The sequence below is a fragment of the Gottfriedia luciferensis genome, assembly GCF_001712755.1.
Classification (GTDB): domain Bacteria; phylum Bacillota; class Bacilli; order Bacillales; family Bacillaceae_G; genus Gottfriedia; species Gottfriedia luciferensis_B.
Genome location: NZ_MDKC01000034.1, coordinates 1 through 57671 on the forward strand (window position 1 = coordinate 1; position 57671 = coordinate 57671).

63 protein-coding genes (1 of these 63 running past the window's edge) are annotated in these 57671 nt (G+C 32.5%); 20 read left to right on the forward strand and 43 right to left on the reverse strand.

Features of this window, described 5'->3' with window-relative positions:
- Positions 1-394 precede the first annotated feature (394 nt).
- On the forward strand, positions 395-1084 hold the full coding sequence (locus BED47_RS17975; RefSeq protein WP_069034794.1) for an MgtC/SapB family protein: 690 nt from the start codon (positions 395-397) through the stop codon (positions 1082-1084).
- Between the two features lie 63 nt (positions 1085-1147).
- Positions 1148-2140, forward strand: coding sequence for a potassium channel family protein (locus BED47_RS17980; RefSeq protein ID WP_069034795.1), 993 nt, complete (start codon positions 1148-1150; stop codon positions 2138-2140).
- Between the two features lie 234 nt (positions 2141-2374).
- On the opposite strand, the gene BED47_RS17985 is transcribed toward BED47_RS17980, so the two are convergent.
- Both BED47_RS17985 and BED47_RS17990 read right to left on the reverse strand, forming a co-directional pair.
- Positions 2375-2779 (reverse strand): YugN family protein, encoded by a 405-nt coding sequence (locus BED47_RS17985; RefSeq protein ID WP_069034796.1) that lies wholly within the window; start codon positions 2777-2779, stop codon positions 2375-2377.
- A gap of 121 nt (positions 2780-2900) precedes the next feature.
- Entirely contained in the window at positions 2901-4253 is a 1353-nt protein-coding gene (locus BED47_RS17990; RefSeq protein ID WP_069034797.1) for a glucose-6-phosphate isomerase, read from the reverse strand.
- A gap of 202 nt (positions 4254-4455) precedes the next feature.
- Between BED47_RS17990 and BED47_RS17995 the strand changes: the two genes are divergently transcribed.
- Complete coding sequence (locus BED47_RS17995) at positions 4456-4689, forward strand: DUF378 domain-containing protein (protein WP_056468643.1); 234 nt, start codon at positions 4456-4458, stop codon at positions 4687-4689.
- Between the two features lie 71 nt (positions 4690-4760).
- Here BED47_RS17995 and BED47_RS18000 read toward each other — a convergent pair whose 3' ends face one another.
- Positions 4761-5147, reverse strand: coding sequence for a CvfD/Ygs/GSP13 family RNA-binding post-transcriptional regulator (locus tag BED47_RS18000; RefSeq protein WP_056468646.1), 387 nt, complete (start codon positions 5145-5147; stop codon positions 4761-4763).
- A gap of 321 nt (positions 5148-5468) precedes the next feature.
- Between BED47_RS18000 and BED47_RS18005 the strand changes: the two genes are divergently transcribed.
- Positions 5469-6305, forward strand: coding sequence for an alpha/beta fold hydrolase (locus tag BED47_RS18005; protein ID WP_069034991.1), 837 nt, complete (start codon positions 5469-5471; stop codon positions 6303-6305).
- Between the two features lie 37 nt (positions 6306-6342).
- Here BED47_RS18005 and BED47_RS18010 read toward each other — a convergent pair whose 3' ends face one another.
- The 6 genes from BED47_RS18010 to kapD form a co-directional block, all read right to left on the reverse strand.
- Positions 6343-7749 (reverse strand): sensor histidine kinase, encoded by a 1407-nt coding sequence (locus tag BED47_RS18010; RefSeq protein ID WP_069034798.1) that lies wholly within the window; start codon positions 7747-7749, stop codon positions 6343-6345.
- Positions 7746-8420, reverse strand: coding sequence for a response regulator transcription factor (locus BED47_RS18015; RefSeq protein ID WP_069034799.1), 675 nt, complete (start codon positions 8418-8420; stop codon positions 7746-7748). Before BED47_RS18015 ends, BED47_RS18010 begins: the two co-directional genes overlap by 4 nt.
- The gene (locus BED47_RS18020; protein ID WP_069034800.1) at positions 8413-9399 is read right to left on the reverse strand and encodes a YncE family protein; all 987 of its coding nucleotides are present in this window, start codon (positions 9397-9399) and stop codon (positions 8413-8415) included. The genes BED47_RS18015 and BED47_RS18020 overlap by 8 nt, the downstream gene beginning before the upstream one ends.
- A gap of 110 nt (positions 9400-9509) precedes the next feature.
- Positions 9510-10256, reverse strand: coding sequence for a FixH family protein (locus tag BED47_RS18025; protein WP_069034801.1), 747 nt, complete (start codon positions 10254-10256; stop codon positions 9510-9512).
- 212 nt (positions 10257-10468) lie between these two features.
- Complete coding sequence (locus BED47_RS18030) at positions 10469-10651, reverse strand: hypothetical protein (RefSeq protein WP_069034802.1); 183 nt, start codon at positions 10649-10651, stop codon at positions 10469-10471.
- A gap of 450 nt (positions 10652-11101) precedes the next feature.
- Entirely contained in the window at positions 11102-11722 is a 621-nt protein-coding gene (kapD, locus tag BED47_RS18035; RefSeq protein ID WP_069034803.1) for a 3'-5' exonuclease KapD, read from the reverse strand.
- Positions 11723-11963: 241 nt separating this feature from the next.
- On the opposite strand from kapD, the gene BED47_RS18040 reads away from it, so the two are divergent.
- On the forward strand, positions 11964-13835 hold the full coding sequence (locus BED47_RS18040) for a transglycosylase domain-containing protein (protein WP_069034804.1): 1872 nt from the start codon (positions 11964-11966) through the stop codon (positions 13833-13835).
- A 51-nt stretch (positions 13836-13886) separates the two neighbouring features.
- Here BED47_RS18040 and BED47_RS18045 read toward each other — a convergent pair whose 3' ends face one another.
- The 7 genes from BED47_RS18045 to BED47_RS18075 form a co-directional block, all read right to left on the reverse strand.
- Positions 13887-14444, reverse strand: a complete 558-nt coding sequence (locus BED47_RS18045) for a DUF5366 family protein (protein WP_069034805.1) — start codon at positions 14442-14444, stop codon at positions 13887-13889.
- A gap of 278 nt (positions 14445-14722) precedes the next feature.
- On the reverse strand, positions 14723-15109 hold the full coding sequence (locus BED47_RS18050; protein WP_025671788.1) for a PaaI family thioesterase: 387 nt from the start codon (positions 15107-15109) through the stop codon (positions 14723-14725).
- Between the two features lie 212 nt (positions 15110-15321).
- Complete coding sequence (locus tag BED47_RS18055) at positions 15322-15783, reverse strand: SRPBCC family protein (RefSeq protein WP_069034806.1); 462 nt, start codon at positions 15781-15783, stop codon at positions 15322-15324.
- Between the two features lie 3 nt (positions 15784-15786).
- Positions 15787-16434 carry a 3D domain-containing protein gene (locus BED47_RS18060; RefSeq protein WP_069034807.1) on the reverse strand — a complete coding sequence of 216 codons (648 nt, stop codon included), beginning with the start codon at positions 16432-16434 and terminating at the stop codon, positions 15787-15789.
- 90 nt (positions 16435-16524) lie between these two features.
- Positions 16525-16842 carry a YuiB family protein gene (locus BED47_RS18065; protein ID WP_302622010.1) on the reverse strand — a complete coding sequence of 106 codons (318 nt, stop codon included), beginning with the start codon at positions 16840-16842 and terminating at the stop codon, positions 16525-16527.
- A gap of 94 nt (positions 16843-16936) precedes the next feature.
- Positions 16937-17416, reverse strand: coding sequence for an NUDIX hydrolase (locus BED47_RS18070; protein WP_069034809.1), 480 nt, complete (start codon positions 17414-17416; stop codon positions 16937-16939).
- 179 nt (positions 17417-17595) lie between these two features.
- Positions 17596-18813, reverse strand: a complete 1218-nt coding sequence (locus tag BED47_RS18075; RefSeq protein ID WP_069034810.1) for an NAD(P)/FAD-dependent oxidoreductase — start codon at positions 18811-18813, stop codon at positions 17596-17598.
- Between the two features lie 393 nt (positions 18814-19206).
- Here BED47_RS18075 and BED47_RS18080 point away from each other — a divergent pair, with 393 nt between their 5' ends.
- Positions 19207-20214, forward strand: coding sequence for an NAD(P)/FAD-dependent oxidoreductase (locus BED47_RS18080; RefSeq protein WP_254664624.1), 1008 nt, complete (start codon positions 19207-19209; stop codon positions 20212-20214).
- A gap of 337 nt (positions 20215-20551) precedes the next feature.
- Here BED47_RS18080 and BED47_RS23800 read toward each other — a convergent pair whose 3' ends face one another.
- The 3 genes from BED47_RS23800 to BED47_RS18095 all read right to left on the reverse strand — a co-directional run bounded on the left by BED47_RS23800 (position 20552) and on the right by BED47_RS18095 (position 22344).
- Positions 20552-20905, reverse strand: coding sequence for a HesB/IscA family protein (locus tag BED47_RS23800; protein ID WP_069034812.1), 354 nt, complete (start codon positions 20903-20905; stop codon positions 20552-20554).
- Positions 20906-21772: a diaminopimelate epimerase gene (dapF, locus tag BED47_RS18090; RefSeq protein WP_069034813.1), complete on the reverse strand. Its 867-nt coding sequence runs from the start codon at positions 21770-21772 to the stop codon at positions 20906-20908.
- A 335-nt stretch (positions 21773-22107) separates the two neighbouring features.
- A complete protein-coding gene (locus tag BED47_RS18095; RefSeq protein ID WP_056468696.1) occupies positions 22108-22344 on the reverse strand; it encodes a YuzB family protein in 237 nt (78 codons plus the stop codon).
- Between the two features lie 196 nt (positions 22345-22540).
- On the opposite strand from BED47_RS18095, the gene BED47_RS18100 reads away from it, so the two are divergent.
- The gene (locus BED47_RS18100) at positions 22541-23608 is read left to right on the forward strand and encodes an NAD(P)/FAD-dependent oxidoreductase (RefSeq protein ID WP_069034814.1); all 1068 of its coding nucleotides are present in this window, start codon (positions 22541-22543) and stop codon (positions 23606-23608) included.
- Positions 23609-23679: 71 nt separating this feature from the next.
- Here BED47_RS18100 and BED47_RS18105 read toward each other — a convergent pair whose 3' ends face one another.
- From BED47_RS18105 to BED47_RS18115, 3 genes are all read right to left on the reverse strand, one after another.
- The gene (locus tag BED47_RS18105; protein ID WP_217493010.1) at positions 23680-24645 is read right to left on the reverse strand and encodes an SPFH domain-containing protein; all 966 of its coding nucleotides are present in this window, start codon (positions 24643-24645) and stop codon (positions 23680-23682) included.
- Positions 24646-24660: 15 nt separating this feature from the next.
- On the reverse strand, positions 24661-25080 hold the full coding sequence (locus BED47_RS18110) for an NfeD family protein (protein WP_069034815.1): 420 nt from the start codon (positions 25078-25080) through the stop codon (positions 24661-24663).
- Positions 25081-25848: 768 nt separating this feature from the next.
- Positions 25849-26151 (reverse strand): YuzD family protein, encoded by a 303-nt coding sequence (locus BED47_RS18115; protein ID WP_069034816.1) that lies wholly within the window; start codon positions 26149-26151, stop codon positions 25849-25851.
- Between the two features lie 122 nt (positions 26152-26273).
- Between BED47_RS18115 and BED47_RS18120 the strand changes: the two genes are divergently transcribed.
- Positions 26274-26501 (forward strand): NifU family protein, encoded by a 228-nt coding sequence (locus tag BED47_RS18120; protein ID WP_025671774.1) that lies wholly within the window; start codon positions 26274-26276, stop codon positions 26499-26501.
- Between the two features lie 42 nt (positions 26502-26543).
- Here the strand turns inward: BED47_RS18120 and yutH are convergent, their stop codons facing one another.
- Entirely contained in the window at positions 26544-27542 is a 999-nt protein-coding gene (yutH, locus tag BED47_RS18125; RefSeq protein ID WP_069034993.1) for a spore coat putative kinase YutH, read from the reverse strand.
- A gap of 562 nt (positions 27543-28104) precedes the next feature.
- Here yutH and BED47_RS18135 point away from each other — a divergent pair.
- Positions 28105-28626 (forward strand): phosphatidylglycerophosphatase A family protein, encoded by a 522-nt coding sequence (locus BED47_RS18135; protein WP_069034818.1) that lies wholly within the window; start codon positions 28105-28107, stop codon positions 28624-28626.
- 114 nt (positions 28627-28740) lie between these two features.
- Here BED47_RS18135 and BED47_RS18140 read toward each other — a convergent pair whose 3' ends face one another.
- Together BED47_RS18140 and BED47_RS18145 are read right to left on the reverse strand one after the other, a co-directional pair.
- Positions 28741-29511: a TIGR01457 family HAD-type hydrolase gene (locus tag BED47_RS18140; protein WP_069034819.1), complete on the reverse strand. Its 771-nt coding sequence runs from the start codon at positions 29509-29511 to the stop codon at positions 28741-28743.
- Positions 29512-29589: 78 nt separating this feature from the next.
- A complete protein-coding gene (locus BED47_RS18145; protein ID WP_069034820.1) occupies positions 29590-30039 on the reverse strand; it encodes a DUF86 domain-containing protein in 450 nt (149 codons plus the stop codon).
- 149 nt (positions 30040-30188) lie between these two features.
- Here BED47_RS18145 and glpX point away from each other — a divergent pair, with 149 nt between their 5' ends.
- On the forward strand, positions 30189-31157 hold the full coding sequence (glpX, locus tag BED47_RS18150; protein ID WP_069034821.1) for a class II fructose-bisphosphatase: 969 nt from the start codon (positions 30189-30191) through the stop codon (positions 31155-31157).
- Between the two features lie 14 nt (positions 31158-31171).
- Positions 31172-31441: a DUF3055 domain-containing protein gene (locus tag BED47_RS18155; RefSeq protein WP_025672291.1), complete on the forward strand. Its 270-nt coding sequence runs from the start codon at positions 31172-31174 to the stop codon at positions 31439-31441.
- Between the two features lie 269 nt (positions 31442-31710).
- Here the strand turns inward: BED47_RS18155 and BED47_RS18160 are convergent, their stop codons facing one another.
- The gene (locus BED47_RS18160; protein WP_056468720.1) at positions 31711-31986 is read right to left on the reverse strand and encodes a YutD family protein; all 276 of its coding nucleotides are present in this window, start codon (positions 31984-31986) and stop codon (positions 31711-31713) included.
- Between the two features lie 91 nt (positions 31987-32077).
- Here BED47_RS18160 and BED47_RS18165 point away from each other — a divergent pair, with 91 nt between their 5' ends.
- Entirely contained in the window at positions 32078-32689 is a 612-nt protein-coding gene (locus BED47_RS18165) for a YhcN/YlaJ family sporulation lipoprotein (RefSeq protein ID WP_069034822.1), read from the forward strand.
- A gap of 41 nt (positions 32690-32730) precedes the next feature.
- Here BED47_RS18165 and lipA read toward each other — a convergent pair whose 3' ends face one another.
- Positions 32731-33615: a lipoyl synthase gene (gene lipA, locus BED47_RS18170; protein WP_069034823.1), complete on the reverse strand. Its 885-nt coding sequence runs from the start codon at positions 33613-33615 to the stop codon at positions 32731-32733.
- Between the two features lie 186 nt (positions 33616-33801).
- Here lipA and BED47_RS18175 point away from each other — a divergent pair, with 186 nt between their 5' ends.
- On the forward strand, positions 33802-34791 hold the full coding sequence (locus tag BED47_RS18175; RefSeq protein ID WP_069034824.1) for a M23 family metallopeptidase: 990 nt from the start codon (positions 33802-33804) through the stop codon (positions 34789-34791).
- A gap of 105 nt (positions 34792-34896) precedes the next feature.
- Here BED47_RS18175 and yunB read toward each other — a convergent pair whose 3' ends face one another.
- From yunB to sufC, 11 genes are all read right to left on the reverse strand, one after another.
- Positions 34897-35721: a sporulation protein YunB gene (yunB, locus tag BED47_RS18180; protein WP_069034825.1), complete on the reverse strand. Its 825-nt coding sequence runs from the start codon at positions 35719-35721 to the stop codon at positions 34897-34899.
- 68 nt (positions 35722-35789) lie between these two features.
- Complete coding sequence (locus BED47_RS18185; RefSeq protein ID WP_069034826.1) at positions 35790-36893, reverse strand: HD-GYP domain-containing protein; 1104 nt, start codon at positions 36891-36893, stop codon at positions 35790-35792.
- A 124-nt stretch (positions 36894-37017) separates the two neighbouring features.
- Complete coding sequence (locus tag BED47_RS18190; protein ID WP_069034827.1) at positions 37018-37320, reverse strand: YunC family protein; 303 nt, start codon at positions 37318-37320, stop codon at positions 37018-37020.
- A gap of 72 nt (positions 37321-37392) precedes the next feature.
- Positions 37393-38796 (reverse strand): bifunctional metallophosphatase/5'-nucleotidase, encoded by a 1404-nt coding sequence (locus BED47_RS18195; protein ID WP_069034828.1) that lies wholly within the window; start codon positions 38794-38796, stop codon positions 37393-37395.
- A gap of 17 nt (positions 38797-38813) precedes the next feature.
- A complete protein-coding gene (locus BED47_RS18200; protein ID WP_069034994.1) occupies positions 38814-39635 on the reverse strand; it encodes a sulfite exporter TauE/SafE family protein in 822 nt (273 codons plus the stop codon).
- A gap of 221 nt (positions 39636-39856) precedes the next feature.
- Entirely contained in the window at positions 39857-40381 is a 525-nt protein-coding gene (locus BED47_RS18205) for a DinB family protein (RefSeq protein ID WP_069034829.1), read from the reverse strand.
- Positions 40382-40664: 283 nt separating this feature from the next.
- The gene (gene sufB / locus BED47_RS18210; RefSeq protein WP_069034830.1) at positions 40665-42062 is read right to left on the reverse strand and encodes a Fe-S cluster assembly protein SufB; all 1398 of its coding nucleotides are present in this window, start codon (positions 42060-42062) and stop codon (positions 40665-40667) included.
- Between the two features lie 47 nt (positions 42063-42109).
- The gene (sufU, locus tag BED47_RS18215) at positions 42110-42559 is read right to left on the reverse strand and encodes a Fe-S cluster assembly sulfur transfer protein SufU (RefSeq protein ID WP_025671513.1); all 450 of its coding nucleotides are present in this window, start codon (positions 42557-42559) and stop codon (positions 42110-42112) included.
- On the reverse strand, positions 42549-43769 hold the full coding sequence (locus BED47_RS18220) for a cysteine desulfurase (protein WP_069034831.1): 1221 nt from the start codon (positions 43767-43769) through the stop codon (positions 42549-42551). The genes sufU and BED47_RS18220 overlap by 11 nt, the downstream gene beginning before the upstream one ends.
- Positions 43769-45076: a Fe-S cluster assembly protein SufD gene (gene sufD / locus BED47_RS18225; protein WP_069034832.1), complete on the reverse strand. Its 1308-nt coding sequence runs from the start codon at positions 45074-45076 to the stop codon at positions 43769-43771. Before sufD ends, BED47_RS18220 begins: the two co-directional genes overlap by 1 nt.
- A gap of 19 nt (positions 45077-45095) precedes the next feature.
- Positions 45096-45881, reverse strand: a complete 786-nt coding sequence (sufC, locus tag BED47_RS18230) for a Fe-S cluster assembly ATPase SufC (RefSeq protein ID WP_056468759.1) — start codon at positions 45879-45881, stop codon at positions 45096-45098.
- 243 nt (positions 45882-46124) lie between these two features.
- On the opposite strand from sufC, the gene BED47_RS18235 reads away from it, so the two are divergent.
- Complete coding sequence (locus tag BED47_RS18235) at positions 46125-46370, forward strand: DUF2164 domain-containing protein (protein WP_069034833.1); 246 nt, start codon at positions 46125-46127, stop codon at positions 46368-46370.
- Positions 46371-47146: 776 nt separating this feature from the next.
- Here the strand turns inward: BED47_RS18235 and BED47_RS18240 are convergent.
- Positions 47147-47863, reverse strand: coding sequence for a DUF3298 and DUF4163 domain-containing protein (locus tag BED47_RS18240; protein ID WP_069034834.1), 717 nt, complete (start codon positions 47861-47863; stop codon positions 47147-47149).
- A gap of 108 nt (positions 47864-47971) precedes the next feature.
- Complete coding sequence (locus BED47_RS18245; protein ID WP_069034835.1) at positions 47972-49075, reverse strand: serine hydrolase domain-containing protein; 1104 nt, start codon at positions 49073-49075, stop codon at positions 47972-47974.
- A gap of 268 nt (positions 49076-49343) precedes the next feature.
- Here BED47_RS18245 and dltX point away from each other — a divergent pair, with 268 nt between their 5' ends.
- The 6 genes from dltX (at position 49344) to BED47_RS18275 (ending at position 55278) form a co-directional block, all read left to right on the forward strand.
- Positions 49344-49487: a teichoic acid D-Ala incorporation-associated protein DltX gene (dltX, locus tag BED47_RS18250; protein WP_069034836.1), complete on the forward strand. Its 144-nt coding sequence runs from the start codon at positions 49344-49346 to the stop codon at positions 49485-49487.
- A gap of 11 nt (positions 49488-49498) precedes the next feature.
- Positions 49499-51013, forward strand: a complete 1515-nt coding sequence (gene dltA / locus BED47_RS18255; RefSeq protein WP_069034837.1) for a D-alanine--poly(phosphoribitol) ligase subunit DltA — start codon at positions 49499-49501, stop codon at positions 51011-51013.
- Positions 51010-52161, forward strand: coding sequence for a D-alanyl-lipoteichoic acid biosynthesis protein DltB (gene dltB / locus BED47_RS18260; protein ID WP_069034838.1), 1152 nt, complete (start codon positions 51010-51012; stop codon positions 52159-52161). The genes dltA and dltB overlap by 4 nt, the downstream gene beginning before the upstream one ends.
- A gap of 15 nt (positions 52162-52176) precedes the next feature.
- Positions 52177-52416 (forward strand): D-alanine--poly(phosphoribitol) ligase subunit 2, encoded by a 240-nt coding sequence (gene dltC, locus BED47_RS18265; protein ID WP_069034839.1) that lies wholly within the window; start codon positions 52177-52179, stop codon positions 52414-52416.
- Entirely contained in the window at positions 52413-53630 is a 1218-nt protein-coding gene (gene dltD / locus BED47_RS18270) for a D-alanyl-lipoteichoic acid biosynthesis protein DltD (protein ID WP_069034840.1), read from the forward strand. The genes dltC and dltD overlap by 4 nt, the downstream gene beginning before the upstream one ends.
- Positions 53631-54306: 676 nt before the next feature.
- A complete protein-coding gene (locus BED47_RS18275) occupies positions 54307-55278 on the forward strand; it encodes a 2-hydroxyacid dehydrogenase family protein (protein ID WP_069034841.1) in 972 nt (323 codons plus the stop codon).
- Between the two features lie 86 nt (positions 55279-55364).
- Here the strand turns inward: BED47_RS18275 and metQ are convergent, their stop codons facing one another.
- The 3 genes in view from metQ to BED47_RS18290 are tightly spaced (at most 21 nt apart) and all read right to left on the reverse strand, a layout consistent with a single transcriptional unit that may run on beyond the window.
- Positions 55365-56186 carry a methionine ABC transporter substrate-binding lipoprotein MetQ gene (gene metQ / locus BED47_RS18280; protein WP_069034842.1) on the reverse strand — a complete coding sequence of 274 codons (822 nt, stop codon included), beginning with the start codon at positions 56184-56186 and terminating at the stop codon, positions 55365-55367.
- A 21-nt stretch (positions 56187-56207) separates the two neighbouring features.
- Positions 56208-56876, reverse strand: coding sequence for a methionine ABC transporter permease (locus tag BED47_RS18285; RefSeq protein ID WP_069034843.1), 669 nt, complete (start codon positions 56874-56876; stop codon positions 56208-56210).
- A gap of 1 nt (position 56877) precedes the next feature.
- A protein-coding gene (locus BED47_RS18290) for a methionine ABC transporter ATP-binding protein (protein ID WP_069034844.1) crosses the window boundary here: on the reverse strand, positions 56878-57671 show its 3' portion. Its footprint extends 211 nt past the window's final position; the window shows 794 of its 1005 coding nt (coding positions 212-1005); the start codon falls outside the window, past its right edge — the gene reads right to left on this strand; its stop codon occupies positions 56878-56880.

A 57671-nucleotide genomic window follows, 5' to 3' on the forward strand; every position in this document is an offset into this window, starting at 1 on the left:
GTATTAGGCACGCCGCCAGCGTTCGTCCTGAGCCAGGATCAAACTCTCCATAAAAGTTAAGTTTAAATCTTGTATTGCTCAAAAAACTAATAATTGACGTTTACTTCATGTTTTGTTTAGTTTTCAAAGTTCACTTTGTCGCGTCATTTGCGACTTTTTCATATTAACATCTCTTAGAAAGCGAGTCAACATTTTTTTTATTTTTTATTACTTCATTTCGTTTTTTGTCGAACCATCTTGGCGACGTATATAAATATAACATCCTAATTAGGTTATGACAAGCCCTTTTTTTCATTTTTTTTTATAAATGATAAAAAAATTATAAATAGTACGAAGGAAGTGTAATACGTAATGTCGAATTAGCAATAAACTATATAGAAAAGGGGTTTAGAAAATGGATCTACAACCAGATATCCTCATAAAATTACTAGTATCAGCAATGTTAGGTTCCGTTATCGGTTTAGAAAGAGAGTTAAAAAGAAAACCTCTTGGATTAAAGACATGCCTTGTTATTTCAATAATGAGTTGCCTATTAACAATTGTTTCTATTAGTTCTGCCTTTTCATTTCATGGAAGTGATTATTTAAATATAACAATGGACCCGTTACGATTACCGGCTCAAATAGTATCAGGAATCGGTTTCGTTGGAGCTGGTGTAATTCTTCGAAGAGGTAATGATACAATAGCCGGGTTAACAACAGCTGCTATGATTTGGGGAGCATCGGGTATCGGAATAATTGTTGGGGCTGGCTTTTACGCCGAGGCTTTAGCAGGTGTAGGTTTATTAATAATAAGTGTAGAATTAATTCCTTACTTAATTAACAAGCTTGGTCCTAAAAGATTAAAAGAAAGAGATATAAGTTTAAAGCTAACAGTAATAGGAAGAGATAATATAAATATTGTCATTGATCAAATTACCGCTCAGGATATTACAGTTAAAAACATTAAAATAAAAGGATTAAATAATGATGAACATTATGTCCAAATGAAATTATTAGTGTTTAATAAACGAAGAACGACAGAAATTTATTATGATATTGAACAAATAGAAAACATCCGTGGAATTGAGATAGAAAGTATATAGTAGTGATAAGTTATTACTTATTGGTAAAAATAAGTGTTACGAAATTGCGATGGAGGTATAAGCTTGAAAGTATTTCGTAACCAACCAATCTATTTTAAATCCTATACACTATTTAAAATTACGTTAATTCTATTATCGTTGATTGCTATTTTCGGATCAATCATCCATTTCGCTGAGCCATTTACTTTTCCAACTGTTTGGGACGGTATGTGGTGGTCAATAGTAACTACATTTACAGTAGGTTACGGTGATTACGTACCCCTATCTCCAGTTGGACGTTTTTTTGCAGTTATATTAATTTTACTAGGTACTGGATTTGGTTCTTATTATATGATTTCATTTACAGCACAAACATTTAGGAATCAAGACGCGGATTTTAGAGGTGCACTTACATTTACGAAAAAGAACCATATTATAATAGTAGGTTGGAATGAACGAGTTAAAAATGTAATTAAACAACTACGTGCATCTTCAAACCAGGTCTATATTGTATTAATTGATGAAAGTTTAGAGCTATTACCACCTGATTTAGAAAAGGTACACTTTGTAAAAGGCTCTGCCTCCAATGACTCAGTACTAGAAAGAGCAAATATAAAATTTGCCAATACAATCTTAATTACAGCTGATCAAAATAAAAATGAGCAAGATGCCGATATGCAAACAATTTTAACAATCATCGCTACAAAAGGTCTTAATCAGTCAATTAACTGTATCGCAGAAATCTTAACCAAAAATCAAGTCATTAACGCAAATCGAGCTGGCGCGAATGAAATAATTGAAGCGCATTTGTTAACTTCCTTTGTCATGTCAGGTTCGATTATGCATAGAGGATATTCAGATGTAGTGCTTAAGTTAACAAATCAACTAGAAAACTTTACAGTGAAAATATTGGAAGTTGAACAAAAAATGATTGGAAAATTTTATTTTGATATTGTTGTTGAAGAATTAAACAATGATAAAATGATTATTGGAATCATTCGTGATAAACAAACAATCATCAGACCCGATAAAAGTATTAAAATTACAAAAGATGATTTTCTGATCTTACTTACTTAACAATTGCTATCAAAAAAGAGCCAATCCAAAAGGTTTGGCTCTTTTTTGATAGACAAATTCTAAAACTTGATTTTCAGACTGATTGCAAGCGCTTGTCTTTCGAGGCGCGAAGCCTGGTGAGGAGCGGAGTTACCTAAAACGGTAATGAGCACCGCAGACAGGCGAAGCAACGAAGAAAGCGAGCGTTTGGCGGGCAGTCTAAAAGAGCCAATCCAAAAGGTTTGGCTCTTTTTTTTATAAAAGTTCGTCCTCAATTCTCTTAAGAATTTCAAACCCTTTTATTTGATATTTTCTAGGAACTTTTCCATCTTTTTCAATTGGTTCTTGGAACTGGTTTAATGATCCAGTTAAATTCCCCTCTAAACCAACATTATCATCTAGCCCCTCATTATAAATATGAGTTAATAAAAAGGGAGTCTCAAATTGTATAACAGCCCCATTCATATCTAATGAACCTGAAGTAACATTAAAAGGTAATCTTAAATATTGATACCCGTCATCATCCTGCATTAATAAGTCAAAACTCCCATGATCATATTCCCAGTTTGCTCCAATTACAAATCCATGATTTTTTAATTTCCCCTCAATGTCATTAAGCGGAAATATTGCATTCTCTAATTTTGATTTTAAAGGATACATGCTTTTCTCCTCCTTTTTTCAATAGTATTTTCTTATTAAGTAAAAACATGAATTTTAATTTTAATTTCAAAAAAAAACCGTTGTTAAAGTCAATTTTAACAACGGTCTTTTAGTCATAATATTATTTTAATCGTTCTTCTAATTGCATTTTTAGTTCTTCAAATCCTGGTTTACCTAATAATGCAAACATGTTCTTCTTGTATGCTTCGACACCTGGTTGATCAAACGGATTTACTCCAAGTAAATATCCACTCATCGCACAAGCTAATTCAAAGAAGTATACTGTATAACCGAAAGTATACTCATCTAATTTTGGTAAAGAAACAATTAGATTTGGTACTCCACCGTCAGCATGAGCTAAGATCGTACCTTCAAAAGCTTTTTTATTAACAAAATCTACAGTTTTACCAGCAAGATAATTTAATCCGTCAGAGTCGTTATCCTCAAGTTCAATTGTTAATTCATGGCGAGGATTTTCAACAGATAAAACTGTTTCAAATAGATCACGTCGACCTTCTTGTACATATTGTCCAAGAGAATGTAAATCCGTTGAGAAGTTTGCTGAAGATGGATAGATACCTTTTTGGTCTTTCCCTTCACTCTCTCCAAATAATTGCTTCCACCATTCTCCAAAATATTGTAATGATGGCTCATAGTTAACAAGCATCTCGATTGTTTTACCTTTGTTGTATAAAACATTTCGAACAACTGCATATTGATATGCTTGATTATCTTCTAATTCTGAAGAGTTATATTCTTTATATGCATCTTGTGCACCCTTCATCATTTGTTCAATATCAATACCCGCTGCAGCAATCGGTAATAAACCTACTGCAGTTAATACTGAATAACGTCCACCTACATCGTCAGGAATAACAAATGTTTCATAACCCTTTTCATCAGCAACAGTTTTTAATGCCCCACGTGCTTTATCAGTTGTAGCGTAAATACGATGTTTAGCTTCTTCAGCACCATATTTTTCCTCTAACAGTTTTCTAAAAATACGGAATGCAATAGCTGGTTCAGTTGTTGTCCCAGATTTTGAGATAACATTAATAGAAAAATCCTTATCCTTTAAAACTTGAGTTAAATCATGCATATATGTAGAACTAATATTATTTCCTACGAAGAAAACTTGAGGTGCTTTTCTTTCTTCTTTAGAAGCGATATTAAAAAATGAGTGTTGTAACATTTCAATTGCAGCACGTGCACCTAAATAAGATCCACCGATACCAATTACTAAAAGAACGTCTGAATCTGATTTAATTTTCTCTGCTGCTTTTTGAATTCGAGAAAATTCTTCTTTGTCATAGTCATTAGGTAACTCTACCCATCCTAGAAAGTCGCTACCTGCTCCTGTTTTTTCATGAATTGTATGGTGAAATAATTTCACTGCATCCCTTAAATAAGATATTTCATGATCTTGAAAAAACATTTTTGCTTTTGAATAGTCAAATTTAATATGAGAAGTCATACTTCAAACCTCCTTAAATAGTTGTAATACCTTTACAATGTACCTAATTAAATAATTGAAAGCAAGTAAATGCAATTATATTTATGTGAAAAAATTAACAAAAAATTTAAAGACATTTCTTCTTATAATTTTTTTTGAGTACATAAACAAAAATAAATGAGGAAAGCTATGTTAGAAGGTCATAAAAAGGAGGTTAACCTATATGAGTACATTACAACGTATTGCACTTATTTTTACAATCATTGGGGCTATAAACTGGGGCTTAATTGGATTTTTTCAATTTGATTTAGTTGCAGCAATTTTTGGTGGTGCAGATTCTGCTTTTGCTCGAATTATTTATGGTATCGTTGGTATTTCAGGATTAATTAACCTTGGCTTATTATTTAAACCTTCAGAAGAGCTAGGAACACATCCTGAAACAAATGAAGTAAGATAATTGTAGACGAAATTAGTCTCTTATCTATACTTTTCTAAGAATTAAAAAGGAAGGGTAAATTCCCTTCCTTTTTAATTCGTCATATTTTCTTTCTTCATCTCAACGCGAAGCCATTCATTTAATTTTTTATGCAGGGTGCTAAATCCATCTGGTTTAAGCTCTCTTAATAGTCTAGCTGCATGTTTTAAGTTCTCGTCACCATTAAATCCTTGATCGATACTTGCTCCTTTTAAAGACAAACTTATTTTTCCTGTCATCTCATCAATAGACAGTACACGTACATTTACTAATTGCCCAACAGAAATATAGTCTCGAATATCGCGAACATATCCATTAATAATTTCGGAAATATGTACTAGTCCTTGTGTTTGGTGATCAAGTGAAATAAAGGCACCATACGTTTGAATCCCTGTTACTTTACCAGTGTAAACTTTTCCAATATTGTAGTTTTGTGCCATTCAAAACACTCCTAATTTTCGTTCAATTCCACTAAATAAATTTTAGCACACACAGACCAACTTTTAAAGTTTGCTTACTACTCATAAATGGCACTTCTTTTCTAAAATCCCTTTACTTATTATAGTCACTTTAAAGGTTGGGCTATTTCAATTATTTTAAATAAATACTTGTCTCTATTAGAATTGACGAAAAACTTATAATTTAAAAGTATTTTAGCAATTTGCATATCATATGGTGACTTACAGAGCATTATTAAATAAAGCATGTATTCCTTCCGTTTGGACATAATAATCCAAAAAATAAGAAGGAGAGTTTGGATGATGAATCATTCTGAAACAATGCAGTCAACATATAAGGTTTCTGGACTTGATGTATATTATGAACTTTACGGATACCATAATAGCAATAAGCAAGATTCAAAAGTATTTGTATTAATTCACGGTTTTTTATCATCTTGCTTCAGTTTCCGAAGACTAATCCCTTATATCTCAAAAGATCATGTTGTTGTCGTAATTGACCTACCCCCGTTTGGTAAAAGTGGAAAACATTTAAATTTTAAATATTCGTATGATAACTTTGCGAACGTCGTTATCTCTCTTGTAAATCATTTAAATTTACAAAACATTTATTTAGTCGGACATTCTATGGGCGGGCAAATTGCTTTATATGTAACAAAAAAAGAACCGGAGCTCGTAAAAAAAGTGATTTTATTATGTAGTTCAGGTTATTTAGGAAGGGCAAATCCACATTTAATAATTTCATCTTATTTTCCTTTTTTCTATCTATATATTAAAAGGCATTTAGCTAAACAAGGTATTATGAACTCACTCATTTCAGTTGTTCATAATCAGAAGTTAATTGATGATGAGATGATAAACGGATACAAAGAACCTTTTTTGCAAGATGAGATTTTTAGAGCATTAACAAAGATGATTCGTGATCGAGAGGGTGATTTAAGTCCTGAAGATTTACAAAATATATCTGTACCTACATTATTAATTTGGGGTGAAAAAGATAAAGTAGTTCCATTAGAAGTAGGAGAAAGATTGCATCGCGATTTAAGGTATTCAACTTTATATACTTATCCTGAAGCAGGACATTTAATTCCTGAAGAAATTCCTGAACATATTTATGAACGGATATCAAATTTTGTATAAGAAAAAGAGTCCTCAAAATTGGGACTCTTTTTCACATTTATTCTATTTCAAATATCGGCAAAGTAATAATAACCTTCAATCCTTTACCATCTATATTCACAAATTTTATCTTACCTTTGTGTTGGTCAATAATATGCTTTACAATAGCAAGTCCTAATCCGGTTCCACCTTCGTTTCTAGATCTTGCTTTATCTACTCGGTAAAACCTTTCTCCTAAATGCGGAATCTCTTCAGACGGAATTCCCTTTCCTTCATCTAAAATTTCCAACGTGACTTGTTTATCTTGAAATAGTGAAATATAAATCGTTTTACCTTTAGGTGTATAACGAATTGAGTTATCAAGTAAATTGTGGATTACCTGTTGAAAACGGTCTGGGTCAACATTTGCGATAATCGTCTCATCTAAATTCTTTTGAATTTTAATATTACGTTTAATGAGGATTTGAGAATATGTTTCGATTGTATCTTCAATTAACTGAGCAATTACGTTAGGTTCTTGACTAAGTGGAAATTGCTGGCCATCTAATGTAGCCAAGTCAAGTAAATCTCTAACTAATCTTTGCATCCGACTAGCCTCTTTCTGAATGATACCAACATATTTTAGTTGTTGTTCTTGTTTTATTACACCATCTAGTATTGCTTCACTATATCCTTTAACATAACTTAACGGTGTTCTTAATTCATGAGAAACATTGGCTAAAAACTCTTTTCTATTTTCATCTTCTTTTTGTAAAGAATCAGACATTGAGTTAAACGCAGTAGCTAGTTTTCCTATTTCATCACCACTATTGTAGTGGATCCGTTCGGTGTAATCACCATTTGCCATTTTATAAGATATTTGCTCCATTCTTGATAAAGGCTTAATCATTTGTTTTATTATACTTCTGCCAATTAAAAGAATAATGAAGGCAAATAACAATGTACTAATCGTAAAGATCCATTTTGATTGTTGGATTAATTCAGTAACACTCCTTAAAGGTAAGTGTAAGTATATAATCCCTTCTAGTTTTTCTTTTTTTACAACCGGAACAACAACTCCGATTATTTGATGCTTAAATCTTTTTTCAAATCCTGTCTTCGTAATCACTTTTCCTTTTAATAAAGTTTCACGATCGTCTTCAGTAATGAAAGATTCGTGGCTTACATTATAGGGGATACATGCACTTAAATCTCTTGGATTGCTAATAAATAAAACATTAGCATTTGAAACAGCATCAAATTTTGAAACAAATTCTGAAAAGTCATTAACATTATTCGTTTTATGATAATGTTTTACTAAACTTGTACCTTCTTGGATTAAAGTGGAACGAACATACGAAACATATAATTGCTTATATGCAAACTGAAACATTAAAAAGAAAAAGATTGTTGTACAGATTACGATTAAACAAATCGTTAACCAAAGCTTTTGTAAAAACGATAACGAATAGAGTAATTTCCTCATCCGTTTATCCCGAATTTATATCCTACACCCCAAACCGTAGAAATATAATCTGCATCCTGTCCTAATTTAATTCTTAATGTTTTTATATGTGTATCGACTGTTCTAGCTGTACCAAAATAATCAAAACCCCAAACCTTTTCTAAAATTTGTTCGCGGCTAAAAACGTGGTCTTGGTGCTTACAAAAGAAGAGAAGCAAATCATATTCTTTTAAAGTAAGCGATAAAGGTTTATCCGATACAAAAGCATTCCTAGACTTTTCATTTATTTTGATTTTGCCTATCTGTAAAACGGTAGCATCCGTGTTTTTCGTTCTTCTTAAAACTGCATCTACTCTTGCAATTAATTCTCCTGGACTAAATGGTTTTACGATATAATCATCCGCTCCCATTTTTAAACCATTTACCTTATCCCACTCTTCACCTTTTGCTGTTAAGAAAATCACAGGTACATTTGATGTTTCTCTAATCTTTTTACAAAGGGTCCATCCATCCATTATCGGCATCATTATATCTAAAATTAATAAATCATAGTTTGATTGACTTATTTTTAATAATGCGCTCTCACCATTGTTTGCTCCGTCCCAACTATATCCACTATTTTCTAAATACATTCCAACCAATTGGCAAATTTCTTGTTCATCATCAACAATTAATATCTTTCTTTCAATCATGTCGAATACCCTCTCTTAACAATAATTGAAAAGGTCCTCTTCCTACTGCAACTTCTTTTTCAATTTTCATCGTTGTCGTATTTATTTGGTACAGCTTGTTTAAATCATAGCTAGCTGCATATGCGGTATGTTTAAAACCAATAGCCGTATATGGATTCGATCCAACTTCAATAAACTTAGTCTGATTAACTACATTCGGATTTAGCTTATAAATTTGATTTGTTCCATGGGCGATTGTAAATAATCCATCTTCATTTTGAAAAAACGAAATAGGCATTAATGGCGTATGAAGAGTCTTTTGTTGCTTACCAGTGATAGTTGAATAAACTTTTACGTTCTCATTTTCCACTTCACCATTTCCATGTCCCCCAACAAATAGTTCAGATGAGTCTTTGTTTAATAGTAAGCCTACCGATGTGTAAGGCACTTCGATCGTTTGTTCAATTTTAAAACCATCCAAGTTAATACCAATCACTTTTCTCTCGTTAAACAAACTAACATATAATTTATGATGAATCGTATCTTCAACCATCGAAATTGGATTTCTACCTATTTTAATTTTTTTAAGAACTTTACCCTTACGATTAAAAAATGTAATGTTATTCTTCTTTCCATTCGTTACAGCAATCACCTGATTACTTTTTAAAGAAATTATATTAGTAATACCAGTACCAGCATTCCAACTATCGACATGGTCCCCTGTTGAAAGATGATAAATATCTATTTTGGGATTTGTTGGATGATATACGGCAATATCTTCTCCGTTTTGTAATAATACCGCTCCACTTACATCCCTATTTAAATTCCAATCTGTTACTTTATGTAAATCATCTAAATTCAGGAACGTTAAACTTCCCACTTTTTTGTTTACTGAAATAAGGACATTTTCCGAATCCTTAATATGTGACATATTACTTGGCACACAGCCGGTACAAAATAAGAAAAGTAAAATCGTACTGAAAATCGAAATCTTTCTCAAAATATTCACCCCCATAAAAGCGATATCAGTCAGTAGCTCTTGACTTCAAGCTTTTATATAAAAGAGGCTATCCTTCTATTCATCAAAGATCGGATAGCCTTCATTATTATTTAATTTACTGTGACTTCTTTTTCAGTATGGTCATGTAGTTCCCCTTTTTCAACATGAACTTTTACTGTATTTGTTCCTTTTTCTTTAAAGGTATACTTAACATCATATTCACCTGGTGCAACTTCTTTTGCATCAGTATAGTCATGTTTTCCTTGCTCATCTTTCCATGTTTCAATTCGCACATTCGCTTTTTCAAGCGGTTTTCCATCATTCGTCATAAGATGAATCGTAAAGTGATTTTCTTTATTTACATCTATATTTTCAGTGCCCATTAAATGAATCATTACATCGCCATGATGATCATCTCCACTGTGAGTTTCATGCTCACTCTTTTCACCATTACTATTGCTAGTTGAGGTAGTAGTTTGAACTTTAAAATCTTTTTTAGGCATTGAATGTTGATCCCTTGCAGTGACATGTGCAATTACATAATAATCTCCTGGATCAGTAAATTTGTATGTAGCCGAATAAATACCATCTGCACCGTTTTTTGCATCAAGCATGGCAATACTATCTTCACCATTTTTACCAATTTCAAATTGAACTTCATCAGCGTCAGAAACAGCTTTATTATTTTGACTAACTTCAGCCCGTATTGTAATTTCTTTATTTAAATTAATATCGGATGTCGGCAGAAGTATATTTACATCAACTGGTTTTTCGACTACTGGTTCCTTCTTCTTTTCATTAGAACATCCTGCAGTTATCATAATACTTACAATTAATAAACTTAATAATTTTTTCATATGTATTACCTCCTAAGATTCTGCTAAATTTATACAGATCTTAAATTTTAGATCGATAAAGTTAATGTTTAAAAAGCGCTTGGTTGATCAGATTTTAGTTAGTCTATGTAGTTAATAAATTCACAAAAATAAATCTATCACAAAAATGTGATAAAAATGTGATGTAAATAAAAAAAGAGACCTTCCTTAGTAAGTCCCCATTTTGAATTACTTTATTCACGTAATGATTTTTTTTCTTTTGATTCCATTAATTCTGTTATACGCTTTTCTTCTTTCAGCGATGCCTTTTTAATTAAATAAAAAGTAATAAATGCACCGATCATAAAAATGATTAATGAAATAACGGCAGGTATATACTCTGTTTTATCTTCAGGAAAATATAAAAACTCCATCATAGTCCCATCACTCCCACTGCCAATTATACAAAGTATTCTATGATAATCAAAGTAAAATGAAGAAATGTTCAAAGATTTTAATTAAGTTGTTTCTTGTTGATTTCCACTACAGGATGGTCGCTTTCCGTGGGGCGAGACCTGAGCCTCCTCGTCACGTTCGTTCCTGTGGGGTCTCAGCCTTCCCGCACATCCCACAGGAGTCGACCATCCTTTCGTTCCAATCAACTTATTCTTTTAAAAAAGTTATTCTTAAAATATTTTTAATCATTAATCAAATGAATGGCTCTTCATAATCAAGTAGTTAGTGAAATCAACAACGACTTACACATCAAAAATATTTAAAACATTTAAATCAATCCCCTTATTGCCCTTATAAAAATGGATTGGATATTAAACAAAATTACTCTTTTAACAAAAATAAAAACCAACTGATTTAAAATCAATTGGTTTTTAGTATGAAGATATTCTTTTCTTTAGTAATGAAAAATCAATTAAGTCTCCTAAAGTCGCTGGTGCAGGTTTTTTCATGTATTGCTTATCTTTTTCTACTAATTTATAAATATGATATGTTGTTAATGCATCGTCTAGTGCTTTGTGGTGATTTCCAGTTCCATCTTTTCCATACTCTTTCATTGCGTTCCAAAGACCAGTTTGATTTTGGTTACCGAAGAAGGTTTTATACTCTAGACATAAGTCTCTTACTTCCCCATGAATTGGGAATGATATATTCGCAGCCTCGCAATTATGTTTTAATACCCTCATATCCATGTTGCCCCAAGTAATTACCGTGGTTCTATAGTTTTTTGTCGCTTCATTTAGTATTTCTCCAAGTTCTTTTAACTGTATTCCATGGTCAACATTTTCTTGAGAAATATTTAGAAACCTTTTGCATCTTGAGGATAACGTTGGAAATTGCAGCGGTTTAACAAATGAAGAATATGTTTGATTAATCTCATCATTAATGACACTTACAAAACCAACTTCAATGATTTCCGGAAAAAATTTAATTCCTTTTGATTTTCCATCGGGCATTGTAAATTCAAAATCAATAAACAGGAACTGCTCTTTCATTTCCTCACCTCCAGAAAAATAAATTTTCTGATTTTTACTTATTGTCTTATATGATTAACGAATATTCAAGTAAGACAAATTTCCTATTTTCTACTTTATTCCTTATTTTATTAATACAACCAATTTGTGTAAAAAATAACATAAGATACCCATCAAGATGAAAAATCGTGTTAAAATAATATCGTTCGTTTAATTAATTCTTTAAACGAATTAAAAAATAGAAAGTATATAGAGGGCTATTATGAAAAAAATTATTGGATTTATTATTATTATAATAAGCTTTCTTGTCTTTTATTTCACATCTCAGCAAGCTATGATGGCATATGAGACCTCAAAACATATTCCCAAAAAGAAGGTAGAAGAACTGCCTGTTGTTTCTTTATCACAGAACAGTGTTTTTTATGATCGAAATAATAATCCTTTTTATATTCCTGCTTCTGGTGATAATAGAATTAATTTAAAAAGCGGTGATATTCCGCAACTAGTAAAAGATATCTTTATTTCTACCGAAGATCGATATTTTTATTCACATAAAGGTATTGATTTATTTGGAGTTGCTAGGGCATTTATGGTGAATGTTTCGAATAGTGGAATAGAACAGGGAGCTAGTACGATTACACAGCAACTTGCAAGAAACTTATATTTAACTCAAGCACGTACAGTCGAACGTAAAATTAAAGAGATTCAAATCTCTTTGCAACTTGAAAGGCAATATTCTAAAGATGAAATTTTAGAAATGTACATTAATACAATTTATTTTGCCAATCGAAACTATGGAATTGAAGCTGCAAGTAAAGCATATTTTAGCAAATCGGTAAAAGATTTGAGTATTGCTCAAACAGCTTTCGTTTGTACAATTCCAAATAACCCAACTTTATATGATCCTTTGAAAAACTTTAATAATGCTAAAAAGCGTCAAGAAAGAATTTTAGGTATACTTAGAGATCAGGGAAAAATCACTGAACAACAGTACACTGCTGCTATGAAAGAAAAAATTACGCTTAAGAAAGATAGTAAAACACAGGAATATCCTGATTACTATTCTTACGTAGATTCTGAGCTAAAGAGTATTTTAGCTGGTAAAAAAGGCAAATTTAATACTAGTAAGCTATCAGCAGCACAACAAACTGAATTAAAAAAATTAAAAACTGTTCCAGAGAGAGCATTATATTTACAAAATCAAGGCTTAAAAGTCTATACAAGCTTAAATCCATCAGTACAACAAGCGACAGTTAACGCAGTTAATCGAGGAACGCTTTCAACAAATACACAAGGCGCAGCAGTTGTAGTAAGAAATGATACACATGAAATTATTGCAATTTCTGGTGGAAGAAACTATGAACCTCACAATCTAAATAGAGCATTCCAATCATATAGACAGCCAGGTTCAACAATTAAACCATTACTAGTTTATGCACCATATATCGAAACCTTTGGTGCTACACCAGATACAAAAGTAAACGCAGATAACTACTGTAAAGGCACGTACTGTCCTAAAAATGATAGTAAAAAAGAATACGGGGATGTAACTATACGTACTGCAATGCAAAACTCATATAATACGGCTGCAGTTCGATTATATGAGCAACTTACACCACGTATAGGTTATTCATACTTAGATAAGTTTGGGTTTAGAACGATTACAAATGAAGACCGAGTAGAGCTAGGTCGTGCTCTTGGTGGTTTCAATGTCGGTATGTCACCATTAGAAATGACAGATGCATACTCTACATTTGGAAACAATGGAGTATTCTATGAAAATACCGCTATTAAAAAAATCACGTTAAGAGATGGTACCGTATTATACGATAATGAACCTAAAGCAATTCGTGTTTACAATCCATCAACGAACGAAACTATGAGAAGCATGTTAAACTCTGTCGTAAAAGATGGTACTGCTAAACATATCTATATGCCGTTAAACTATATTGGCGGTAAAACAGGTACAACTAACGATAATACGAATCTATGGTTCATGGGATTAACTTCAAACTATACAATTGGTACGTGGATTGGTAATGATAAACAAAGAATTCCGATTCCTAAAAACTATTCTTATCCACCTACTCAACGCATATGGCAAAACATCGTTGTGAGTGGCCATTTATATTAATCTATAAACAAAAAAGTAGCACTTTTGAGATACTCAAAAGTGCTACTTTTTTTAAAATGGCATTGAAGTTTTAAATTTAGCTAGAACTGTAAAAGCGCCATATACTACTCCGCTTCCTACTAATCCCCAAATGATTAATTGGATCATTATAAAACCAATGACCCCTACAATTGTATAGTTAGATCTTTGCTTAATTAAAAATAAAATAAAAAATGCAATTACTGATACTATTAAAATAATAGCAATATACACTAAAGATTTATTTAAAAAGATAGCAATTAATCCACCAATTAAAAAGACAAAAGAATATTTCTTAGTTGCTAATAAGTCTATTCCTTCATTGTCCTTTGAGAAAAGTAGTAGCGCAAATTGCCAGATCATATCAGAAATTAATTTGAATCCACTCAAAACTAAATAGAAAAGAAATGCTATACCTAGAAATGTAAGGATTCTAATTTCCTTCTCTGGAAGTAGATCTGTAAGTGGTTGTAGAATACCAGATACTGATAAAAAGTTTATAGTCATTTGAAAGAAGTTTAATGTAATGGCGACCGTAAACATGATAATTGATAAAAGTGCATTAAAGCCTGTGTAATATATATTTTTCATCGAATGTCTCCTTTCTTCTCTATCTCAAGAAATTAAATCCTTAAATAGAGGATGTCTCACTTATCTTCGAAATTTTATATACACAACTTAATTATTTTACCATAAGTTTAAGATAAAATTGATGAGTTTCTATTTTTTCTTTTTAGAAATAATCATTTTAAATTACATTTTAATATTTAAGAAACCTGACTGACCAATTTACCAAGTGTCATTAGTTTGATATCCTCGATCATAAAAAAAACTGCTAAATTACAATTATAATTTAGCAGCTCTTTATGTTAATTTCGTTTATCTTTAATCGCGACTGTACATCTTGAGATACAAACTAACTGCTCATCCTCGGAGTAAATTTTTATATCCCAAACCATTGTCGTTTTACCTGTATGTACTGCAGTTCCGATTGCTGTTACGACACCGTCACGAACAGAACGTAAATGATTTGCATTTATTTCAAGGCCAAAAGCAAGTTGATTCTCTTGATCAATCATCGAAAACGTTCCTACACTCGCAACTGTTTCAGCTAAAGCAACTGAAGCACCACCATGTAAATAACCAAACGGTTGATGTACTTTTTCCGTTACCTCCATTTTCATCACTACTTTGCCTTCCTCAACAGACTCTATCGTCATGCCTAAAGCATGCATTAAGGTCATTTTCTCTTCCATAACGCCTCCACCTCTCCATTAAAGCTTACTCACTTTAAACAACTCTGTTTCGTCTTACTTGTTTGAACAAAAAATTATGTTTAACAATTTCTATTTTATTATAAAATTTTACTTATTTTAAATTCGAGATAATGAAAAGATTTTCCTTTTATTCAAAATAAATATCCTTTTAACGTTGTAAACCCCTTGCTATAAATGCAAGGGGCATGTTTTTATAGTACACCATCAAATCGCTTTTCTGCATATTCTTTTAAACTACTCATTTGTTTTACTACAATTCGTTTTGTGAACCAACTGAATATGAAGCCCGTCATTTTAGCTACTACTGAAGACATTTCCAAGCTACATTCATAATCTAACCGGGTTTGATTTGATTCAACAGAAAAAAAGCGATAGACTGCATCGGCAGTAAAATTAGTATGCTTTAATCGAATACCTAATTCTTTTGGCGGGCTATAAGAAATGATTTCGCCATCATATTCTCGAATTTCCCCATCTTCTTCTAACTTTTGCTTAAACTTATGACCAACTGGTTTTTCTCTGTTAAAATTTTCGTCATACTTATTCTCTATAAAACCATCCATCCACTTTTTTATATGCTCATCTGAATCAACAACTTCAAAAACAGCTTCAATTGGTGCATTAATGGTTAAGCTATAATTTATTTTTTCCATAATCTATTCTCCAATTTGATTCTTTGATTGCTGTCTAAATACTTGTAACGAGTTTTGTTCATTCAATTCTTTAAGATCTGATTCTGTAAATCTTCCTGACCCCTGCTTTATTATATAAACAGCCAATTTCTTCTTTCCCCAATGCTCAAATACATCTCCAACAGTTTGAAAATATAAATCCAAATGATTTCCTTTTACTGCTGCACCTTTATCAGCTACCACTCCATATCCATACCCGGGAATAAATAATACCGTTCCTATCGGAAATACGTTTAAGTCGGCTGCAATGGTTGAAAATAAATCCCTCTTTACTTCCACACCTGAATAAGTAATGCCATAAGAATGGTCTTTAGGACTTTTCCCTGTCGATTCTCTCCCGGCTGTATAACCAGTTGCTGTAACTGTTACTTTTTTATAATTATTCCAATTCGTATTATGTTCGATGTTTTTTGCCATCGTAATCATTATGCTCTCATTTGTGATCGTTTTATTTTCTTCAGCAAATACTTTATTTATTGCAATTGAATCACTAAACCAGCCTTTTATCGTAGCCACTTGAATATTTGCAAGGATTTTTAAAGAAGAAAACAAAGCAATAATGAATAAAATAGATAAAATAACACGTCTAAATAATTTTTTATTTATACCCAATGAATCATTTCACTCCTTTTCATCTTTTCATCTTTCCCTAAAACAAAAAAAATATAAAAAAAACTTTCTCATACTTGAGAAAGTTAGAAGTTAGAACATTTGATATCCATTTTTTCTTAATGAAAGGATTACTACTCCTGACATAATTGACCCTACTAAACCAGCTGTTAAAATAACAATATCACCAGTTCCTACTGCCATTAAGTTTGTTTTTAATGTCTCAAAAGCTACAGTAGTATTAGTAAAATATTTTACCGTACTAATCTTGTCCACAATCATAACGATTAATAGTGGATAGATTACTACCATAAACCAAGTAGTTCGAAAAAGCATATTTGCAAGGAAACCGATTCCAAAAGCTAATACGAAAAATAACAAAATTGAAATAAGTAAAACTGGAATACTCATCACCATATAAAAAACACCCCACATTTTTTCTATATACAGTGTAAAACCTTCTTGTCCTATCGTCAATTTTAAAAAAATTCAAATTATTGAAAAATCATTTGATAAAATGATAGGTTGTATATTGGAATTGATCTCCTGGGTTTAAACCTTTAACCACATTCATTGGTTTATTCGGAGGATTTTCAATTAAGTATTTGATTAATAATGAAGATGTAGGATCCTTAAGTAACTCTTCTTCAGAAATAAAACGTGCATCTGATAACTCTTCTTCTTGAATCGATATTGCTGTATCATCTGCCTGTAATAAGAAAATTAACATATTATCACTAATTTCTTCACGAATAACGCCAGTCCTAACACCTATTAAACCGATTAAAGTTGCATCTACGCCTGTTTCCTCTTTAATCTCTCTTAAAACTGCTTGGTCAACTGTTTCATCTTGTTTTACAAAACCTGCTGGTAAAGACCATAAACCTTTTAAGCCACTATATTTTTTCTTTACAACTAACCATCTTCCGTTAGAGTCTTTCACTAAACCAGCTACCCCTAGCCATATATTGCTTCTTTTACTCATCTATTATGACCACCTTTACGATAAAGAAAACTCGTCTATTGGCGAGCTTTTAGGCGAAGATAGAGGTGTAGTTACACTTATACTTAATTCCTTAAATGGGTAACTACATCTAGAATTCTTCACAACTGCTAATTTAAAATTTACAAAGAAAAAGCTCGACTTAAGTCGAGCTAATATGCTTATAGTAAGTTTAATTTACCTTTTTTAAGAACTAACATTGGTCCACCAAGTACGAATAAATAACGGTTATCAATTACTTTTTTCATAAATGAAGCTTTCCAACCAGTTAATTTCTTACCGTAAACTACGCCAATTGCATCATCATGTCCTAATGAACATACTGTACCTTTAATGTCTGGTGTGAATTCTTCTAATTCACCTTTTCCACGAACTAGTACTGCTAAGTTGTGTGCAACATTAAATCCTTGTTGAATTGCAATTTGTGCTGTTGGTGGGTATGGACGGTTACTTGCTTCGTCAATTAATAAAGCAGAGTCACCAACGATAAATACATCGTCATTTCCAGGAACACGCATATCTTTTGTAACTTTTACACGTCCACGCATCGCTTCAAAACCAGATTGCTCTACTAATGCATTTCCACGTACACCTGCAGCCCAAACAACTGTTGCAGAGTTGATTTTCTCTTCTACATCACCTTTAGCAACGATGATTCCATCTTCAGTACATTCTTTAATAGCTGTACCAATTTTGAATTCTACGCCTTTTTTCTCTAATTGAGAAACTGCATAGTCAACTAATTCAGGATCAAAACCTGGTAATACCATTGGTGCAGCCTCTACGCAAATAATACGAACTAAATCACGATCGATATCATACTCTTTGCATAATTCTGGAACACGGTTTGCAAGTTCACCAACAAATTCAATACCAGTAAATCCAGCACCACCAACGATAATCGTTAATAACTCATCGCGCTTTTCAACTGGAGTGTTGTAGTATTTAGAGAAGCTGTAATCAATATGCTCACGAATTTGACGAGCAGCATTGATGTTAGCAATTGAAAATGCATGTTCTTTTAATCCTTTAATTCCGAAAGTTTCTGACTCAAAACCAAGTCCAACTACTAAATAATCATAGTCTAATTCGCCGTTAGAAAGAAATACTTTCTTCTCTTCAGGTTTGATTTGAGTAACAGTATCTTGAATAAAGTTAATTTTATCTTGATTAATCACGTCTTTAATATCAAGTCGTGTACGGTCATGGTGTAATGTACCTGCTGCATTTTCATGTAACCATGTTGCTTGGTAGTGGTAGCTGTTTTTATTTACTAATGTAATGTCCGCTTCATTTGCAGATAATGTTTTTTGAAGTCGAGTTGCAGTAATAATTCCACCGTACCCAGCTCCAAGGATTACAATCTTAGGCTTATTCATGATATACATACCATCCTTTTAAATTATATTAATTACCTACAATTTGCCGTAATATCTCTAAATTTATAACTAAGCTCAATAGTGAGCAATCTAATTCATTATAAAATCAGTACATAAGTGAGCAAACGATTAAATAGGGATATTTGTCTAAATATTTCGTAATAATTGTCACAAAATGTTAACAATTAGCCTATAACAATATTAAAGTTTTTTGTGTAAGATTTCAAGCATAAATCTAATCGGTAGAATTCTCGAAATATTAAGTGAAATTGGTTATTTTTTGATTCACACCTCATATTTTAGAAAAATTTCTACAATGTTTTAACTGCCATATTTTAATTTTATCGGCATAAAATATGATATTATTCTATTATAGATGCCATGCATTTATACATGAGGGGGCTATTCCTTATGAAAGACGAAAAAGTGTATGATATTACAATTATTGGTGGAGGACCAATTGGTTTATTCACTTCCTTTTATGGTGGAATGCGACAAGCAAGTGTAAAAATCATTGAAAGCTTACCACAGCTTGGTGGTCAATTATCTGCACTTTACCCTGAAAAATACATTTATGATGTAGCTGGCTTCCCAAAAGTTCGTGCTCAAGAGTTAATTGATAACTTAAAAGAGCAAATGAAAAAATTTAATCCTACCGTTTGTTTAGAGCAATCAGTTCAATCAATTACTAAAGGTGAAGATGGAGTATTCCATTTAGTTTGTAATGATGGGTTTGAACATTATACAAAAGCTATTATCATCACTGCAGGTAATGGTGCATTCCAACCACGAAAACTTGAAATTCAAGGTTCTGAAAAATTTGAAAAAACAAACTTACATTATTTCGTAGATGACATGAATAAATTTGCTAGTAAACGAGTTGTTGTTTTCGGTGGCGGAGATTCTGCTTTAGACTGGTCATTAATGCTTGAACCAATCGCTGAAAAAGTAACACTAGTTCACCGTCGTGATAAATTTAGAGCTCATGAGCATAGCGTTAAAAACTTAATGAACTCTAAAATAGAAGTAACAACTCCTTGGGTTCCTGTTGGAATCGTTGGTGAAGAGCGTATTGAAAAAGTTGTACTTCAAAATGCAAAAACCAAAGACCGAATTGAAATCGAAGTTGATGATGTAATCGTTAACTATGGTTTTGTTTCTTCTTTAGGACCAATTAAAAACTGGGGCCTAAACATTGAAAAAAGTAACATTGTTGTTAACTCACGCATGGAAACAAACATTCCAGGTATTTATGCTGCTGGTGATATTTGTACTTATGATGGAAAAGTTAAGCTAATTGCTTCTGGATTTGGTGAAGCACCAACAGCAATCAACAATGCTAAAACATATATTGATCCCACTGCGAAAGTACAACCAGGCCATAGTTCATCAATGTTCTAAAATATAATATTTAAATCGTAAGGACTGTCTTTTAATAGCAGTCTTTTTTAATATCATTTGTGATATATTGAACAATATACAGCATAATTCGTGAACCATTTCACAACCAACTTCTTAAAAAACCAATTGAAATTTTTATCTACACTATATAATAGTACACAACTTCAAAAAAGATTCAATAATTTACCCTGAATTTGTAAAAATATTAACAATTAAGAATTTTGCCTAGTTTGTATAATAGAAAAAATAGGATACAAAAGTATCCTATTCATGTGTAGACAAAGTACTAAAAAATGGATTTTTAGACTGATTGCAAGCGTTTGGCTGGCAGTCTGAATTAGCACTCTTCAGGTGTACCTGCATTCGTAGCTGTTCTAAAACTAGAACCACATCCACATGATGCGATGGCATTTGGATTATCGATTGTAAATCCTCCGCCTAGTAATGACTCTTTGAAATCAATTACAACTCCTTTTAAAATAGGAGCACTTTCATTATCAACTAAAAATTTAATGCCATGATATTCTAATTCTGTGTCATCATCATTTTTTTGTGGATCGAAACCAAGTCCATATGAAAGTCCAGAGCAACCTCCACCCTTTACTCCTAAGCGAACAAAAGTGTTTTGATCTTCTTCGTTTTCGATCATTTCTTTAATTTTTAAACCTGCTTGTTCAGTAACTGTAATCATTTATTTCACTCCTCTTTGAGTATAGTATATGCCTTCTGTTATTGTAACTGCTGGGCCTTTCATCCATATATCCCCATCAGTAGACCAAGTAATTTGTAAATCTCCACCTTGCAGGTGAACAGTTATCGGTTCATCTCGTTTATATTTACCTTCTTGTATCATAGCGGCTGTTGCAGCACAAGCTCCTGTTCCACATGCTTGCGTTACACCAGAACCTCGCTCCCATACAACGAAATTTATCTCATTATGCGGCAAACATTCGATAAATTCAACATTTACGCTTTCAGGAAATAAATCATGTTTTTCAACAATTGGACCTAAAGTTGTTAATGGTGCCGTTTTTATATCACTTACTTCAAAAACAGCATGTGGATTTCCCATCGAAACTGCTGAAAATTCATAGCTTTTTTCTTCAAATAAAATTCTATCTTTAGCATATTCCTGATCATTACCAATCATTGGGATTTGTGATCTTCGGAATATTGGTTTCCCCATATTTACTGTTACTTGATTAACAATATTGTTTTCAACATGTACTGTTGCTTCAACAATTGTACTGATCGTTTCAATCTTAAATGAAGTATTATTTGCAATTCCATGTTCATATGAATATTTAGCTACACATCTTAGACCATTACCACAATTTTTAGCTTCTGACCCATCATTATTAAATACTCGCATTTTTACATCTGCAACTTCTGATGGACTGATTAATATCATTCCATCACTACCAATACCTGTATTAATATTTGAAACTTCAACTGCAAGTTTAGAAAGCTCTTCTTCTCTTAAATTTTCTTCAAACATATTTACATAAATATAGTTATTTCCTAATCCATGCATTTTTGTATAACGAAAAGAATTCATTTTCATGACTCCTTACTTTTTTTATTAATACAAGTATAAAATTTAAATGAATTGAGCACAATAAGAACATCCCCCGTTTCTCGATATAGAAACATTTTAAGAGCTTTCACTTAAGTGAATGCTCATTTTTTTTGCATTAACTTTGCGAAAGATTAAAAATAGTGTACGTAATAAAAATAATATTGGTTAATGTAATTAATCGAAAGAATAGTATTATTGAAATGTTTAAACTAGGTTATGATTGAGGGATGTCAAGCGGATTTTGAGGAAGACTAAAATATTGTTGAAATAGCTCGAAAAATAGAAAAAGCACTGTTAATTATTAACAGCGCTTCTTATATTAACATATTTTCCTCTAAGAAAATATAAATATTATCTACTAGCTCGGTTGCCGTTTCTCCAGTAACTACTTCCCCTTCAACTAGTGCAAAAAGTGATAGACTACATTTTCCACAATATCCAAGGCAGCCATATTCTAGTATGTCTAGATTTGGATCACGTTCAAGCTGTTCTAAAGCTTTTTGTGCACCGTCTGCTAGGTTTTTTATACAAAATTCGACTAATGGTCTCACTATTTTTCACTCCTTGCTCCTCATAAAGTTACTCTTTTTTTTTAAAAACGTCAATCCTTTTGAGAATAAATGGAATGAGCTTTATTTTACTGAGTTAGGCGTTGTTATTTTAACATAAAATATATATAATATAATTGTCGAAAAATAGAAAAATTTTTTCATTCAACGCTAATAAAACAAAAGGGGAACATCAACTATGAAAAACCTCGTATTACTAGGTGCCGGATATGGAAATATTCGTGCTTTGTCACGTCTATTAACATCTGATTTACCTGAGGATGTTCATATCACATTGATTGATCGAAATTCTTTTCATTGCTTTAAAACTGAGTATTATGCATTAGTTGCAGGTACAGTTCCAGAGCAACACATTAGAATACCATTACCAACTCATGAGAAATTAAAAGTTGTTTATGGAGATATTACCACAATTGATACGGCAAACAAGAAAGTAGAATTAAGCAATGGAAAATCAGTTTCTTATGATGATTTAATTATCGGTTTAGGTTGTGAGGATAAATACCATAATGTACCTGGTGCACCGGAACATACTTATAGTATTCAAACAATTGAAAAAACAAGAAACGCTTATGAAAATGTAAACAGTCTACCTCCTAATTCAGTAATCGGTGTTGTAGGTGCTGGTTTAAGTGGTGTAGAAGTAGCTAGTGAGTTAAGAGAAAGTAGAAGCGATTTACAAATTTTACTATTTGATCGTGGAAGCCGAATTTTATCAATGTTTCCAGAAAAACTTAGTTATTATGTACAAAACTGGTTTATTGAGCACGATGTAAAAATTGTTAGCAATTCAAACATTACAAAAGTTGAGAAAAATACTTTATTTAACCATGATGATGAAATTCATTGTGACGCTGTAATATGGACAGCGGGAATTCAACCAGTTGAAGTTGTCCGCAATTTAGACGTAGAAAAAGACAATACAGGAAGAATCGTTGTAACCAAATATCATCACATGCCAAACGATGAGCATGTTTATGTAGTGGGAGATTGTGCATCATTACCATATGCACCTTCTGCACAGCTAGCAGAAGCTCAAGCAGAACAAATCGTTATGGTTTTACAAAAAAAATGGAAAGGTGAAGACCTTCCAGAAGTAATGCCTAAAATAAAATTAAAAGGTATTATGGGCTCACTAGGTAAAAAACATGGTTTTGGACTATTCAATGAGCGCCCACTACTCGGACGTGTTCCAAGATTAATTAAGTCTGGAATCTTATGGATGTATAAATACCACAATGGTTGATTAACAAAACATCTTTTTAGTTATATTAATATGCTAAAAAGCCCCTTACATAATTGCTAAGGGGCTTTTTTTTATTCTGTTTTGTCAGATTTAATAACTTCTTTTACACTTTCAACCATCCCTAAAAGCTTTGTAGCGTCTGTCGGAATAACAAGTTTTGATGCATGACCGTATGCTACTTTTTCTAAAGCTTCCATTGAACGCAATTGAACCATTTCTTTAGTTGGCTCTGCATTTCTCCAAACATCTAATACAAGTTGTTCCCCTCTAGCTTTCGCTTCAGCAAGTTTAATGATTGCTTCCGCTTCCCCTTCAGCGCGTAAAACTTGAGAATCTTTATCTCCACGAGCTTTTTCAACTTGGCTTAAACGTTCCCCTTCTGCTTCAAGAATTTTTGATTGCTTTTCTCCTTCTGCTTTCAGGATTTTTGATTCTTTTTCACCTTGTGCATTTAATACTTTTTCACGACGTGTACGTTCTGCTTGCATTTGTCTCTCCATCGCATTTTGTATATCAATTGGTGGAATAATATTTCGGATTTCTACACGATTAACCTTCATTCCCCATTTATCAGTTGCTTGGTCAAGAATTGCACGGAGTTTATTATTAACTGTATCACGACTTGTTAAAGTTTCATCTAAATCTAATTCCCCTATTAAGTTACGTAAAGTAGTAGCAGTCAAATTGGAAATCGCAGACAATGGATTAGCAATTTCGTATTCATGACGCACAACATCAGTTACTTGATAAAAGACAACTGAGTCTACTTGGATACTAACATTATCTTTTGTAATCATCGATTGTGGTGGAAAATCTACCACAGTCTCACGCAATGTTTTTTTACTAGCTACACGTTCAACAAATGGCATTACAACGTGGATTCCACTCTCTAATTTTCGATGGAATTTCCCTAATCGTTCTACTAGATATACTTCAGATTGTCTAACAATGCGGATACTTGATAATAAAAGTAACACAACAAATAAAACAATAATACCAATAATAATCGGACCAACCATAGAACCTACATCAGACATAGCACTTCTCCTCAATTAGTTATTTTTCACGTATAAAGTTGCACCTTCTATTTTTGTTACAATTACCTTTTCATTTAAAATTAATGGTTCAGTAGAACGGATTGTCCATTCGTCACCATAAACTTTAGTTGTACCTACTGTATCATCATTTATTTCAACAGAAGCTACAACGACCTCTTTACCAACTAATGCATATACTCCATTTTCTATCGTTTTATGCTGGTGGATTCTTTTTGCAAATTTCTTTGTACTAAGCCACAAAATTAATGCACTAATAACAAAAACGATAAAAGTAAAAGTATTTGATCCTGTAAAATAATTTACAACTGAAGCTAGAATACTCGCAATACCAATCCATAAGAATACAAAGGTTAACGAAAACATTTCGATAATAATTAATAAAACGCCAATTACAAATAAACTAATCGCAACCATTCCACCCCTCCTCCCAATCCTATATATATGCCAAAAATTGTAATTTATTTGTCTTTACACTTCTATTCTATCATGTAAATCTTCTGCATTTTACATAAAATAATGAATTTTATTAAAACATTTTAATCTTTTTGGAAAAGAGTCAATTACAATAAGAAGCCAATAAAAAGCAATTTATAATCAATAACCCTCCTTACATTTTTGTAAGGGGGGTTATTGTTGTTGAAAAACAACCTTGTCAATTAAATTACCAAATTTTCGTAAAAGGAGTATAGTGATGTTGATTTCCAATACAGTATACTCGCTTTCCATGGGGCGAGATTCTTTAGCCTCCTCGGCAAGCCTACGGGGTCTCAGCCTTCCCACTTATCCTATAGGAGTCGAGCACCCCTCCGCTCCAATCAACTTATTCAACGAAAAAAGTCTCAATAAATTCTAATCAGATTGCCTTTACTAAAGTAACCCAGCTATTTTATATTAATCAGCTTGTAGGTCAATAAATATCGAACATTAATTAAACTAAACAACTGAATTTATTTTAAAAAATTAGTCCAAAGTATTTTTAACTTCTGAAAAAAATCATTACTAGTGATTATTGGAATCATAAAATTAATCAACCATATTAACATTTAAAACCTTAATAGATCATCCCAAAAATGATAATTTCATCATTATATAAATGTTCATTTAATGTCCGTTTCCCTATTGACCATTTTATATTTCAACACTTTGAAAACCCCTTACAATTTTGTAAAGGGTTTTAATTCATTATAGTTCAATAGCGTTATAAACATCTTTTAATTTTGGATTACCTTCACCAACAACAGTTCCATTTACTAATACTACCGGATAGAAAAATTCATCATTTCTAACTCGTTCAGCGAAATCTTCTTTTTCATTATTCTCTACATTAAATATATCAATGTATTGAAAATCAAAGGCTAAGTCAGGATATTTTCTTTGAAGTGCAGCTTGAAGCCATTCAAAAGTTTCAATTGATGATGGCATTCCTACACAACTTGCACATATTACTTCAGCTCCAAAAACTTCCACTAAAATTTTATTACTCATTTTCTCCTCCTAGCATACAATAAGTGTGTGTCCAAAAATAATTTCAAACACACAAAGTACTCTGTAATAGATTTTTTCCTCTTAACTGATTATAATAAAATTAGTGAAAGGAGTCGATATGAATGGACATGAAAGAACAAGTACAAGAAGTTTTAGATAAATTAAGACCGTTTTTACTACGTGATGGTGGAGACGTTGATTTAGTTGATATTGAGGATGGTATTGTTAAACTTCGCCTTTTAGGTGCATGTGGTAGCTGCCCAAGTTCAACTATTACATTAAAAGCTGGTATTGAGCGAGCTTTATTAGAAGAAGTACCTGGTGTAATTGAGGTAGAGCAAGTATTCTAATATATTTTCAATACTAAAAGAGAGGGTTTAAAACCCTCTCTTTTATTTTAGCCATTTAATTTCACGAATCCCTAACTTAGCAGTTGGTAGTCCGATCAAATCATAAAACCCACCTAAAAAAGCTTCAAACTCACTTGTATTTTCAAGATAATTAACTAATTTACGCTCATACCTTTTCCGATCCGCATCACTCCTTGCCAAATAATATCCTTCAATTGTTTCAAAATAGTGTACGGGAAAAAGAAGCCTTGCAAATAATAAACGCCACGCAAAAGTAGATAATGGACTTTTCTTTTCATAACCATAAAAAAATGAAAGGATTTTCTTTTGATAATTATCAGGATTCTCTAAATATTCATCCCTAACCCATTCAGCAAGATCTCTGCTTGGATGATCGTAAATCCATTCAATCGGTACTTTCGCAAAATGAATTTCTTTCTGTCTTCGTTCAGTCATTTTTTGATGACAGATTGTTGCTGCATCAATAACTTGAGGAGTATCATCTAGTTCAGTATCTACAACATATTGAATCGCATTTTCAGTCATTCCGAGATAATAAGGAAAAGATTCAATAAATATTTGTTCGAAAAAATTTTCGGGGTGACTATTCACTTTACTTTGCCAAAATCGTTCTAATTGCTCTAAACGTTTTTCCCATAAATTCTTCCATTTCCCGATTCTATTTAATCTTTTCAATTCATCTGAATATTTTTTTCCTCTTAAATGAAAAATCGCAAGTTCTTCACCGTTATTATTACTGCGTTCATTTTGTCTGTTACTTTTAAATAGAGAATAGTTATTTCCATCAATCTTACTCACATAATACCCTTGAACATTTTGAACAAAGGTTGCGACCGATTGATCTCCGGTTGAGCTCATAAAATCACTTAAACTCTTCATTTCCTGCAAATCATCTTCTTTTAAATTTCCAATGGGTGCAAGAAAATACACCCTATTCCGCTGCCAAAACATGTAATATGACTGTACTTGAAGTAATTCAGCTGGTTGAATTTGATAATGAGTAAACATGTCTTGAATGATGTTTTGGTTGCGAATAAACATCATCACTCACATCCTTCTTATACCTACTTAATTAATATATATGTCACAAATCTAAAAACCTGTACCCTACTTTTTCACTTTCTATCTAAAACCCGAATGGCCATACACAAAAAGGGAGAGAATGACGTAGTATATATGAAATGTGGAAGCGAGTTGGTCAGCCCCGACAAGCATAAGACGAAGGCCAAGAAAGGTTGGTTTTTACCTTTATTGGCCTTCGGCTTATGACCTCGAGGGGCTACTCGCTGGAACTAGACATCATGAAATGTGGAAGCGAGTTGGGCAGGCTAATCACCAAAAAATACGTAGGAAAGTGGTTCAACAGATAAGGCATAAGTAATAAATTATATGTCTTAAACAATTTTTTACTATGTTTTAACTTTTTTTATAAAGGGGAATTTTGTTCGATATCGAATCATATATAATTAATCCTCTTATCTCTTTTAAAAAATTTATAGTAAAAGTTTTAATTATTTTATGAAATCTCCATTTTAGTTATTTTTATAGTAATTAAATCAATCAATAAGGAAAAGGTGATGAAATGGAATATTTAAATCACGATTTAGAAAAGACTGCATTATCGTTATTAGAAAAAAGAGGTGTTACGCTCGATGACATTGCTGATTTAGTTTATTTTTTACAAAGTAAGTACCATGAAAATTTATCTAAAGATGAGTGTAAACACAATGTTGAGAGAGTCTTGACAAAACGTGAGATACAAAATGCCATCATTACTGGTATTGAATTAGATATTTTGGCAGAGCAAGATAAACTACAAGAGCCATTGTTGGCTATTATCAAAAAAGATGAAGGCCTTTATGGAATTGATGAAATAATTGCCTTATCGATCGTAAATGTATATGGTTCAATTGGATTCACGAATTACGGTTACATCGATAAATTAAAACCTGGAATTTTAGAAAGATTAAACGATAAATCTACAGGCTTAGTAAATACATTTTTAGATGATATTGTCGGAGCGATTGCAGCTGCTGCATCTAGCCGACTTGCTCATCGTGCTGCACATAAAAAGGCAGATCAGATTAAAGCTGAAAATGAATAAAAAAGAGTGGTCTCATAAGTCAATGTATATTTGAGACCACTCTTTCATATTGAAATAATACAAAAACCCCACAAGTAAATTAATTACTAGTGGGTTTTTAAGTTAATTGATTTCTTAAATATATTTAATCCACTCTTCTAATGAGTCAACTGAATAAGTTGGCTGAGTTTCATAATTTGACAACATATCCCTTGTCGTTACACCAGTATGAACAATTAATGTGTCAACACCAGTATTAATCCCAGCCATAATGTCTGTATCATAATAATCACCAATCATTAATGTATCCTCTTTTGCAACACCGAGAACTTTTAATGCTTGTTCCATAATAATTGATTCAGGTTTTCCAATAAAAATTGGTTTTACTGTAGTAGATACAGTAATAACAGATGTTAATGAACCATTGCCAGGTAATAAACCTCTTTCAGTTGGTATCGCTATGTCACCATTAGTAGAAATAAATGTTGCGCCGTTTCTTACAGCTATACAAGCCTTTGCTAATTTCTCATAATTAATACTACGATCTAAGCCACTAATGACAAAATCCGGATTTTCATCTGTGATTGTTAAACCAACTTCCTCTAGGGCATATTGTAAGCCCTCTTCACCTATCATATAAACAGTAGCATCTGCCTTTTGTTCTTTTATGTAGTTTGCTGTGGCATTACTTGTTGTAAAGACCTGTTCTTTTGTAGTTGGAATATTAAAGGAATTAAGTTTATCAGCAACTTGTTCTGGTTTACGTGTAGAATTATTCGTTACAAAAAGATATGGAATATTTTTCTCCTTTAAAGCCTTTATAAAAAGACTTGCTTCCTCTATTTGCTCCTCACCGCGATACATAGTTCCATCTAAATCAATTAAGTATCCTTTATATTGTTTCATATTGCCACTCCTTACTAGTCAGGCTGTTCACTCAGTAATACAAGAAAACAGCGTTATTTTTACATAGAAAAATTAAAATTATTTTTCCTCATCACTACTAAAAGCATTTATTACTCCTAGCTCTTTATCAAGAAAAGCTTGAACCGAAACCGGGAATTCCTTATATGCTTCTATATTTTCGCTTAATGTCGTCACTATTTTTTCTGTAATTGAAGATGTGTAATCTTGTAATAAATGTTTTCGAATTGGAATTAATTTTTTTATGGATTCTCCAATTGATGCAGTAATAACTTTTTCATCCATTAGTATATCAACAATGTCATCATAACTTCCTGGGTCCCTCATTATAAAGCCATCAATCATTGTATTTCCAATATCTAACATACTATCAATCAAAAGATGTGTCATTCTTTCCAAAGCTAATTCTTCTATTTTATTTTTTGGATGGCTGTTTGACGCATATACCTCAAGCATTGAATTTAAAATTTCAATTCGATCTAATATGTTTTGACGATTTACAAAGTACATATGTACACTTCCTTCTCAATTCTATCTTCTACATTTTATGGACTTATATTTATTTTATAGCTAAATTCGAAAAAAATCGACAAATGAAAGCGTTTCTTACCGATTTTTGTTATATTATATAGGTGAATATTTTTCTGGGGGTTGGACTATTGGAGCGTGAATTAGCACTTGAGATTGTAAGAGTTACTGAAGCAGCTGCCCTTGCCTCTGCTCATTGGATGGGCCGCGGTAAGAAAAATGAAGCTGATGACGCTGCTACTTCTGCAATGCGTTCGATGTTTGATTCAGTAAATATGGCAGGTACTGTAGTAATTGGTGAAGGTGAACTCGATGAAGCACCAATGCTATATATAGGTGAGAAATTAGGAACTGGTAATGGACCAGAAGTAGACATTGCAGTTGATCCTCTTGAAGGAACAAATATCCTTGCAAAAGGTCATGCAAATGCTATGGCAGTAATCGCAATTTCTGATAAAGGCAACTTATTACATGCACCTGACATGTATATGGAAAAAATAGCTGTAGGTCCTCGTGCTGCTGGTAAAATATCATTAGATGATCCGATTGAAAAAACGATAGATATTATTGCTGAAGCAAACAATAAACGTGTACATGATTTAACGGTAATTGTCCAAGAACGTCCTCGGCATGAGGAAATCATTGAACGAATTCGTGAAAAAGGTGCTCGTGTTAAATTATTTGGTGATGGAGATGTTGGCGCTGTTATAGCTACAGCATTACCTCATACCGGAATCGATCTCTTTGTAGGTACTGGTGGCGCACCAGAAGGTGTTATAGCCGCTGCAGCGATAAAAGCCCTTGGCGGCGACATGCAAGCTCGATTGGTACCAATGAATAAAGAAGAAGAATTACGTTGTATGGATATGGGTCTTAATAATCCAAGACAATTATTAACATTAAATGATTTAGTAAAAGGTGACGATGCAATTTTTGCTGCTACAGGCGTTACTTCAGGTGAATTACTTGAAGGAGTTACTTTCTTAGGTGGAGACTTAGTCGAAACTCATTCAATTGTAATGAGAAGTAAAACGAAAACTGTGCGACATATTAAAGCACATCACCATTTAGGATCCAAGCCAAATCTTATTTTAGTATAATGGAGGAATAAAAAATGTCAGAACGTTTTTTCTTATATGATGACACTATTCAAGCAAAGACTCGTTTTGTAAGCTTTATGGGAGAAGAGCAAAGACATGATCTTGCTTTAGTATATTCTGATCGTCATTATGGCAAAGTTATGATTATGGATATGCAAAGTAATCGATTTGCAATTATCGGTTCAGATGATTTAAAAGAAGAAGGTTACTTAGAATTTGCTTTCGGAATTTCTGAAGAAAAGGCAGCTGAATTATTAGATTTTCTAAGTGAAATTATTTTCTAATTTTTCGATCCTGTGGATAAATAAATTATTTTTACTAAATAATCTGAAAAAAAGTGGATAACTAAAAAGTTGTCCACTTTTTTTGTGATTAAGTCTTCACTTATTCACACTTTTGTTGAAAGATTCAAACTTATCCACAAGGTTTTTATTCTTTCAAAAAATCAAAAAATACTTTATCCACAAAATTTTTTATGTTCTAGGTAAACAACTTTCTTTAAAATACTGTGCTCCCCTTAAATAACAAAAAAAAATGAGGTTTCCCCCATCTTTTAATTTTTTACTTTCTTAACTACAAAATATTTACATCCAAAATTACAATACTCATAAATATACTCACGTAATGTACTTATTTTTGAATCATATGGAACATTTTTTTGAGAATCGTCAAAAAATCCTCTAAGTCTAAGTTGCTCATAGCCCCAATCCCCAACAATGTAATCATACTTTGAAAGGATCTCTGCATATCTCGCTTTAAAGGCTTCTTCATTGAATCCTTCACGGTAATCTTCAACTACTTCATAGCAAATATTTTGTATGCAAACCAATTTGTATTCTCCTTCCTTTTACTCCCATAAATATGTAACAAATATTTTGGCATACTAATTTTACATTGATGATTAAAAGGTGGTATTTAATATGCGTAAATATTTAGTTTGTTTATTAACCTTATTTTTATTAACAGGATGTTCATTCGGTCCAAGTCATTCGAGACAGTTCGATTATGAGGACGTAACATATAAAAATGAACATCGAACTAATCCAACACCTAAACAATTAAATACAAAGCCGATGGATTTAGGCGATGTAAATGCTAAAATGTCAAATAACTCTTACAAAGATTATGGCTTTTCTAGACTACAAAAGCAAGATGTTTTAGGTAAAGATGGCGATTATACATTAACGATTGATAAACAAGAAGTGTCAAAATTCATTTCTTATTTAGTTGTTAAGCTTCCTGATATAGACGATGCTGCTACACTAGTTACAGATCAAGAGGTATTGATTGCTTATCGATCAGATGGAGACAAATCATTAGCTAGAAAACAGGTTGAAAAAACTGCTCAATCTGCACTTCCTAGTTACTATCATATCTTTACTTCAAATTCGATACAAAATATTAATAATATTGAGGACCTAAATAAATATGGTCAGCTTAATGATGGACAATTAGAGCAACAAATTAAAGATTTAGCTGCAGGTTTTGATGTAGATAAGCAAAGCATGCATTTTGATCAGATTTCAAAATAATTATCAAAATAAAAGCACTAGCATAGGCTAGTGCTTTTTAATTATGCTTGTTTAGCAGCTTCTACTTGTTCGTCAGCATGGTATGATGAACGAACTAGAGGACCAGCCTCACAGTGTGAGAAACCTTTTCCTAAAGCAATTTCTTTTAGGGCTGCAAACTCGTCAGGAGTATAGTATTTTTTAACAGTTAAATGAGTTTTCGTTGGCTGTAAATATTGACCTAATGTAATGATATTTACACCAGCAGCACGTAAATCATCCATTGCTTCGTAAATTTGCTCATTTGTTTCCCCTAAACCAAGCATGATGCTTGATTTTGTAGGAATGCTAGGGTTAATTTCTTTTGCTCTACGTAAAAATTCAAGTGATCTTTCATACGTAGCTCTTGCACGAACACGTGGAGTTAACTCTCTAACTGTTTCAATATTATGGTTCATAATATCTGGTTTTGCATCCATTAACATTTTAAGGTTTTCAAATTTCCCACCCATATCAGATGGTAAAACTTCAATTGTAGTAAATGGATTTGCTTTTCTAACTTCTCTAACAGTTTCTGCAAATACAGCTGCTCCACCGTCTCTTAAGTCATCACGAGCAACCGCTGTAATTACTACGTGTTTTAAGTTCATTTGTGTCACAGATTCAGCAACTCGAACTGGTTCTTGTAGATCAAGTTCAGTTGGTAAACCAGTTTTAACTGCACAAAAACGACATGCACGCGTACAAACTGCACCAAGGATCATAAATGTAGCTGTTTTTCTAACTGCCCAACATTCATGGATATTTGGACAACGAGCTTCTTCACAAACAGTGTGAAGATTTTTTGATCGCATCATTTTCTTTAATTCTGTGTAAGATTCATTTGTGTTTAATTTTATTTTTAGCCACTCGGGCTTTCTCAAATATTCTTCTTTTTTTGATGCCATTTGAAATTCCTCCAACGTTTATTCGTTTACGACATATTTCATTTTCTCTTCCAATAGTATATATATTACTACATTTTTCGCGGATATGAAAAACTTTCGTTTGATTATCCCTATTATCCCTATAATTTCCATTTATGAAAGTCGCTTCTTTAACCAAACTATATATGTAAATCAATTTAAAGGATGATGGTTTTGAAAAAAATAATTGTACTTTTTTGTATGGTGGTTATCTTCATAATGCCATCATTTACAAATGCAGAAGAAATTGATCAAGCTCAGCTTAATAAAGAACGAATGGCCTTATATAAAAAAGGTGAAACCCTGACTTTTATCCCTTGGTATTACTTTGCAGCTATAGATACTTATGAACGTAATGTACGGAGTGTAAGGAACGATATACCAAAACGCGAAAATGGGGTCCTTTCTATCTATATTAAACCAGAGGATTGGAGCGGCCTATCAAATCCAGTTAAGAAAGACACATACGCTCCTACTATCCATCTTTTTAGCGGTATTGGTTTAGATGGAAATAATGATGGAAAAGCTTCACTAGAAGATGATGAGGATATTCTATACACTTTCATTCATCGATTAAATTTTTATGGACCATCCAGGCAATATATTCGAATGATGCTATGGGATTACTACCAAAGAGCCATAACAGTTGATATTATCGATGAGTACGCTAGTTTGTATCAATATTACGGAAAATTAAATATAGAAGGTAATGCATTCCCATTACCAATTCGTAGTACACATAGTTATCGTAGTACATGGGGTGCTCCTCGAAGCTTTGGTGGACGAAGAGTTCATGAAGGTACTGATATTTTTGCAAATTATGGTACTCCTGTAAGGTCTACATGCTATGGAGTTATTGAGACAAAAGGCTGGAATCGAATCGGAGGATGGAGAATCGGAATTCGAGACTTAAGTAATAATTATCATTACTACGCTCATCTAGGTGGCTTTAACAAAGACCTTCAAAGAGGGCAAGTAGTAGAGCCAGGAACACTTATTGGCTATGTTGGAAGTACTGGATATGGACCTCCAGGGACATCTGGAAAATTTCCTCCACATTTGCACTATGGTATTTACAAAGACAATGGTTATTCAGAGTGGTCTTTTGATCCTTATCCAAAATTACGTCTTTGGGAGCGTCAGGATAGAAGCAAATAAAGAAAACTGACCAAGGCGAGTTTTTGGGTAAATTGAAACCATTAATGAAAAAAAAGCAGACTAACTTATCGTAGTGTAATAAGTTTAGTCTGCTCTATTTTAAATTTATTTTTTTCCATTTGTTGTTGATGGAACTTGTTGAGTATTTGGAGTAAATGGAATATAATTTGGAACTTCCCCATCGATAATTTCAGTAGCAATTGGGACCTCTACCTTTACCTTTGTCGATTTTGTACTAAACGGGATAATTACATTCATATTTACTTCTACATTCATAATAATTTCGACTACAGAATTATCAAATCCAAAAGGCTTAACTTCTTGTGTAACATTAGCCACTGCATCACCGACTACAGAAAAGCGAACTGGTATAGTAGGTCCAATTTTTCCTAAAAGTACTGTATTTGTTACGACCCCAATCGGTACTTTTAAATATAGCCCCTCATGATCCGACTTCATTTTCTTCTTTTCTGCTTTTGATAAAGATAAAAATGATAGATCTCCATTTTCAACTCTACGTATATTTTCTTCAACATGCTGAGTAGTAGAACCAATTATTTTATTGATTAAATATGTATTAGTACTTATTATCGCCTTACCATTCTCATCAACATCCCGAATGATAATATCCTGCCCTTGCAGTTCCTTAGATGCCGATTCATACGCTTCATTGATAACTAAAGAAGCAATTCGTCTTGTTTGTTTCTCAGAATATTTTAAGATTGTAGGTGTGAAAATTTTATCAATTTCCCAGAAAGCATATAAGGAAAAAAATAATAGAACAATACAAATAACTACATATTTATTTGGAAATATATTACGAATTGTTTGTGTTATTTGAGTTGAATTCCTTTTAAATCCGCCAAAAGATTTTCTTTTTGAAACAAAAAGTTTATTTTTTGGAACACGTCTGTACTTAAATCTCTTCATTGTATCCATGCCCCCTTACTAATGGGTATGCATGTCAATGCCTGTTCATTCTTAATGGATTTGTACAATTAAAAATCAACTTTTTTTATTATTTGATTATACTCGATAATCTCTAATTTCAACTCATTATATAAATTCACTTCATAAGGATTGCTTAATTTTATTCCTTTTTCTTCAATTATTAGCACAACTGGACGATCTGTAGCAGCATCATTTTGACTAAAAACGATTCCTTGTCTACCATCACTCAATTTTACGTGTAATCCCGTTGGATAAATGGTTAGTAGATCGCTAAATATGCTAATTAATTTAGCATCATATAATTTATCACTCTCATTAATTAATAATGTTAATCCTTCATGCGTGAGCATTGCTTGTCGATATACTCGATTTGAAGTAACAGCATCAAAAAAGTCTGCAATCCCAATAATCTTTGAGAAAAGATGTATTTCTTTACCAATTAAACCTTTTGGATAGCCGCTCCCATTAATCCTTTCATGATGCTGTAATGCACAGTCCGCAACAAGTGGATGAATAGAAGATACTTGTCGTAGCAGATCGTATCCAGCAATTGTATGTTGTTTAATGAATGCATATTCATCTTCAGTTAAACGGCCCCGTTTATTTAAAATCTTTTTGGGTATTGCCATCTTCCCAACATCATGTAAAAGTGCACCTAATCCAAGTAAATTAAGCTGGATTTTACTTAAATCTAATGCCGTTCCAATTCCTAAAGAATAAATAGCTACATTTAGAGAATGAGTAAAGAGATACTCATCATAATGTAATACGTCAATCAATAAAGATAAAACATCCTTCTGTTGCCATAATTCGTTTTGCAGTGATTTTATCGTTTCTTTAAGCCTAGATGAGTTCTTTTCTAAAGATAGCCCTCTTAAATAAAAATCTTCGCTAATTAATTTAACAAAAGCATCTTCTATTGTTTTTGTGATTTCAATGCGAAGTTCGTCTGAAATAATTGTCTTTCCCATTAAAGGTTCTGATGATTGAGCATGTACAAAAACAAATTGAATAGCTAATTTATGTATTCCATTAATCATCTCTTCTGTTAAAGGAATATTTGCATTAACAATCATTTTTCCATGCTCATTATAAATCGGTTTTCTTAAGATCGTACCTGGAACAAGTGTTGATGCTTCAACAACTCTCATTGTTATCTCCTTGAACAATTTTTTAATTAAATATATGGCTCTTCATAACAGTTAATACATTTTAAAATAAATTTTTAGGGCATCGTCTACACAAAAAGCCACTAAAAAAATTTAGTGGCTTTTTTTATATCATCTTTAATAATGCGTCTCTTCCAATCATACCTTTTTGAATACCTAACTTTTCTGCTTCAACAGTAATGGATTCTAAAGGCGCATTTAATAATTCTTCTATTGTTTTTACACCAACCGCTCGGCCTGCGATAATTTGACGATCGCGCAATCTTTCATTTAATAAAGCTACATCTAATGCTCCGCACATAATATATCCGTTATCATTCATAACGACCAATAACGTAGTTTTTGGAAGTAAAACTGTAACAGCATTAAATGTATGATTATCTATTTTAATTGGGCTTAAATTGATCAAGTTCAACGCTCCTTTCTCATTCTAAAATATGAGAAAAAAACAAAAGTGTAACCTGTCTAAACTTGATAAATTTTATACATCTTTTAAAGCCGAAAATAACACATCACGAATAAACTCAGGCATAAAAAATCTTTTATGACTAGCATCTCGAATTGTAGGAATTAAATGACCAAACGTAAATAAATCCAAAGTTCCAATCTCATACATTCGATTTAAATCTAACATTTCACCATTAATAAGTAGATCCTCTTTTTTCAAATGCCTTTTCTTATCTTTATTAACAAAAGTGATTCCATCGTAAACCATTTTTCCAATTACTTTCCCTCTAAATCCAAAACCTTTCATCTTTAAGTGAGTCAGCTCTTTATCTTCACAACGATTTAAAACATTTAATAATTCCTTACCAGACAAATTAACGACACAAGGATTAATAGGATGTGGGCAAATCCGATGAATGTCACCCTTAGTAACAAGGCCATTATTTAAACCTTCAAGTAAAATACCGGAATTTAGTATACTGATATCTGATTTAGTCCATTGGCGTAGTGCATTTGCTAATAATTTCAGTAATGGACTATCTTTAAACCAATTTACACCCATGTTACTCGGTAGTTGTGCTACTGGTTCATTTAAAATTCCTTTACTTAATCTCATTAAATTAGCCAACATCATTTTCGTCATTTCATCTTGATAATATGTTGGGACTGTATGTACTTCAGTAACTGAAGCTTCAGTATTGATAATACTTTTCGTCTCTTTATTTACAGTAATTAAAACCTCGCCTAAATAGTTACCGTGTTTACCTGTTCCACAAAGTAAAGTTTCACCAGCATACTCTCCATTTGGGAATAAATGATGAGTATGTGCGCCTAAGATAATATCGACTCCTGAAAATTGTTCAGCGATTCTCTGATCGTCTCTCATCCCTAAATGAGAAAGTATAATGACAATGTCTGATTGCGCTTTGACAATTGGCAATATGTTATTTAACATTTCAAACGGATCTTTTATACTCCATCCTAAAGTTTCATAAAACACAGGATAAGCGACTGTTAAACCAATTACTCCTAGCTTTACTCCATTTTTTTCATATATTTCAAAAGGCTTGCTGAAACTCTCGGTACCTTCATCTGAAATGTTTAAATTACCAACTAATACATCAAACTTTGCATCTTCGTAAAGGTTTAACAACTCACCTTTTGATAAGGTAATTCCTTCATTATTACCTATTGTAATTGCATCAAACTTTGCATCATTTAAAAGTTCCACATTGCCTTTTCCTAAAGTGGCCTCCGAAATTGGATGAAAGCGATCAACGAAATCCCCAATATCAAAAGTAAGTGTGGCTTCACCTTTTCCTGTAGCTAATTCTCTTTTAGACTTCAACAAACCGACGATTGTTGGCCACGTTTCAAAGTGGCTATGAATGTCATTTGTATGGAACAACCGAATATTTATCGTTTGATTTGTTTCCATTGTTCCACCATCCTTTTTTAAATATTTTCTATAATTAATTTTATGCCATAAAATAACACAACTAACCTTAAAATTAATGCGATTGTTTCAGTTTTTAACTTTTGATTAATATATGCTCCAATTTTCCCACCAAACCATGCGCCAGGAATAAGTAGAAGAATGTAGTAGAAATTTACTTCTCCTAATGCTATATATGAAATGGAGCTTCCAAGCGTCGTAAACATAACAACAAACATTGAAGTCGCAACAGCTAACTGAGGTGGAAAACCAAATAAAAACGCCATCATTGGTACTAACAATATTCCTCCACCAATTCCAAATAATCCTGAGATGATCCCGATACAAATAGACAATGAAATCGCCAAAGGAAGACTATAGCTATATGTGTATGCCTCGCCTTCTTCATTTGTATATGTTCGTATAACCCCTTTATGTACTTCCTTTGCTTTTTTATTTAATTTTGAAGAAACAAATAGAAAGACTGATATACAGATTAAAAATATACCAAAAAATAAAGTAAAACGCTCCGTATTTAAAAGCGAATTGATGTATGTACCTAGTAAGCTACCAGGAACACTCCCTATTAAAAATAAAATACCACTCTTATAATCGATTCGTTTTTGTTTATGGTACGAAAGGGTGGATGACAGTGAAGAAAACACAATTGTAATCAGTGAAGTTCCAACTGCAACATGAATTGGCACAGTCGAAAAAGCGGATAAAAAGTGATCAATATTAAGTAGCATTGGAACGATAATAATCCCTCCGCCTAAACCAATCAATGATCCGACTGTTCCTGCAGCAAGTCCTATACTGATGAGTATAAGAATTTGTAGAATGATATCCAACCTAAATTTCTCTCCTTTTTAATTACACTAAAAATCTATATTCTCCATGGTTTAAATAATAGTTTAACATAAAAAAACTCGGAATTCCCCGAGTATGAATAATCCTTTATTGTATTGCACTTTGGTGTTTATACATTATTTTTAATTGTTTTTTTAAGTACTTCGTTGATTTCCACACTATAATACCCGATAATTTGTGAATTAAACGCTAACTATTTCTTTAACACACTTAAATTTGCAATCCAAGGACCTACGTCAGTTTTGTATCGTTTTGCCATCACTCTTGCAATTTGAGTTATATGCGTAAGATCATGTACGACAAAAGTGGATAATAATTCTCTTAATTTTACTGTTCCAAGATCTGGGTGAATCCCTTCTAATTCTAAGTGTAATTCAGGGTCAACCAATGATTGTAGTTTTGTAATATTTTCTGCTCTTAAATTCTTGAATTCAAGTAATCTTTCTTCTATTGAGTTCTCATGTTTTTCATTTAAATGCGAAAAACGATCGAATGGTGGGAAATGGTTGTTTCCTTCTTTGTTAAGTATGCAGTTCAACCTTGGAATCCAATTTGTTTTTTCACACTCAATTAGGTGGTCGATTACTTCAGAAGCATTCCAGGTTCCTTCACCTTCATTACAGTTTAACCAAGATTCAGATAAACCCGATAAAAGAGACTCTAATGATTTTGGTGTTCTTTCTAAAACTTCAATCGCTTCTTTAAGGTTAAAATTCATAAAAAACCCTCCTACATATTAAATTCCACAAACATCTCTTTTCCTTCAAGTTAAATTTTACCACAAATAGATCTATCTTATTTTATAAAAACCTTTATTTATCTGAAAAATTAATGAGGTGTAATGTAGAAGGATTTTACTAAAACTAAAAAGCTGCTCTACTTATAGAAACAGAAATCATCTTTAAATATTTATTAAATTATCAAAACAACTGCGGATACTTATTAAATATTTCTAAATAAAAAAGACGAACTTCAAAAGTTCGCCTCCCCTAAAAACTCTATTAACCAATTGAACCTTCCATCTCGAATTTAATCAGACGGTTCATTTCAACTGCGTATTCCATTGGTAATTCTTTTGTAAATGGCTCAATGAAGCCCATTACGATCATTTCTGTAGCTTCTTGCTCAGAAATACCACGGCTCATTAAGTAGAATAATTGCTCTTCAGAAACTTTTGAAACTTTCGCTTCGTGCTCAAGAGAAATATTGTCGTTTAAGATTTCGTTGTATGGAATTGTATCAGAAGTTGATGCATTATCCATAATTAACGTATCACACTCGATATTTGAACGTGATCCAGATGCTTTACGACCGAAGTGTACGATACCACGGTACGTTACTTTACCACCATGTTTAGAAATAGATTTCGAAACAATAGTAGAAGAAGTATTTGGAGCTAAGTGAATCATTTTAGCACCAGCATCTTGGTGTTGTCCTTTACCAGCAATTGCAATAGAAAGTGTAAGGCCACGAGCACCTTCACCTTTAAGGATAACTGCTGGGTATTTCATTGTTAATTTTGAACCAATGTTTCCATCGATCCATTCCATTGTTGCGTTCGCTTCACAAACAGCACGTTTCGTAACTAAGTTGAATACGTTATTCGCCCAGTTCTGAATTGTTGTATATCGGCAGTATGCATCCTTCTTAATGATGATTTCTACTACTGCAGAGTGAAGTGAGTTAGTTGTATAAACAGGAGCTGTACAACCTTCAACGTAATGTACATGTGCACCTTCGTCAGCAATGATTAATGTACGTTCAAATTGACCCATATTTTCTGAGTTAATACGGAAATACGCTTGAAGTGGCGTATCAACTTTAACACCTTTTGGTACGTAGATGAAAGATCCACCAGACCAAACAGCTGAGTTTAATGCAGCAAATTTGTTATCTGTAGGTGGAATTACTTTTCCAAAGTGCTCTTTGAAAATTTCTTCATGCTCACGTAAAGCTGTGTCTGTATCTGTAAATAAGATACCAAGATCAGTTAAGTCTTGTTTCATGCTGTGGTAAACTACCTCAGACTCATACTGTGCAGATACACCAGCTAAATACTTTTGTTCTGCTTCAGGAATACCTAATTTATCAAAAGTATTTTTGATTTCTTCAGGTACTTCATCCCAAGACTTTTCTGTTTTCTCTGATGGTTTTACATAGTAAGTAATTTCATCAAAGCGTAAATCTGCTAAGTCTCCACCCCATTGAGGCATTGGCATATCATAGAAATGTTGTAAAGATTTTAAACGGAAATCTAACATCCATTGTGGTTCATTTTTCATACGTGAAATTTCTTCAACGATATCCTTTGTTAAACCACGCTCTGAACGGAAGATTGATACGTCACGGTCATGAAAACCATATTTATAATCACTAATATCCGGCAAATTAGTAGACATTATTCATACTCCCTTCTTATAGAAGAGGAGGATTAAAGCTCAGAGGATTATTCCTCTGATTTTAAGCCCTTCTCCATCGCTTTCCATGCAAGTGTTGCACATTTAATTCGTGCTGGAAACTTTGAAACACCTTGAAGTGCTTCAATATCATCTAAATCGATTGATTCATCGTATTCTTTTCCAAGCATCATATCTGAAAATATTTGAGCAAGCTGTAGGGCTTCCTCTATTTTTTTACCTTTAATTGCGTGAGTCATCATTGAAGCTGATGCCATTGAAATTGAACATCCCTCACCATCAAAACGAGCGTCTGATACAATTCCATCATCAACCTTTAAACGAAGTTCAATGCGATCACCACAAGTAGGGTTATTCATGTTTATTGTTACATCGTTTTCTGATATTGCCCCTACCCCTTTATTACGAGGGTTTTTATAATGGTCCATTATCACCCGACGATATAATGCATCTAGATCAATGTTTCGATTAATAGACATCGCTGAAATACTCCTTCGTTTTAACTAATCCTCTTACAAAAGCATCTACATCTTCTTTTGTATTATACAGATAAAAACTTGCACGAGCAGTAGCAGATACCTTTAACCATCTCATTAATGGCTGAGCACAATGATGGCCAGCTCGAACTGCAATTCCTTCCACATCTAATACAGTTGCAACATCATGTGGATGAACATCTTCCACATTAAATGTAACTAGACCTGCACGATGCTTTGGACCATAGATTGTTACTCCTTCTACAGTAGATAACTGTTCAAGAGCATAATTCGCAATCTCATGTTCATGCTTTTCGATATTATCCATCCCAATCTCAGTTAAGAAATCAATAGCAGCGCCTAAACCAACTGCACCAGCAATGATTGGAGTTCCACCTTCAAATTTCCATGGTAGTTCTTTCCAAGTAGAATCTTGTAAGTCAACGAAATCAATCATTTCCCCACCAAATTCAATAGGTTCCATGTTTTCAAGAAGATGTTTTTTACCGTAAAGTACACCAATACCGGTAGGAGCACACATTTTATGACCAGAAAATGCGTAGAAATCGCAATCTAAGTCTTGCACGTCAACCTTCATATGTGGAGTACTTTGCGCACCATCAACAAGCATGATTGCTCCATTTTGATGAGCAATTGCTGCAATCTCTTTAACAGGGTTAATTGAACCAAGTACATTTGAAACGTACATAATCGCAACTATTTTTGTATTTGAGTTAATTGTAGCTTTTGCTTGCTCAACGCTGATTGAACCATCTTCTTCTAATGGTATATATTTTAATGTTGCGCCAGTAGTTTTAGCAACCTGTTGCCAAGGAATAATGTTACTGTGATGTTCCATATAAGAAATCACAATTTCATCTCCAGCTTTTAAGTTCGTTCTTCCGTAGCTAGCAGCAACTGTATTAATTGCAGTAGTTGTACCTCTAGTAAAAATAATCTCTTCGATTGATGATGCATTAATAAATTTACGTACTTTATCACGAGCTCCCTCGTATGCATCAGTAGCTTTTGTTCCTAGAGTGTGTACACCTCTATGAACGTTAGAATTATATTCTTTATAGTAGTTAGCAACAGCTTCTATTACTTGAACAGGTTTTTGTGAAGTTGCAGCACTATCCAGATATACTAAAGGATGTCCATTTACTTCTTGATTTAATATCGGAAAGGCTTCACGGATTGCTTTAACATCCATTACTTAACCTTCCTCTCAATTACATCAACAAGCATTTTTTTAACTTCTTCAATTGGTAATTCCGAAACTACAGGTGCTAAGAATCCGTGAATAACTAAGCGCTCTGCTTCTTTCTTCGGAATACCGCGACTCATTAAGTAGTACAGTTGAGTTGGATCTACTTTACCAACAGAAGCAGCGTGACCTGCCATAACATCGTTTTCATCAATTAATAGAATTGGGTTCGCATCTCCACGAGCTTTTTCACTAAGCATTAATACACGTGAAGTTTGTTGTGCATTTGACTTAGAAGCGCCGTGTTCAATTTTCCCAATACCATTAAAGATTGAAGTAGCAGCATCTATTGATACACCATGTTTTAAGATCCAACCTTCAGATCCTTTACCATAGTGAGTAATGTTTGTTGTAAAGTTTTGAGTTTGCTCCCCACGGCCTACAGTAACCATCTTCATGTCACCGAAAGATCCGTCGCCAATTAAGTTTGTAACATTTTCGAAAACTGAGTTTCCATCGTTCATTAGGCCAAGTGCCCACTCGATTTTGCTATCGCGACCAGCATGACCACGACGAACAACATAAGCAGTAACACCTTTTGCTAAAGTATCAACAGCACCATAACGAACTTTTGCATTATCTAATGTAATTACTTCTGTAATAACGTTAACAACAGCCGCATCTAAATCAGCAGATGTAGAAACATAGTTTTCAACATAAGTAACTTCACTATTTGCATCTGCAACAACAAGAACGTGGTTATATGCAGGTACATTTTCACCATCTACAACAAAAATAGATTGGATTGGTTTTTCTAATACAACATTTTTAGGAATGTATAAGAAAGCTCCACCATTTACTAATGCCGCATGTAAAGCGATTAATTTATTTTCATCGACTTTTACAGCCTCTGTCATAAAATATTTTTTCACAAGATCTTCGTGATCTTTAATCGCTGTGTGTAAATCTACGAATACTACACCTTTTTCTTTTGCTTCAGAAGAAAGAGAGTGATATACAGCAGAACCATTATATTGTACATAAACTGATTGATCAGTGTCTTCATTCATTAAAGATGTTACTGATTCTGGTAATTGATCTTTTGTAGGAACATTTCCAGCTGTAACATTAAATTCTTTTCCAAAGAAATCCCATTTAGAGATATTTGTTTTATCTGGCTTTGGAAGAGAAAGTGATTCAGCTTTTGCTAGTGCATTTAAACGGAACTCTGTGAAATATGCAGGTTCATTTAGCAGTGCAGAAAGCTGCTTAACTGTTTCTTGACTAAATGGAATTGTAGTACCAGTTGTCATGAGAATCCCTCCTATCCGATTAAGCTTCTTGCCCAACAGTCTCGTCTTCGATACCTAACTCTTGTTTAATCCAGTCATATCCTTCAGCTTCTAAACGAGCAGCTAATTCAGGTCCACCTGATTTTACAATACGACCTTGCATCATTACGTGAACGAAGTCAGGAGTGATGTAGTTTAATAAGCGTTGGTAGTGAGTGATGATTAAGCAACCAAACTCTTCTCCACGCATTTCGTTAACACCTTTAGAAACTACTTTTAATGCATCGATATCTAAACCTGAGTCAATTTCATCAAGAATAGCAATTTTAGGTTGGATCATCATCATTTGAAGAATCTCATTACGTTTTTTCTCTCCACCTGAGAAGCCTTCATTTAAGTAACGTTGAGCCATTTCTGGATCCATTTCTAAGAATTCCATGTTTTTATCTAATGTACGGATAAATTTCATTAATGAAATTTCATCGCCTTCTTCGCGACGTGCATTCATTGCAGAACGTAAGAAATCTGCGTTTGTTACACCACTAATTTCACTTGGGTATTGCATAGCAAGGAAAAGACCAGCTTGAGCGCGCTCATCAACTTCCATTTCTAAAACATCGTTGCCATCAAGCTCGATGCTACCACCGATTACTTCATATTTTGGATGACCCATAATAGCAGAAGATAAAGTTGATTTACCTGTACCATTTGGTCCCATAATTGCGTGAATTTCTCCACCTTTTACTTCAAGGTTTACACCTTTTAAAATTTGCTTTCCTTCAATTGCTACTTGAAGGTCTTTTATTTTTAATGTAGAAGCTCCCATTTTACACCCTCCATAATATTACATAAAAATTCTATAAAATAGAAAATGGCTATTTTAAGTTCATTCTCATTTTATTCTCATTCTAATCTTAAAGCAATTAAAAAGTATTTTCAAGTTGTGCACTATTTTACCAAAAAAGTTTTATTACGTGTAACATTTTTTCGCAATAAAAGAATAAATAGAGATACTATATATATAGGAAATAAAAAATCTAATATCACAACTAAAAAAGAGGGGAATTTAATGTCAAAAACAACTAAGCTTTCACCAGATCAACAAAAATTTGCGATTAATCAACTACAAACGTATTTCTTACAAGAAAGAGACGAAGAATTAAGTGAATTAAGTTCAATGTTGCTAATAGACTTTATATCACAAAAACTTGGACCTATGTTTTATAATAAGGGAATTGAAGACTCACAAAGATTTATGTCCGAACGAGTTGAAGATCTTTATGCCTTATTGTTAAAAGAACAGATTGAAGATTAAACTTCTTTGCTTTTAGTTTTTAACGACCTTTAGCACTCACTTTAGTAATCGTACATACTCAATTTTAGATTATTCAATATTTATATAGTTGTTCAACTTATTCTTATATTGTTAAAACAAATGAATGTTTTCATGCAGACTCTACCATTATTTACGAAAATGTTTTATTTCATTAATCAAATTTATTAAATAAATAAAGAAAAGAACCTTATTTATAATGAAGGTTCTTTTCTCGCGTTGTTGAAAAACATTAACCAAGTTTTCGTAAAGGAGCCCACGTGGTTGATTTCCACTACAGGATGCTCGCTTTCCATGGGACGAGATTCTTTAGCCTCCTCGGCTACGCCTGTGGGGTCTCAGGGTTCCCGCTTATCCCATAGGAGTCGAGCACCCCTCCGTTCCAATCAACTTATTCATCAAAAAAAGTTAACGTTCAAAATCTAATTCAATATCCTTTACTTAGAGTAAAATAAAAGTTTTTTAATCAGTCTGTAAGTCAATTAAGTTCGAATACCATTTGAAATAATTTATCTAATTTCGTTAAAATTTCAACTTCTGAAAAACAATTAATATAATTGATTGGTATATTAAAATCGTAAAATCATTAATAGATCATCAAACAGTATTTAAGCATCAATAATGTTCTTTTTAATGTTTCCCTATAGACCGCTTAACATTTCAACACTCTGAAGAAAAAAGGTTTTGATCAATTAAATAAATTTACTTCCTTAACTATTTCAAAAACATTTTCCTATATATTCTAAAAATCGGTTTTATTATTGATAAACTTGCACTGGTATAAAGACTTCGGGCATGCCAGCAGCATATGCGGCTACTTCATATTCTTTAAAGATTAATTTTATTCCTGCGTGGTCAAATGCCCATAGTCGATTTTTGTCACTTAAGTCAATTTCGTTAGGAGATTTTATTAATACATATCCTTTATATTTCTTTTGTAATTGCTGATAAGCATATTCTTGTACGGATTTTGTATATTCGTTTATTAACTTAGATAGCGGAACGATATCACCTGTTTTTACGTCAAAATTAAATGTAGTACCCATTGTCATTCCGTGTGCCCCACCTGTATATGAATACTCATTATAAATAACACTCAATTTATCAAGATTATTGTATAGTACCTTATAAGTAAATACATATTCATAAGGTCTCCACTGCCCTTGGCTAGCATCCCATTTTGACTTAGCTTCTTTCTCATCTTCTAATAGCTTCAAACGATTACTATTCGCTAAATCAGCACCTTGTTTTAAGATACTGTTGATCTTTTGTTGTGCAGTTGAATTAGATGCTCCACTTATTTGTGGATACTTAATCGGCGCATCATTTAGTTTTTGTTCAGTAATTTTAATATGTCTCGTTAATGAGTTTTCATTGATCCCGGCTTTCGTATCCGCACTAACAAATTTAATAGAGCCCAAATTAATACTACTAGTCATTATCATTAATAAGAAATAATATAGAAACTTTTTCACTAGACTCCTCCTATTTTCTTTATCAAAAAATAGTATGAGTATCTTTTAAATTATTTATGAAATATTTTATAAGAGTCTAGATTCTTATAATCAAAAAGCTAACTGTTCTCAACTCATTTTGTTAACTAGTTTAAATAACTTCATTGCTATCTTAAAAGTGTTTGGTTTCACCTTTTGACTATTAGAAAACACAATTACATATGTTTTCGAAACTGGATCGAATACATTCATACAATTAATTCCTGGAACTACCCCATGATTGTATAAATACTTTCCTTTATTATAAATTCCGTATGCATAATGATTTTGATACGGCTTAATAAATTGAGTAAAACTTTTACTCAATATAAGTTTATTTGAAATAAGTGCCTCGTCCATTTTTTGTAGTCCTGAAACCGTTGCATAAATATCTCCACAACCTAATAAATGGTTAAAATTTGGTATTCGTAATTGCTTCGGAGCATTTTTAGATTGAATTAATAAATAACCTAGTGCATGATTTCCTTTTTTATAAAAATCATTACCCTGTCCAATTTCAGTCATATTCGCTTTATTGAAAATATGTGTTTTTATATATTCTCCATAAGGAATTCCAGTTACTTTTTCAATAACGTAAGCAAGTAAAACATAATTTGTGTCATTGTAATCCCATTTGTTCACCGGTTTATAGTGAGCATTTGATTTAACTATTTCCTTTATTAAATTAGTCGATGAAATTGGATTAAATAACTCTTTTTGTCTCCTAATCCCTGAAGTATGAGAAATTAAATGAAATAATGTTAATTTTGATCCATTCGGAAATTCTGGTATATATTTTGAAATCGGATCGTTAAACGATATTTTGCCTTTTTCTTTTAATTGCATTAACAACGTTGAAACAAAAAATTTAGAAATTGAGCCAACTGGATAATACGTATTTGGTGTGTTCTGTAACTGATTTTGGATATCTCGATAACCGTATCCTTTATTAATGATATTTTCTTCATTCTTCCTAACAAGAACAACTCCATTAAAATGAATTTGCTGTAAGTAGCGATCAATCTCTCTAGAATTCTCATTTTGAACATTAGTAACTTTAACGGTATTCACAGTAGGGTAATTCGGAACTGTCCCTTTCGCAGCGTTTTTATTCCAGATAAAACTACAAAATGGAGACATTATTAAAACAGTTAAGAAACTAGGAATCAAGAACAAATAAATCTTTTTCATCATTTACAATCTCCCATAGAGCAGGGCCAATAGGATTTTCCCATTTCCCCATTATTTTTACTTCCCTCTATTTTTTTGTTCATTATTACTACCTTTTCCTAATTATATGAACAATCTTGTCCATTAATCTTTAAAATTGAATTAGAAAAAATTTACTTAACCTTTAATAATTTATTATCTGTTTGTAATTTTAAAAGGTGTTTGGTTAATTTTTCATCTTTTTTTCGGTGTTATAATACGTCTAGCTAAAAATTAAGAAAGGTGAAAACAAATGGGTAAAATCCATATTTTCCGTTCAAAGACTTTAAGATTTTTATTCTATACTGCGTTTTATTTATCAATTTTACTTGCACTACTTTACCTATATGGATTTAAAGATTCATTTACTGGGAGCTTTATATATAACGATTTTTAGGACGTGAGCTGATGAAATCAATTATTGAACAAATAGATTATTGGGCAATTAACACCCCAAATGCGGTCGCATTTCAAAATAGTGATTACTCTTTAACATATAAAACTTTAAAGCAACAATCAGATGCGATTGCTAGCTGGATGATTAAAAATAATTTTACGAATAAGCCTATTATTGTGTATGGGCACATGCAGACGGAAATGATTTCTATTTTCTTAGGGAGTGTAAAAGCAGGTTGTGCATATATTCCCGTTGATGAGTCTATTCCTTTTGAAAGACTCAAAAAAATGATTACTAATTCTGGAGCAACTTTATTAATTACACCAAAAGATATTACTTTAGAGTTTGAATCCATTAAAATCATAAATTTTGGAGAACTACAGGAGATAATTGATTCTACTGATCTAGTCAATTCTTTAACTGACTTTAATGTTAAAGACGAAGATACATTTTATATTATCTATACTTCCGGCAGTACTGGAGATCCAAAAGGTGTGCAAATTACTGAAAAAAACTTACGTAGTTTTACCGATTGGATATTGAAGGATTTTAATATACACAATGGACAACGATTTTTAAATCAAGCACCTTTCTCTTTTGATTTATCAGTAATGGATTTATATCCATCTTTATTGTCGGGTGGCACACTCATTGCTGTTGAAAAATCTTTGGTTGAGCGACCAAAAGTATTATTCGATTATTTAATGGAAAGTGATATTGAGGTTTGGACTTCTACACCATCATTTATAGAGATGTGTATGATGAATCCAAATTTCAGCGAATCCTTACTACCAAGCTTAAAGACTTTCCTTTTCTGTGGTGAAGTACTATCGAATAATAGTGCTAAACAGCTTTTATCTAGATTTCCTAAAGCAGAGATCTATAATACTTACGGTCCAACAGAAGCAACTGTTGCTGTAACATTCGTTCAGATTACCGAAGAAATCATAAACCAATATTCCCCATTACCGATTGGAACTCCGAAAGACGATACAATCATTTACATTATGGATGAATTGGGAAACCCACTTCCAGATGGTGAAACAGGGGAAATTATTATAGCTGGTCCAAGCGTTAGTAAAGGGTATCTTAATAATCAGTTAAAAACTGATGCAGCCTACTATCAAATAAATGACATGCGCGCCTATAAAACGGGTGATTCTGGTTACTTTAATCAAGGACTATTATTCTATAAAGGTAGGATCGATTTCCAAGTAAAACTACACGGTTATCGGATTGAAATTGAGGACATTGAAAATAACATTAGAAGATTACCATTAGTTCATTCTGCAGTTATATTACCGGAGATGAAGGATGGTAAGTGTATAGATTTACATTGCTTAGTAGTCGTTAAAGAACACGATTTCGAAAAGGAATATCATTTAACACGTTTTTTAAAACAAGAACTAAATAAATATATGCCGACTTATATGATTCCAAGAAAATTTAGTTTTTTACAAAGTTTACCAATGACAACGAACGGTAAAGTTGATCGAAAAAAATTATTGGAGCATGCTGATCAATGATTCCATACGGTAGTTTTACGTTCTTCGGTATTTTAATTGTTTTATTAATCCCAGCAGTAGTATTAGGGTTTTTAGGAAAAAGATTAACTAACTACACAACATTTCTTTCTTTTGTGTTTTTATTATTAATCTTTTCCTCTTCTAAAATACAATCCTACTACCTAGTTGCTTTTATAATTTGGGTAGTTATTTTAATAAAAGGTTACAGTGTTTATCGGAAGAATGCGAACCATTCAACTGTTTATTACTTAAGTGTTTTTCTATCAATTTTACCTTTAATAATTGTAAAGGTTTCACCGATATTTGAAAGTACTACCCTTGTAGGCTTTTTAGGAATTTCGTATTTAACATTTAAAGCAACACAAGTCATTATTGAAATTCGCGACCACAGTATAAAAGAAATAAGCATTGTTGATTTCCTTAAGTTTTTATTATTTTTTCCAACGATCTCTTCTGGACCAATTGATCGTTTTAGGAGATTTCAACAGGATAGTCAAAAAAAGCTAACGGCTAGTGAATACCAGGAGTATTTTCAAATTGGTGTTCATAAAATTTTTATTGGTTTTCTCTATAAATATATAATTGGTTATTTAATTAACGTTCATATACTTGAAACACAGCTTGTTGTAGGGCATACTTTCGTCTCAAATCTAACGTATATGTATGCATATAGTCTGTACTTATTCTTTGATTTTGCAGGTTATAGCGCATTTGCAATCGGCGTTAGTTATTTAGTAGGTATTAAAACACCTGAAAACTTTAATATGCCATTCATTAGTCGAAATATAAAGGACTTTTGGAATCGCTGGCATATGAGCTTATCATTTTGGTTTCGTGACTATGTATATATGAGAATGGTATTCTTACTGACTAAGAAAAAAGTGATAAAAAATAGAAGAAATATATCTTATATCAGTTACACTACTTTATTTTTACTAATGGGTGCTTGGCACGGGATCCAAATAAATTACCTATTATATGGTTTATACCAAGCTATATTGATGTGTAGTTTTGATTGGTTTGAACAATTCAATAAGAAAAAAAAGATTTGGAAAAATAATAAACTAACACATGTATTAGCGGTTATTATTACATTCCATTTTATTTGTTTCGGATTTTTAATATTTTCAGGACATCTAGTTAACTAAAGGAGAATGAGTATAATGGAAAATTTAAGAGCAGAGGTTTTAAAACTTTTAGCAGATTTATGTAATACAGATGAAGTGATTGAAAATCCAGATATTCTGATTTTTGAAGAAGGATTATTAGATTCATTTGGTACAGTTAGCTTATTAGTTGAAATCGAAGAACAAATCGGTATCAACGTAACGATTTCTGACTTCGATCGTGAGGAGTGGGCAACACCAAATAAAATCATTTCGATTTTAGAGGCTAGAAAATGAAAAAAGTTCAATTTTTTGGGATGATAACAGCTATTTCCATTTTTTTACTAGCTTTATATCTTCCAAATTCTTTTTATGAACTATTTATTACAAAAGAACGATTAAATAATACTGCAGCGTCTTTAAATCCTGAAACATTTCAAGGGACATTACTTCAAAGTAAAATGTTAAAAGACCCAAAATTCCTACCTATTTTTGGGTCTTCAGAACTTGCTAGAAGAGACCCCTTCCATCCTTCTAGATTTTTTATGGGAGAAAAAGATGAATTTACTCCCTATCTAATTGGTCGAGGGGGATCACAAAGTCTCGTTCATTTTCTAGACTTAGCATCTTTAGGTGATGGAATAAAAAATAGAAAAATTGTATTTGTTTTATCTCCACAGTGGTTTATTCCACATGGCATTGACGATACTCATTTTTCACCTAATTATTCTGCCCTTCAAACTTATTCATTCGTTTTTAATAATACAATTGATATTTCAGTAAAGAGACAAATTGCAAAGAGACTTTTAACGCTATCAATTATCAAAAAAGACTCTTTATTAGTAACCCAATTAAATGCTTTTATATCAAATAACAAAAAAGTTAAGTTCAAGGCAATGGCTGAAAAACCGTTAGCTTACACATATTTAAAAATTCTCGAAAAGAAAGATCTTTTCGAGACCGTTATAATGGATCCAGATAAAAACTTCCGATTAAAAAAATCAAAATATGAAGATTTATCCTGGGATCGAGTAGCTCAAGTTGCCGATAAAATTGGCAAACGAGAATCAACTACTAACCATTTCGGTATAATTAATAAATACTATATAAAACACATTCAAAAACGTCTTCCAGCTTTAAAAAATTATAAACGAAATAGTAACTATGGTGTATCGCCAGAATATGATGACCTTCAAATGGTATTAGCATTACTAAAAAAAGAGCACACAAAAGCGTTGTTTATTTCCGTTCCAGTAAATGGACCATGGTATGATTACGCTGGATTCCCTAAAGAAGGTAGAGAAGTATATTACAAAAAAGTAAAAAAACAAATTGAAGATGCTGGCTTCCAAGTAGCTGATTTTTCTTCACATGAATACGATGAGTTTTTCCTAAAAGATACAATCCACTTAGGCTGGAAGGGCTGGGTATATGTAGATCAATCTTTAAATAAGTTTTATTCAGTAAATCACACTCCCCCTACCGCAAGTTTAAATCATAGATATCAATGAAAAAAGCAGACAAATGTCTGCTTTTTTTCACAGAGTGTTGAAAAAAAATAGTCAAATGGATATTATGTAAAACTCATTGTTTATAAACTAAAATTGATTTTAATTGTTAATATGTTTGAGCAGTTTTTAAATATCAACAAACTCTAGTATTGTTTATTCTTATTTAAATATTTTGAGCAATTTTAGAAAAACAATTTCAAATGATTATAATACATTGGGGTTCAATCTTAATTGACCTTTAACTCATTACCATGCTGTTATGCTACTCTAAGTAAAAGATATAAAATTAGGTTTTTAGTGTAATCTTTTTTTGATGAATAAGTTGATTGTAACGGAGGGGTGCTCGACTCCTATGGGATTAACGGGAAGGCTGAGACCCCGCAGGTTTGCCGAGGAGGCTAAAGAATCTCGCCCCATGGAAAGCGAGCATCCTGTAGTGGAAATCAACATCACTAAACTCCTTTTACGAAAATTTGATAATTAATTGACAAGATTGTTTTTCAACAGCGTGGTGAAAAAAAGCATACCTCTGTCTGCTTTTTATTTTGCTGACAAACCTTAAAAATTAATATATTCTTTAAACTGCCAAATACTAAATTAAAACATAAACTTGAAACTTCATTTATAATAAAAACGTTAACATTAATTATTAAACTGTTGAAAGAAGGTTTCTAATTTGGCACATATTTTGGTAGCGGGAAAAATTCCAGAAAAGGCTGAGGAATTATTAAAAGATCATCATGTCATTGTTTATGAAAATGAGCAATTAATTACAGAAGATGAATTGTGTGAGCTTGTTGGTGGGGTTGATGCAATTTTAAGCTTACTATCCACTCCAATCACAAAAAGAGTAATTGATGCTGCTACAAATGTAAAAATTATTGCTAATTACGGAGCAGGATTTAATAATATCGATGTAGATTATGCAACTAGTAAGGGGATTCACGTTACAAACACTCCACTTGTTTCAACAGACGCAACTGCTGAGCTAACTTTAGGAATTCTCTTAGCTATTTCCAGAAGAATAGTCGAAGGAGACGAACTTTGCCGTACAAAAGGTTTTGAAGGATGGGCTCCATTATTCTTTAGAGGAACAGAAGTATCAGGAAAAACTTTAGGTATTTTTGGTTTTGGAAATATCGGACAAGCAGTAGCTAAGCGAGCTAGGGCGTTTAATATGAAGATTATTTATCATCAACCAAGAAGATTAAGCAAAGAGCTTGAACAAGACTTAAATGCCACTTACGTATCACTGGAGGAATTATTACAGACTTCTGACTATATTACCCTTCATTGTCCTTACAAACCTGAGCTACACCATTTATTTGGAAAAGAAGAGTTTTACAAAATGAAAGACACTGCGTTTTTTATCAATGCAGCTAGAGGTCCTTTAGCCAACGAACAGGAATTAGTAGACGCATTAAAGGACGGTGTTATTGCTGGTGCAGCTCTAGATGTATTTGAATTCGAACCTAAAATAACAGAAGAACTAAAATCACTTACAAATGTTGTATTAACACCTCATATTGGAAATGCAACATTTGAAACTCGTGAAGCTATGTCTGAAATAGCAGCTAAAAATATTATTGAGGTTATGGCTGAACGCCCACCAATCTCACCTGTAAATCAAATTCTTGTAAAAAGTTGATAAAAACGCGCAAGGAAATGTCAGTTTAATAAACAAACATAAAAAAAGGGTGTCTCAAAACTTATGAGACACCCTCTCTTATGTGATTATTGACTTACAGGTACTACAGCACCTTTATATTTTTTAATGATGAAATCTTGAATTTCTTTAGAGTGTAATACTTTTACAAGCTCTTTAATTTCTTTTTTATCTTTATCACCTTTACGAACAGCAATAATGTTTACATATGGAGATTCTTTACCTTCTAATGCAATAGCATCTTTCATTGGGTTTAACCCAGCATCAATCGCGTAGTTTGTGTTAATTAAAACTGCATCGCCTTCATTGTTTTGGTAAACTTTTGGAAGCATTCCAGCGTCTACATCAGCTTGGAATTTTAAGTGTTTTGGATTCTCAGCAATGTCTTTAATTTGAGCTGTAGTTGGATCAATTCCAGCTTTAAGTTTAATTAAACCTTCGTGTTGTAATAAGCTTAACATACGACCATGGTCAGCTACTGAGCTACTCATGATAATTTTAGCTCCATCTGGTAGATCATCTAAGCTCTTATATTTTTTAGAGTAAACTCCGATTGGCTCAATGTGGATCCCACCAGCGTTTTCAAATTTATAACCATTTTCTTTCATTTGAGACTCTAAATATGGAATGTGTTGGAAATAGTTTGCATCTAATTCTTTTGAAGCTAATGCTTTATTTGGTAGAACATAATCTTGGAATTTAACAATCTTTAAGTTAATCCCCTCTTTTTTAAGAAGCGGTTTAGCTTGTTCTAAAATAACTGCGTGCGGTACATTTGATGCACCAACAACTAATTCTTTATTTTTATCTTCTCCACCTTTATTACATGCTGCTAAAGATAATGCTAAAACACCTGCTCCTAATAAACTTGCGATTTTTTTGAATTTCACTGTCAGTTCCTCCCTTATATGTTAAGCTCTTTTATCTATTTTTGTTGTTATTAAATCTCCAATAAATTGAAGAATGAATACGATTAATAAAATAATTACTGTCGCAACAAGCGTTACTTGGTTATTAGAACGTTGGTATCCTTCCATAAATGCTAAGTTTCCAAGTCCACCACCACCTACTACACCAGCCATTGCTGTATAACCAACAATTGCGATTGTAGTAACAGTTAAACCTGAAATTATTGCTGGTAATGCTTCTGGAATTAATACTTTTAAGATTACTGTAAAAGTACTAGCTCCCATTGCTCTTGCAGCTTCGATTACACCTTTATCAATTTCTCGTAATCCGATTTCGACCATTCTTGCATAGAATGGTGCAGCACCAATAATTAATGCAGGTAACGCTGCTTTTGCTCCAAGCATAGAGCCAAGAATAAAGATCGTAAATGGAATTAATAGAATAATTAAAATGATAAACGGTATTGAACGAAAAATATTTACAAACGCTGCTAGGATTGTATTAAAAAATTTATTTTCAAGCAACTGATCTTTACTAGTTAAAAATAAGAATAAACCTATTATTAGTCCAAAAATGAACGTTGCAAGCGCAGCTATTACTGTCATGAATAATGTTTCTTGAGAAGCTAAAAGCATTGCATCCCAATCAACATTCGGAAAAAGTTGTGTCATCTTATGCTACCTCCACTTCAACTTGTTTTGATTCTAAATAAGTGATTGCCTCTTTGATGTTATTTATGTCTCCAACAAGTTGAATCTTCATTGTCCCATAAGAGCCTTCAGCAGTTTGAACAATTTTTCCTTGCAAAATGTTAATCTCAATATCAAAGTGCTTAACTACTTCAGAAATATGTGGCTGATCTGCTTGACCATTTTTAAAGGTTAGCTTGTAAGTATTATCCTTCCCATCACCTTGAGAAATTACTTCACCTTCATCATTGCCTTTGATTTGCGTCACAAATTTCTTTGTAATTGCTTGTTTAGGACGTGTAAATACATCAACAACATGGCCTTCTTCTACTACATTTCCGTTTTCCATTACAGCTACTCGTTGGCAAATCTTTTGAATAACATGCATTTCATGAGTAATCAGGATAATTGTAATACCAAGCTGTTTATTAATATTTGTCAATAAAGATAATATTGAATCTGTTGTTTCTGGATCTAATGCAGATGTCGCTTCATCACATAAAAGAACATCAGGGTTATTAGCAAGTGCTCTTGCAATTCCAACACGTTGCTTTTGACCTCCACTAAGTTCAGAAGGATAAGCATTTTCTCTTCCTTCAAGACCTACAAGTTTGATTAATTCTTTCGCACGATTAATGCTTTCCTTTTTTGAAACTTTAGCAATTTCAAGTGGGAAAAGTATATTTTCTAATACAGTTCTCGACCACAATAAATTAAAATGCTGAAAAATCATTCCTATTTTTTGTCTTGCTTTTCTTAATTGACTAGATGAGCATT

Bases quoted from the DNA above. Each gene is read 5' to 3' on its own strand.
- BED47_RS18110 (WP_069034815.1), bottom strand. From the start codon at position 25,080: ATGGTTGCGATTAGTTTATTTGTAATTGGCGTTTTATTAATTATTATC.
- sufB (WP_069034830.1), bottom strand. From the start codon at position 42,062: ATGTCTACTAATTTGCCGGATATTAGTGATTATAAATATGGTTTTCAT.
- lipA (WP_069034823.1), bottom strand. From the start codon at position 33,615: ATGGCATCAAAAAAAGAAGAATATTTGAGAAAGCCCGAGTGGCTAAAA.
- BED47_RS18145 (WP_069034820.1), bottom strand. From the start codon at position 30,039: ATGTACTTTGTAAATCGTCAAAACATATTAGATCGAATTGAAATTTTA.
- BED47_RS18115 (WP_069034816.1), bottom strand. From the start codon at position 26,151: ATGAGTAATAAAATTTTAGTGGAAGTTTTTGGAGCTGAAGTAATATGT.
- BED47_RS18055 (WP_069034806.1), bottom strand. From the start codon at position 15,783: ATGGAAAAAATAAATTATAGCTTAACCATTAATGCACCAATTGAAGCT.
- BED47_RS18025 (WP_069034801.1), bottom strand. From the start codon at position 10,256: ATGAAAAAATTATTAAGTTTATTAATTGTAAGTATTATGATAACTGCA.
- BED47_RS18185 (WP_069034826.1), bottom strand. From the start codon at position 36,893: ATGAGAGTTGTTGAAGCATCAACACTTGTTCCAGGTACGATCTTAAGA.
- BED47_RS18040 (WP_069034804.1), top strand. From the start codon at position 11,964: ATGAAAAAAATTATTGGATTTATTATTATTATAATAAGCTTTCTTGTC.
- sufC (WP_056468759.1), bottom strand. From the start codon at position 45,881: ATGGGAGCTTCTACATTAAAAATAAAAGACCTTCAAGTAGCAATTGAA.
- kapD (WP_069034803.1), bottom strand. From the start codon at position 11,722: ATGAAAGAGCAGTTCCTGTTTATTGATTTTGAATTTACAATGCCCGAT.
- BED47_RS18065 (WP_302622010.1), bottom strand. From the start codon at position 16,842: ATGAGTATTCCAGTTTTACTTATTTCAATTTTGTTATTTTTCGTATTA.
- BED47_RS18155 (WP_025672291.1), top strand. From the start codon at position 31,172: ATGTCAGAACGTTTTTTCTTATATGATGACACTATTCAAGCAAAGACT.
- dltB (WP_069034838.1), top strand. From the start codon at position 51,010: ATGATTCCATACGGTAGTTTTACGTTCTTCGGTATTTTAATTGTTTTA.
- dltD (WP_069034840.1), top strand. From the start codon at position 52,413: ATGAAAAAAGTTCAATTTTTTGGGATGATAACAGCTATTTCCATTTTT.
- BED47_RS18030 (WP_069034802.1), bottom strand. From the start codon at position 10,651: ATGATGGAGTTTTTATATTTTCCTGAAGATAAAACAGAGTATATACCT.
- dltC (WP_069034839.1), top strand. From the start codon at position 52,177: ATGGAAAATTTAAGAGCAGAGGTTTTAAAACTTTTAGCAGATTTATGT.
- BED47_RS18005 (WP_069034991.1), top strand. From the start codon at position 5,469: ATGAATCATTCTGAAACAATGCAGTCAACATATAAGGTTTCTGGACTT.
- BED47_RS18000 (WP_056468646.1), bottom strand. From the start codon at position 5,147: ATGGCACAAAACTACAATATTGGAAAAGTTTACACTGGTAAAGTAACA.
- BED47_RS18165 (WP_069034822.1), top strand. From the start codon at position 32,078: ATGCGTAAATATTTAGTTTGTTTATTAACCTTATTTTTATTAACAGGA.
- dltA (WP_069034837.1), top strand. From the start codon at position 49,499: ATGAAATCAATTATTGAACAAATAGATTATTGGGCAATTAACACCCCA.
- BED47_RS17990 (WP_069034797.1), bottom strand. From the start codon at position 4,253: ATGACTTCTCATATTAAATTTGACTATTCAAAAGCAAAAATGTTTTTT.
- sufU (WP_025671513.1), bottom strand. From the start codon at position 42,559: ATGTCTATTAATCGAAACATTGATCTAGATGCATTATATCGTCGGGTG.
- BED47_RS18140 (WP_069034819.1), bottom strand. From the start codon at position 29,511: ATGAAACAATATAAAGGATACTTAATTGATTTAGATGGAACTATGTAT.
- BED47_RS18075 (WP_069034810.1), bottom strand. From the start codon at position 18,813: ATGAATAAGCCTAAGATTGTAATCCTTGGAGCTGGGTACGGTGGAATT.
- BED47_RS18205 (WP_069034829.1), bottom strand. From the start codon at position 40,381: ATGAATTTTAACCTTAAAGAAGCGATTGAAGTTTTAGAAAGAACACCA.
- BED47_RS18045 (WP_069034805.1), bottom strand. From the start codon at position 14,444: ATGAAAAATATATATTACACAGGCTTTAATGCACTTTTATCAATTATC.
- BED47_RS18070 (WP_069034809.1), bottom strand. From the start codon at position 17,416: ATGAGTAAAAGAAGCAATATATGGCTAGGGGTAGCTGGTTTAGTGAAA.
- BED47_RS18015 (WP_069034799.1), bottom strand. From the start codon at position 8,420: ATGATTGAAAGAAAGATATTAATTGTTGATGATGAACAAGAAATTTGC.
- BED47_RS18220 (WP_069034831.1), bottom strand. From the start codon at position 43,769: ATGGATGTTAAAGCAATCCGTGAAGCCTTTCCGATATTAAATCAAGAA.
- BED47_RS18010 (WP_069034798.1), bottom strand. From the start codon at position 7,749: ATGAGGAAATTACTCTATTCGTTATCGTTTTTACAAAAGCTTTGGTTA.
- BED47_RS18285 (WP_069034843.1), bottom strand. From the start codon at position 56,876: ATGACACAACTTTTTCCGAATGTTGATTGGGATGCAATGCTTTTAGCT.
- dapF (WP_069034813.1), bottom strand. From the start codon at position 21,772: ATGAATTCTTTTCGTTATACAAAAATGCATGGATTAGGAAATAACTAT.
- dltX (WP_069034836.1), top strand. From the start codon at position 49,344: ATGGGTAAAATCCATATTTTCCGTTCAAAGACTTTAAGATTTTTATTC.
- BED47_RS18245 (WP_069034835.1), bottom strand. From the start codon at position 49,075: ATGATGAAAAAGATTTATTTGTTCTTGATTCCTAGTTTCTTAACTGTT.
- BED47_RS18195 (WP_069034828.1), bottom strand. From the start codon at position 38,796: ATGGAAACAAATCAAACGATAAATATTCGGTTGTTCCATACAAATGAC.
- BED47_RS23800 (WP_069034812.1), bottom strand. From the start codon at position 20,905: ATGATTACAGTTACTGAACAAGCAGGTTTAAAAATTAAAGAAATGATC.
- BED47_RS18120 (WP_025671774.1), top strand. From the start codon at position 26,274: ATGGACATGAAAGAACAAGTACAAGAAGTTTTAGATAAATTAAGACCG.
- BED47_RS18050 (WP_025671788.1), bottom strand. From the start codon at position 15,109: ATGGAAGAGAAAATGACCTTAATGCATGCTTTAGGCATGACGATAGAG.
- yunB (WP_069034825.1), bottom strand. From the start codon at position 35,721: ATGAAGAGATTTAAGTACAGACGTGTTCCAAAAAATAAACTTTTTGTT.
- BED47_RS17985 (WP_069034796.1), bottom strand. From the start codon at position 2,779: ATGTATCCTTTAAAATCAAAATTAGAGAATGCAATATTTCCGCTTAAT.
- BED47_RS18175 (WP_069034824.1), top strand. From the start codon at position 33,802: ATGGTTTTGAAAAAAATAATTGTACTTTTTTGTATGGTGGTTATCTTC.
- BED47_RS18100 (WP_069034814.1), top strand. From the start codon at position 22,541: ATGAAAAACCTCGTATTACTAGGTGCCGGATATGGAAATATTCGTGCT.
- BED47_RS18135 (WP_069034818.1), top strand. From the start codon at position 28,105: ATGGAATATTTAAATCACGATTTAGAAAAGACTGCATTATCGTTATTA.
- BED47_RS18235 (WP_069034833.1), top strand. From the start codon at position 46,125: ATGTCAAAAACAACTAAGCTTTCACCAGATCAACAAAAATTTGCGATT.
- sufD (WP_069034832.1), bottom strand. From the start codon at position 45,076: ATGACAACTGGTACTACAATTCCATTTAGTCAAGAAACAGTTAAGCAG.
- BED47_RS17975 (WP_069034794.1), top strand. From the start codon at position 395: ATGGATCTACAACCAGATATCCTCATAAAATTACTAGTATCAGCAATG.
- BED47_RS18105 (WP_217493010.1), bottom strand. From the start codon at position 24,645: ATGTCTGATGTAGGTTCTATGGTTGGTCCGATTATTATTGGTATTATT.
- BED47_RS17995 (WP_056468643.1), top strand. From the start codon at position 4,456: ATGAGTACATTACAACGTATTGCACTTATTTTTACAATCATTGGGGCT.
- BED47_RS18080 (WP_254664624.1), top strand. From the start codon at position 19,207: ATGAGGGGGCTATTCCTTATGAAAGACGAAAAAGTGTATGATATTACA.